General features: G+C 61.6%; 49 protein-coding genes and 2 pseudogenes. 16 read left to right on the top strand and 35 right to left on the bottom strand.

Annotation, left to right across the window (positions count from 1 at the left end):
* The coding region (gene tkt, locus REA38_RS14650) for a transketolase (RefSeq protein ID WP_308886108.1) at positions 1 to 1,757 on the bottom strand (1,757 nt) is incomplete at its 3' end.
* Positions 1,758 to 1,995: 238 nt separating this feature from the next.
* Here tkt and REA38_RS14645 point away from each other — a divergent pair.
* A complete protein-coding gene (locus REA38_RS14645; RefSeq protein ID WP_308886106.1) occupies positions 1,996 to 2,748 on the top strand; it encodes a M48 family metallopeptidase in 753 nt (250 codons plus the stop codon).
* A 41-nt stretch (positions 2,749 to 2,789) separates the two neighbouring features.
* On the opposite strand, the gene REA38_RS14640 is transcribed toward REA38_RS14645, so the two are convergent.
* From REA38_RS14640 to REA38_RS14575, 14 genes are all read right to left on the bottom strand, one after another.
* Complete coding sequence (locus REA38_RS14640) at positions 2,790 to 4,430, bottom strand: thiamine pyrophosphate-binding protein (RefSeq protein WP_308886105.1); 1,641 nt, start codon at positions 4,428 to 4,430, stop codon at positions 2,790 to 2,792.
* Positions 4,431 to 4,482: 52 nt separating this feature from the next.
* Complete coding sequence (locus REA38_RS14635; RefSeq protein WP_308886103.1) at positions 4,483 to 5,952, bottom strand: aldehyde dehydrogenase; 1,470 nt, start codon at positions 5,950 to 5,952, stop codon at positions 4,483 to 4,485.
* Between the two features lie 16 nt (positions 5,953 to 5,968).
* Positions 5,969 to 6,763, bottom strand: coding sequence for an aspartate dehydrogenase (locus tag REA38_RS14630; protein ID WP_033635893.1), 795 nt, complete (start codon positions 6,761 to 6,763; stop codon positions 5,969 to 5,971).
* Between the two features lie 15 nt (positions 6,764 to 6,778).
* Positions 6,779 to 7,573, bottom strand: coding sequence for an SDR family oxidoreductase (locus tag REA38_RS14625; RefSeq protein WP_049235414.1), 795 nt, complete (start codon positions 7,571 to 7,573; stop codon positions 6,779 to 6,781).
* Complete coding sequence (locus REA38_RS14620; RefSeq protein ID WP_060427010.1) at positions 7,570 to 8,388, bottom strand: alpha/beta fold hydrolase; 819 nt, start codon at positions 8,386 to 8,388, stop codon at positions 7,570 to 7,572. The genes REA38_RS14625 and REA38_RS14620 overlap by 4 nt, the downstream gene beginning before the upstream one ends.
* On the bottom strand, positions 8,388 to 8,912 hold the full coding sequence (locus REA38_RS14615) for a cupin domain-containing protein (protein WP_308886102.1): 525 nt from the start codon (positions 8,910 to 8,912) through the stop codon (positions 8,388 to 8,390). Before REA38_RS14615 ends, REA38_RS14620 begins: the two co-directional genes overlap by 1 nt.
* 32 nt (positions 8,913 to 8,944) lie before the next feature.
* Complete coding sequence (locus tag REA38_RS14610) at positions 8,945 to 10,201, bottom strand: MFS transporter (protein WP_033635897.1); 1,257 nt, start codon at positions 10,199 to 10,201, stop codon at positions 8,945 to 8,947.
* Between the two features lie 23 nt (positions 10,202 to 10,224).
* A complete protein-coding gene (locus REA38_RS14605; RefSeq protein WP_308886101.1) occupies positions 10,225 to 11,190 on the bottom strand; it encodes an FAD-dependent oxidoreductase in 966 nt (321 codons plus the stop codon).
* Positions 11,187 to 12,128 carry a VOC family protein gene (locus REA38_RS14600; protein WP_060423044.1) on the bottom strand — a complete coding sequence of 314 codons (942 nt, stop codon included), beginning with the start codon at positions 12,126 to 12,128 and terminating at the stop codon, positions 11,187 to 11,189. The genes REA38_RS14605 and REA38_RS14600 overlap by 4 nt, the downstream gene beginning before the upstream one ends.
* 109 nt (positions 12,129 to 12,237) lie before the next feature.
* On the bottom strand, positions 12,238 to 13,032 hold the full coding sequence (locus REA38_RS14595; protein WP_004937625.1) for an IclR family transcriptional regulator: 795 nt from the start codon (positions 13,030 to 13,032) through the stop codon (positions 12,238 to 12,240).
* 37 nt (positions 13,033 to 13,069) lie between these two features.
* Positions 13,070 to 13,825: an SDR family oxidoreductase gene (locus REA38_RS14590; RefSeq protein WP_049195186.1), complete on the bottom strand. Its 756-nt coding sequence runs from the start codon at positions 13,823 to 13,825 to the stop codon at positions 13,070 to 13,072.
* Positions 13,822 to 14,865 carry an aromatic ring-hydroxylating dioxygenase subunit alpha gene (locus REA38_RS14585; RefSeq protein ID WP_308886100.1) on the bottom strand — a complete coding sequence of 348 codons (1,044 nt, stop codon included), beginning with the start codon at positions 14,863 to 14,865 and terminating at the stop codon, positions 13,822 to 13,824. Before REA38_RS14585 ends, REA38_RS14590 begins: the two co-directional genes overlap by 4 nt.
* A 20-nt stretch (positions 14,866 to 14,885) precedes the next feature.
* The gene (locus tag REA38_RS14580) at positions 14,886 to 15,194 is read right to left on the bottom strand and encodes a recombinase-like helix-turn-helix domain-containing protein (RefSeq protein ID WP_004937617.1); all 309 of its coding nucleotides are present in this window, start codon (positions 15,192 to 15,194) and stop codon (positions 14,886 to 14,888) included.
* Positions 15,195 to 15,196: 2 nt separating this feature from the next.
* Complete coding sequence (locus tag REA38_RS14575; RefSeq protein ID WP_033632120.1) at positions 15,197 to 15,514, bottom strand: non-heme iron oxygenase ferredoxin subunit; 318 nt, start codon at positions 15,512 to 15,514, stop codon at positions 15,197 to 15,199.
* Between the two features lie 399 nt (positions 15,515 to 15,913).
* On the opposite strand from REA38_RS14575, the gene REA38_RS14570 reads away from it, so the two are divergent.
* Positions 15,914 to 17,146 carry an MFS transporter gene (locus tag REA38_RS14570; RefSeq protein WP_308886099.1) on the top strand — a complete coding sequence of 411 codons (1,233 nt, stop codon included), beginning with the start codon at positions 15,914 to 15,916 and terminating at the stop codon, positions 17,144 to 17,146.
* Between the two features lie 111 nt (positions 17,147 to 17,257).
* On the opposite strand, the gene REA38_RS14565 is transcribed toward REA38_RS14570, so the two are convergent.
* From REA38_RS14565 to speA, 3 genes are all read right to left on the bottom strand, one after another.
* Entirely contained in the window at positions 17,258 to 17,410 is a 153-nt protein-coding gene (locus tag REA38_RS14565; protein ID WP_033638576.1) for a Hok/Gef family protein, read from the bottom strand.
* A 335-nt stretch (positions 17,411 to 17,745) separates the two neighbouring features.
* Entirely contained in the window at positions 17,746 to 18,666 is a 921-nt protein-coding gene (gene speB, locus REA38_RS14560; RefSeq protein ID WP_004937606.1) for an agmatinase, read from the bottom strand.
* Between the two features lie 194 nt (positions 18,667 to 18,860).
* Positions 18,861 to 20,837, bottom strand: a complete 1,977-nt coding sequence (speA, locus tag REA38_RS14555; protein ID WP_033649617.1) for a biosynthetic arginine decarboxylase — start codon at positions 20,835 to 20,837, stop codon at positions 18,861 to 18,863.
* A 909-nt stretch (positions 20,838 to 21,746) separates the two neighbouring features.
* Between speA and metK the strand changes: the two genes are divergently transcribed.
* Positions 21,747 to 22,901 (top strand): methionine adenosyltransferase, encoded by a 1,155-nt coding sequence (gene metK / locus REA38_RS14550; protein WP_033654692.1) that lies wholly within the window; start codon positions 21,747 to 21,749, stop codon positions 22,899 to 22,901.
* Positions 22,902 to 23,025: 124 nt separating this feature from the next.
* On the opposite strand, the gene REA38_RS14545 is transcribed toward metK, so the two are convergent.
* The 7 genes and pseudogenes from REA38_RS14545 to hrpB form a co-directional block, all read right to left on the bottom strand.
* Positions 23,026 to 23,178: a Hok/Gef family protein gene (locus REA38_RS14545; RefSeq protein WP_033649633.1), complete on the bottom strand. Its 153-nt coding sequence runs from the start codon at positions 23,176 to 23,178 to the stop codon at positions 23,026 to 23,028.
* Between the two features lie 312 nt (positions 23,179 to 23,490).
* Positions 23,491 to 25,479, bottom strand: a complete 1,989-nt coding sequence (fhuB, locus tag REA38_RS14540; protein ID WP_033635906.1) for a Fe(3+)-hydroxamate ABC transporter permease FhuB — start codon at positions 25,477 to 25,479, stop codon at positions 23,491 to 23,493.
* Positions 25,476 to 26,384 carry a Fe(3+)-hydroxamate ABC transporter substrate-binding protein FhuD gene (gene fhuD / locus REA38_RS14535; RefSeq protein ID WP_308886098.1) on the bottom strand — a complete coding sequence of 303 codons (909 nt, stop codon included), beginning with the start codon at positions 26,382 to 26,384 and terminating at the stop codon, positions 25,476 to 25,478. Before fhuD ends, fhuB begins: the two co-directional genes overlap by 4 nt.
* Positions 26,384 to 27,180: pseudogene (gene fhuC, locus REA38_RS14530) on the bottom strand (Fe3+-hydroxamate ABC transporter ATP-binding protein FhuC). The gene fhuD and the pseudogene fhuC overlap by 1 nt, the downstream one beginning before the upstream one ends.
* Positions 27,181 to 27,227: 47 nt before the next feature.
* Positions 27,228 to 29,426, bottom strand: a pseudogene (gene fhuA, locus REA38_RS14525) (ferrichrome porin FhuA).
* A gap of 251 nt (positions 29,427 to 29,677) precedes the next feature.
* A complete protein-coding gene (mrcB, locus tag REA38_RS14520; RefSeq protein WP_033654687.1) occupies positions 29,678 to 32,170 on the bottom strand; it encodes a bifunctional glycosyl transferase/transpeptidase in 2,493 nt (830 codons plus the stop codon).
* 118 nt (positions 32,171 to 32,288) lie between these two features.
* Positions 32,289 to 34,727 (bottom strand): ATP-dependent helicase HrpB, encoded by a 2,439-nt coding sequence (gene hrpB, locus REA38_RS14515; RefSeq protein ID WP_308886096.1) that lies wholly within the window; start codon positions 34,725 to 34,727, stop codon positions 32,289 to 32,291.
* 189 nt (positions 34,728 to 34,916) lie between these two features.
* On the opposite strand from hrpB, the gene thpR reads away from it, so the two are divergent.
* From thpR to folK, 6 genes are all read left to right on the top strand, one after another.
* Positions 34,917 to 35,459, top strand: coding sequence for an RNA 2',3'-cyclic phosphodiesterase (gene thpR / locus REA38_RS14510; RefSeq protein ID WP_033649609.1), 543 nt, complete (start codon positions 34,917 to 34,919; stop codon positions 35,457 to 35,459).
* The gene (gene sfsA, locus REA38_RS14505; RefSeq protein WP_004937572.1) at positions 35,456 to 36,163 is read left to right on the top strand and encodes a DNA/RNA nuclease SfsA; all 708 of its coding nucleotides are present in this window, start codon (positions 35,456 to 35,458) and stop codon (positions 36,161 to 36,163) included. The genes thpR and sfsA overlap by 4 nt, the downstream gene beginning before the upstream one ends.
* Positions 36,164 to 36,346: 183 nt before the next feature.
* The gene (gene dksA / locus REA38_RS14500; RefSeq protein ID WP_004937569.1) at positions 36,347 to 36,802 is read left to right on the top strand and encodes an RNA polymerase-binding protein DksA; all 456 of its coding nucleotides are present in this window, start codon (positions 36,347 to 36,349) and stop codon (positions 36,800 to 36,802) included.
* A gap of 72 nt (positions 36,803 to 36,874) precedes the next feature.
* A complete protein-coding gene (gene gluQRS / locus REA38_RS14495; RefSeq protein ID WP_047570569.1) occupies positions 36,875 to 37,786 on the top strand; it encodes a tRNA glutamyl-Q(34) synthetase GluQRS in 912 nt (303 codons plus the stop codon).
* 61 nt (positions 37,787 to 37,847) lie between these two features.
* Entirely contained in the window at positions 37,848 to 39,395 is a 1,548-nt protein-coding gene (gene pcnB / locus REA38_RS14490) for a polynucleotide adenylyltransferase PcnB (protein WP_164098829.1), read from the top strand.
* Positions 39,395 to 39,889, top strand: a complete 495-nt coding sequence (folK, locus tag REA38_RS14485) for a 2-amino-4-hydroxy-6-hydroxymethyldihydropteridine diphosphokinase (protein WP_060430999.1) — start codon at positions 39,395 to 39,397, stop codon at positions 39,887 to 39,889. Before pcnB ends, folK begins: the two co-directional genes overlap by 1 nt.
* Before the next feature lie 17 nt (positions 39,890 to 39,906).
* Here the strand turns inward: folK and REA38_RS14480 are convergent, their stop codons facing one another.
* The 4 genes from REA38_RS14480 to qseB form a co-directional block, all read right to left on the bottom strand.
* Complete coding sequence (locus tag REA38_RS14480) at positions 39,907 to 40,236, bottom strand: DUF202 domain-containing protein (protein ID WP_050438979.1); 330 nt, start codon at positions 40,234 to 40,236, stop codon at positions 39,907 to 39,909.
* Complete coding sequence (locus REA38_RS14475; protein WP_308886095.1) at positions 40,236 to 40,613, bottom strand: DUF202 domain-containing protein; 378 nt, start codon at positions 40,611 to 40,613, stop codon at positions 40,236 to 40,238. Before REA38_RS14475 ends, REA38_RS14480 begins: the two co-directional genes overlap by 1 nt.
* A 103-nt stretch (positions 40,614 to 40,716) precedes the next feature.
* Positions 40,717 to 42,075, bottom strand: coding sequence for a quorum sensing histidine kinase QseC (qseC, locus tag REA38_RS14470; RefSeq protein WP_033649605.1), 1,359 nt, complete (start codon positions 42,073 to 42,075; stop codon positions 40,717 to 40,719).
* Positions 42,072 to 42,734, bottom strand: a complete 663-nt coding sequence (gene qseB / locus REA38_RS14465) for a quorum sensing response regulator transcription factor QseB (protein WP_004937550.1) — start codon at positions 42,732 to 42,734, stop codon at positions 42,072 to 42,074. The genes qseC and qseB overlap by 4 nt, the downstream gene beginning before the upstream one ends.
* A 166-nt stretch (positions 42,735 to 42,900) precedes the next feature.
* Between qseB and panB the strand changes: the two genes are divergently transcribed.
* The 3 genes from panB (at position 42,901) to panD (ending at position 45,099) form a co-directional block, all read left to right on the top strand.
* Entirely contained in the window at positions 42,901 to 43,695 is a 795-nt protein-coding gene (gene panB / locus REA38_RS14460) for a 3-methyl-2-oxobutanoate hydroxymethyltransferase (RefSeq protein ID WP_004937548.1), read from the top strand.
* A gap of 23 nt (positions 43,696 to 43,718) precedes the next feature.
* Entirely contained in the window at positions 43,719 to 44,573 is an 855-nt protein-coding gene (gene panC, locus REA38_RS14455) for a pantoate--beta-alanine ligase (RefSeq protein WP_308886093.1), read from the top strand.
* 145 nt (positions 44,574 to 44,718) lie between these two features.
* Positions 44,719 to 45,099, top strand: coding sequence for an aspartate 1-decarboxylase (gene panD / locus REA38_RS14450; protein ID WP_004937544.1), 381 nt, complete (start codon positions 44,719 to 44,721; stop codon positions 45,097 to 45,099).
* Positions 45,100 to 45,133: 34 nt separating this feature from the next.
* Here panD and REA38_RS14445 read toward each other — a convergent pair whose 3' ends face one another.
* The 3 genes from REA38_RS14445 to REA38_RS14435 form a co-directional block, all read right to left on the bottom strand.
* Positions 45,134 to 46,414: a polysaccharide deacetylase family protein gene (locus REA38_RS14445; RefSeq protein ID WP_033635920.1), complete on the bottom strand. Its 1,281-nt coding sequence runs from the start codon at positions 46,412 to 46,414 to the stop codon at positions 45,134 to 45,136.
* A gap of 177 nt (positions 46,415 to 46,591) precedes the next feature.
* Positions 46,592 to 47,362 carry an ABC transporter permease gene (locus REA38_RS14440; protein ID WP_033635921.1) on the bottom strand — a complete coding sequence of 257 codons (771 nt, stop codon included), beginning with the start codon at positions 47,360 to 47,362 and terminating at the stop codon, positions 46,592 to 46,594.
* Positions 47,359 to 48,282 (bottom strand): ABC transporter ATP-binding protein, encoded by a 924-nt coding sequence (locus REA38_RS14435; RefSeq protein WP_033635922.1) that lies wholly within the window; start codon positions 48,280 to 48,282, stop codon positions 47,359 to 47,361. The genes REA38_RS14440 and REA38_RS14435 overlap by 4 nt, the downstream gene beginning before the upstream one ends.
* Positions 48,283 to 48,492: 210 nt before the next feature.
* Here REA38_RS14435 and can point away from each other — a divergent pair, with 210 nt between their 5' ends.
* The gene (gene can / locus REA38_RS14430) at positions 48,493 to 49,149 is read left to right on the top strand and encodes a carbonate dehydratase (protein WP_033635923.1); all 657 of its coding nucleotides are present in this window, start codon (positions 48,493 to 48,495) and stop codon (positions 49,147 to 49,149) included.
* A 37-nt stretch (positions 49,150 to 49,186) separates the two neighbouring features.
* On the opposite strand, the gene hpt is transcribed toward can, so the two are convergent.
* Positions 49,187 to 49,723: a hypoxanthine phosphoribosyltransferase gene (gene hpt, locus REA38_RS14425; RefSeq protein ID WP_048234659.1), complete on the bottom strand. Its 537-nt coding sequence runs from the start codon at positions 49,721 to 49,723 to the stop codon at positions 49,187 to 49,189.
* Between the two features lie 98 nt (positions 49,724 to 49,821).
* On the bottom strand, positions 49,822 to 51,465 hold the full coding sequence (gene cueO / locus REA38_RS14420) for a multicopper oxidase CueO (protein WP_308886090.1): 1,644 nt from the start codon (positions 51,463 to 51,465) through the stop codon (positions 49,822 to 49,824).
* A gap of 217 nt (positions 51,466 to 51,682) precedes the next feature.
* Between cueO and REA38_RS14415 the strand changes: the two genes are divergently transcribed.
* From REA38_RS14415 to speD, 3 genes are all read left to right on the top strand, one after another.
* Positions 51,683 to 52,030, top strand: a complete 348-nt coding sequence (locus REA38_RS14415; RefSeq protein WP_004937515.1) for a YacC family pilotin-like protein — start codon at positions 51,683 to 51,685, stop codon at positions 52,028 to 52,030.
* A gap of 136 nt (positions 52,031 to 52,166) precedes the next feature.
* Entirely contained in the window at positions 52,167 to 53,030 is an 864-nt protein-coding gene (speE, locus tag REA38_RS14410) for a polyamine aminopropyltransferase (RefSeq protein WP_041036651.1), read from the top strand.
* 27 nt (positions 53,031 to 53,057) lie between these two features.
* Positions 53,058 to 53,852 (top strand): adenosylmethionine decarboxylase, encoded by a 795-nt coding sequence (gene speD, locus REA38_RS14405; RefSeq protein ID WP_004937510.1) that lies wholly within the window; start codon positions 53,058 to 53,060, stop codon positions 53,850 to 53,852.
* A gap of 50 nt (positions 53,853 to 53,902) precedes the next feature.
* Here speD and REA38_RS14400 read toward each other — a convergent pair.
* Positions 53,903 to 54,010 (bottom strand): IS3 family transposase (locus tag REA38_RS14400; RefSeq protein ID WP_308886109.1); only part of this gene is annotated, 108 nt, incomplete at its 5' end.

Below are 54,010 nucleotides of genomic sequence, written 5' to 3'. Positions count from 1 at the left end.
GTCGACGGCATCGACACCACGCGCACCTTGCGGCCCGCCGCGGTCAGCTTGTCCGCCGCTTCCACCGTGATGCCCACTTCGGAGCCGGTGGCAATCAGGATGACGTCCGGCGTGCCCGCGCAGTCTTTCAGCACGTAGCCGCCGCGGTACACGTTCGCCAGCTGCTCTGCGGTGCGTGGCTGCTGGGTCAGGTTCTGACGCGAGAACACCAGCGTGGTCGGGCCGTCGTTGCGCTCGATGCCGTACTGCCACGCCACCGCCGATTCCACCTGGTCGCACGGACGCCAGGTGCTCATGTTCGGGGTCACGCGCAGGCTCGCCAGCTGCTCCACCGGCTGGTGGGTCGGGCCGTCTTCGCCCAGACCGATGGAGTCGTGGGTGTAGACGAACACGTTGCGCAGCTTCATCAGCGCCGCCATGCGCACCGCGTTGCGGGCGTATTCCACGAACATCAGGAAGGTCGCCGAGTACGGCAGGAAGCCGCCGTGCAGCGCGATGCCGTTGGTGATGGCGGTCATGCCGAACTCGCGCACGCCGTAATGAATGTAGTTGCCCGCCGGGTCAACGTTCAGCGCTTTCGAGCCGGACCACATGGTCAGGTTGCTCGGCGCCAGGTCGGCGGAGCCGCCCAGGAACTCCGGCAGCACCTTGCCGAACGCTTCCAGCGCGTTCTGCGACGCCTTGCGGCTGGCGATGTTGGCCGGGTTGGCCTGCAGTTTTTCCACGAACGCCTTGGCGTCGGCTTTCCAGTCGGCCGGCAGCTCGCCGTTCATGCGGCGCTTGAACTCGGTGGCCAGCTCCGGGAAGGCCCTGGCGTAGGCGGCGAATTTGTCGTTCCAGGCCGCTTCTTTGGCCTGGCCGGCTTCCTTGGCGTCCCACTGGGCGTAGATGTCCTGCGGGATTTCAAAGGCGGCGTATTTCCAGCCCAGCGCTTCGCGGGTGGCGGCCACTTCGGCGGCGCCCAGCGCGGCGCCGTGCACGTCATGGGTGCCGGCCTTGTTCGGCGAACCGAAGCCGATAACGGTCTTGCACATCAGCAGCGACGGCTTGTCGGTCACCTTGCGGGCTTCTTCAATCGCGGCCTTGATGGCGTCCGGGTTGTGGCCGTCGACGTTGCGCACCACGTGCCAGCCGTAGGCTTCGAAGCGCAGGGCGGTGTCGTCGGTGAACCAGCCGTCGACGTGGCCGTCGATGGAGATGCCGTTGTCATCGTAGAAAGCGGTCAGCTTGCCGAGCTTGAGGGTACCGGCCAGAGAGCAGACTTCGTGCGAGATGCCTTCCATCATGCAGCCATCGCCCATGAAGGCGTAGGTGTGGTGGTCAACGATGTCGTGACCCGGGCGGTTGAACTGCGCCGCCAGGGTGCGTTCGGCGATGGCGAAGCCGACGGCGTTGGCAATGCCCTGGCCCAGCGGGCCGGTGGTGGTCTCAACGCCCGGGGTGTAGCCGTACTCCGGGTGCCCTGGGGTTTTGGAATGCAGCTGACGGAAGTTTTCCAGCTCGCGCATCGGCAGGTCATAGCCGGTGAGGTGCAGGAGGCTGTAAATCAACATGGAGCCGTGGCCGTTGGAGAGCACGAAACGGTCGCGGTCAGCCCAGTGCGGGTTAGTCGGGTTGTGGTTGAGGTAGTCACGCCACAGGACTTCGGCGATGTCCGCCATGCCCATAGGGGCACCGGGGTGGCCGGAATTGGCTTTTTGTACGGCGTCCATGCTGAGTGCGCGGATGGCGTTGGCAAGCTCTTTACGAGAGGACATGTTTTACTCCAGGTCGGATAAAAAAAGCAGTCAAGTTCCCTATTTTCTCAGACTCCACATCACAACGGCAATCCCTAATGCCAAATGAGAGCGAGTTCACCACTTATTAGCACGATTGGACGCTTTTTCGGAATAACACTATTCTCGCCCCGGCTGGCGTACACTAGGCTCTTGCAACAAGATTTCCTCCAAGCAAAATGACTCTTTTACCTTGTTACCTTCACAGGAAGATGGCGTTATGAAGATCCGTACCTCTTTGATTGCGTTGGGCATTGCCTCCCTGGCAACCGGCTGTCAAAACCTGAATACCGAAACCTTGATGCAGTCCGGCGCGCAGGCGTTCCAGGCGGCGACCCTGAGCAACAACGACGTTAAGGCCCTGAGTGATAAATCCTGCGCCGAGATGGACAGCAAGGCACAAATCGCGCCGGCCGACAGCACCTACGCCAAGCGTCTCAACAAAATCGCCGCGGCGCTGGGCGACAACATCAACGGCACCCCGGCCAACTACAAGGTCTACGTGACCAAAGACGTCAACGCCTGGGCGATGGCCAACGGCTGCATCCGCGTCTACAGCGGCCTGATGGACATGATGAACGACAACGAAGTCGAAGGCGTGCTGGGCCATGAAATGGGCCACGTGGCGCTGGGCCACACCCGTAAGGCGATGCAGGTGGCTTACGGCACCGTGGCGCTGCGCACCGCGGCGTCCTCCGCCGGGGGCGTCATCGGCTCGCTGTCGCAGTCGCAGCTGGCGGACATCGGCGAGAAGCTGGTCAGCGCCCAGTTCTCTCAGAAGCAGGAAAGCGAAGCGGATGATTACTCGTTCGATCTGCTGAAAAAGCGCGGCATCGATCCGAATGGCCTGGCCACCAGCTTCGAAAAACTGGCCCAGATGGAAGCCGGCCGTCAGAGCAGCATGTTCGACGATCACCCGTCTTCCCAAGCGCGCGCTCAGCACATTCGCGATCGCATCGCAGCAGAGAAATAACCACGAGAACGCCCGGCAATCGCCGGGCGTTTTTTATCGTCTCAATACAGCGTCTTCTGCGGCGGCCCGGCGAAGGTCAGCGGCCCGACCTGCTTCATGTCCACCTCGACCACCGACGGCCCCGGGTAGTTGATCGCCTCGGCCAGCACGCCGTTGAACTGCGACGCCGCGTCCACCTTCCAGGCTTTCAACCCCATCGCTTCGGCGACCTGGGTAAAGGCCGGCGTATGCAGCTCGTTGTAATACTGACGCCCGGCGAAGTACTTGTCCTGAATGCCGCGCATCACGCCATAACCGCCGTCGTTCATGATAATCAGGGTGATGTTCACCTGTTCCTGCGCCATGGTCGCCAGCTCGCCCAGGCCCAGCGCTAAACCACCGTCGCCCACCAGCCCCACCACCTTGCGCTGCGGGTTGGCGATCGCGGTGCCGATAGCCATCGGCAGCCCCATACCGATGGCGCCCGCCAGCGAGTGAATGTTGCACAGCGGCGAGATGGCACGGAACAGACGGCTGCCCCAGACGCTGCCGGAAACGGTGATATCGCGTACCAACAGCCCGTCCTGCGGCAGCGCGGCGTCGATGGCGTCGTTGAGTTTGGCGTATTCGCCGGACTGTTGGCGCAGCGCGCGCTCCGCCTGCTGCACCGCCCCCGCGATCTCGGCATCCCACTCGGCGTTGACCTTCTCGCCGGGGCTCAGCCGCGCCGCCAACGCCGACAGCAGCGCCGCACAGTCGCCGTTGATCTGTTCATCGGCCAGATAGTTGCGGTTGGCCGCCGCCGGATCGATGTCAATCTGCACCAGCGGACGCGGCAGCGGCAGCGTCCAGGTGCGGGTTTCATTACTGCGCAGGCGCGAACCGGCCACCAGCGTCAGATCGCACTGCGTCAGGATCGCTTCGATGCTCGGTGAGTTATGGAACGCCCGCAGGCTGCGCGGATGGCTGTCCGGCAGAATGCCGCGCCCGTGGGTGCTGGAGATCACCGCTACGCCAGCGTCCGCCAGCTTGCGCACCGCGTCGCCGCAGGCCAAGGCGCCGCCCCCCAACCACAGCAGCGGACGCTTGGCCTGTTTCAGCCGCTGATGCAGCCGTTCCACCGCCGCATCGTCCGCCTTCGGCAGCGGCGCCGGCGCCAACGGCTCGGTGAGCACCGAACGGGAAACCAGGCTGCTTTGGATATCGATCGGGATCTCGACCGCCACCGGGCCGCAGGGCACGGTTTGCGCATCCAGGATCGCCCGCTGGATCACCGCCACCGCCTGCTCCGGCGAATTGACCCGGTAAGCGCGTTTGGAGCAGGCGCGCAGGAAGCCGAGCTGATCGCGGGTTTCATGAATAAAACCGGCGTCGGCGTCCAGATAGGCTTTTTCCACCTGGCCGGTGATATGCAGCAGCGGCGTGTTGGCGTTGAGCGCCTCAATCATCGCCCCCACCGCGTTGCCGGCGCCGGCGCCGGTGCTGGTCAACGCCACGCCCAGGCCGGAGAAGCGCCCGTGCGCGTCGGCCATGGTGACCGCCCCCGCTTCGCCGCGCGCCGGCACGAAGCGAATTTTATCGCGCTGCCCCACCGCATCGGCGATCGGCAGATTATGAATCGAAATGATGCCGTACATCGCCGACACCGCGTACTGTTCCAGAGTCCGGGCTATCGCCTCGCCAACCGTGATTTTATCGCTCATCATCTGCCTTCTTAGGGTATTCGTTATTAGGGTTATGCGTAGAGGTGTCGGCCTAGTCGCTCCAGCGATTCACCTGATGGCTCAGCGCCAGATACACGCTTTTCTGCTGCATGTAGGCCTTGATGCCGTTCAGGCCTTTTTCGCGGCCCAGCCCGCTCTCCTTGAAGCCGCCGAACGGCGTGGAAATCGAGAACGTTTTGTAGGTGTTGACCCAGACGGTGCCGGTTTCCAGCCGCTCCGCCAGCGCCATCGCACGAGGGAAGTCGCGGCTCCAGATGCCAGCCGCCAGGCCGTACACCGAGTCGTTAGCCTGTTCAGTCAGCTGTTGCTCGTCGTCGAACGGCAGCGCCACCAGCACCGGGCCGAAGATCTCTTCCTGGCAAACGCGGGCGTCATTGTTCAAGCCTTCGATAATGGTCGGCAGGTAATAGCTACCGCTCGCCAGTTGCGGATCGGCCGGCGCTTCGCCGCCGATGATCACCCGGCCGCCCTCCTGCCGCGCCAGCGCCACGTAGTCCGCCACGCTTTGCCGATGTTTGGCGCTGATCAGCGGGCCGAGATGCACGCCCGGCACCAGCGGGTTGCCGATGCGCAGCCCCGCCGTCAGTTCGGTCAAGCGCGCCAGCAGCGGCTGACACAGCGAACGATGCACGAACAGCCGCGAACCGGCGATGCATGCCTGGCCGGCGGAGCTGAAAATGCCATAGCAGATGCCGCGCGCCGCCTGTTCCAGATCGGCGTCCTCCAGCACGATGGTCGGCGACTTACCGCCCAATTCCAGCGAAGTGGGGATCAGCTTGTCGGCGGCGATGTGCGCCAAATGGCGCCCGGTACTGGTCCCGCCGGTAAAGGCGATCTTTTTCACCAGCGGATGGCGCGCCAACGCCTCGCCGATCACCGAACCTTTGCCCGGCAACACGCTGAGCAGCCCGGCCGGCAGGCCCGCCTGTTCGAACAGCTCGGCCAGCTTCAGCGCCATCAGCGGCGTGGCTTCGGCCGGTTTGAGCACCACCGCGTTGCCCGCCGCCAGCGCCGGCGCCACCTTCTGCATTTCGCTGGCGATCGGCGAGTTCCACGGCGTAATGGCGGCGATCACCCCCATCGGTTGGTACTGGCTGAGCGTCATCACCTCAGCGCTGCGCGGGGTCGGCAACTCGCCTTCCAACACCTCGCAGGCGGCGGCAAAGTAGCGCGCGGTCGCCGCCGCGCTGGCCACCAGCCCACGGGTCTCGGCCAGCGGCTTGCCGTTGTCGCGGGTTTGCAGCTCGGCCAACTGCTCCTGCTGCGCCAGGATCAGGTTGCTGACGCGGTAGAGGATCGAGGCGCGTTGATGCGGCACCAGCCCGCGCCATTCCGGCGCGCGCCAGGCGCGCTCCGCCGCTTCCACCGCCTCGTTCACGTCCTCGACGTTAGCGGCGCGCAACCGCGCGTTGACGCTGCCGTCGGCCGGGAATACCGAAGCCATCTCTTCGCCACGCCCTTCACGCCAGCGCCCGGCGACAAAAATATTCAATCGTTCCATGCTCCGCTCCTGCCGTTCAGGCAATAAAACCGCCGTCCACCAGACGGCGACAGGCTTGTACCGCGCTCAGCGCCGCCAGGGTTGATGTTTTGGGATTGCTCGCCAGCGGGGTGCCGCTCAGCTCGATGTGAAATTCGCCAAAGTCGCCGCATACCTGCAGACGATGGGTATTGCGCCGGGTGGCGGGATCGACCTGCAGGCGCACCCGGGTGGCGTCCATCCCCAGGCCGTTGAGCGCAATGGTGGCCGCCACGTTGGCATTGGCCGGGAACAAACGCGCCGCTTCGCGCGCCGAGCCTTCAAAAAATACCTGCGCTTCGCTCACCGCATCGAGGTCGATCAGCTGCTCCGCCGGGCTGCCGCGCCAGCTGGCCGGGCTTTTGCTGGCCTGATAAGTCACGCTCTCCAACCCGCCTTCGCGCGCTGACGCCAGCCCATCCATCCCCGCCACCGCACCGGACAGCACGATTAGCTGCCCGTGATGGCGGCGGCAAACCTGCTGCAGCCGCTGTTGCAATGCGGCGTCCGCCAGCGCGCCGGTCGAGATCAGCGCCAGCGGCCAACCGCGCTGCAGCACCGCTTCGCCGAACTCCGCCACCGCCTGCTGGCTGGCGCACTCCAGCACCAGATCCGGCCGCTGCAAACACTGCTCGGGATGGGTCAGCGCCTGCACCCGCCCGCCAAAGGCCGCGGCGATCGCCGCATGATGAGCCGCGCGCGCCAGGATCCAGCCAACCTCCACGCCTTCCGGCAAACGGGCGATCACTTCCTTCGCCATCGCGCCGTAGCCAATCATCATGATCTTCTTCATCTTTATCGGCCCCTGCTACACATGGCGGTTAAAGCCGCCGGATACGTCCAGCGCCGCGCCGGTGGTAAAGGAAGCCAGCGGCGAGGCGAGGAACAGCAGCGCCTGCGCCGGCTCCTGCGGCTTGCCCAGGCGCTTCATCGGGATGCCGCGCCGTTCGGCGATCGCCGCCGTCCACTGTTCCCAGCTTTGATCTTTATCGCTGCGCTCGTCGAAACGGCGGCGCCACTGGCCTGACTCCACCATCCCCAGCAAGATCGAGTTAACGCGAATGCCTTTGCCCACCAGCTCTTTCGACAGCGTCAGCGTCATGTTGAGCAGCGCGGCGCGCGCCGCCGAGGTGGCGATCATGTGTTCTTCCGGCTGTAGCGCCAGCAGCGAGTTCACGCAGGTGATAGACGCGATCGCCGACCGTTCCAGCGCCGGTAAGAACGCCTGCACCGGGTTGATCACGCCGAACAGCTTCAGCTCGGCCTCATGCAGCCAGGCTTCGCGCGGCGTCTGGTCAAAATGGGCGACGAAGCCCTGACCGGCGTTGTTGATCAGCAGATCCACGCCGCCGAAATGCGCTGTCACCTGAGCGGCGAACTGCGCCACCTGCTGCGCGTCCAGCACGTCGCAACGCAGCGCCAGGATCTCCGCCTGCGGGAAGTCCGCACGCAGGCTGGCCTCCGCGCCGGCCAGTTTGTCCGGATCGCGGCCGCAGAACGCCACCTTCGCCCCTTCGGCCAGCAGCAGCTTCAGGGTTTCGAAACCGATGCCCGACGAGCCGCCGGTCACCACCGCCACCCGGTTTTCAAGCTGAAAATTCATCGTTGGATTGCTCCCGTAAAGTCCCGCAGATAGCGGTTGAAACACGCCGGCGCGTCGAGGTAGCTGGCATGGCCGGCGGCGGCGATCAAACGCAGCGTCGCGTCCTGCTCACGCGCCAGCTCGGCCGCCTTCTCCGGCGGCGTAATGCGATCCTGCTCACCGCACCAGACTTCCAGCGGGCCGCGATAGCGCGCCAGATAGCGGCCGATATCGTCGTTGGCCAGCATCCAGGCGGCTCTCAGAAAGCCGTCGGGATCGAGCTGCTGCATGCCGTTGCGCACCCAGGCGATGTCCTGCGGATCCGCCCCTTCACGCAGCAAGGCCGCCGCCCGCTGCTCGCCGTAGCCCACCGGCCCCAGCGTCTCTATCATCTGTTGGCGCTGGCCATAGACCTGCCGGCGTTTTTCCTCCGGCGCCGTGGCATAGCCCTGCGCCGGATCCGCCAACGCCAATCCGCATAACCCGTCCGGATAGCCGGCGGCATAGGCGCTGCCGATCAGCGCCCCCAGCGAATGGCCAACGATCAGCGGCTGCGCCAGCTGCAGCTCATCAATCAGCGCCGCCAACGCCGCCGCATAACCGGCGGCATCGGCCTGCGGATGCGCCAACGGCAGGCTACCGCCGTAACCCGGCGCGTCCCACGCCAACAGACGGTGGCCATCCGTCAGGCCGCTATCGTTGAGCTGCTTGATCCACGAGGCCGATCCGGAGCTGATGCCATGCAGCAACACCACCGGCCGCCCCTGCCCGGCCTCGCGCCAGCTCAGGGTATACGCCCCGCAGCGTGCCCGTTGGCGTTGCGCCAGGCCGTTCATCAGTTGCGCTTCACTTTGGACAGCGGATGATCCGCCTGATAGGTCGGGATCTCCGGCTTGGCGGTGCCGAGCATCACGCACATCAGCGCTTCTTCCTCACCGTGGTTGAACAGGCCGCGATATACCCCCGCCGGCACCGAGATCAGATCGCGCTCTTTCAGCCTGGTTTCGTAATACTCTTCGCCGTCCTGAATCATCAGCGTGATGCTGCCCTTCAGCATGAAGAACACTTCCTCCACGTCGTCGTGCAGGTGCAGCGGGCCCTCGCACTTCGACGGCAGCACCATGGTGGAGAAGGTGAAGTTGCCCGCCGGAATGGTGTTGGCGTCACTGGCCACGCCGGTGGCGCCGGTGCCGATGTAGCGCATCTGCGCACGGCGGTATTTCGGATCAAAGTCGGCCTGGAATTTCAGCGCGTTCCAGTCGTATTTACGGCCTTCGAAACGGGCGATGCGCGACTCTACCCAGTTTTCCATCGACAGATCCTGCGGCTTAACGCCGGCTTTGTTCTCAACCTGAGACATGTTGTCACTCCTCTGTTGAATCGATTGATTAATCAGTACTTTCTCAGTAACGGCAGCAGAATGAGGCAGCCGACGAAAGCCATCACCACCAGGAACAGCAGGCCGTTATCCATATTGCCGGTGGCGGCGATCAACGCCCCCATCAGCACCGGCGCCAGCGCGCCGGCAAAATTGCCCAACCCGTTGAAGATGCCGCCGGCGGTGGCGCTGACCTTGCTGCTGGTCGCCTTCGCCAACAGCGCGAAAATATTCGGCGCGCCGGCGCCCCACATAAAGGTGCTGAAGGCCATGGCGGCGATTACGCTGTAGGTACCCTGCAGGTGCAGCACCACCGCCAGACCGAGGCCGGCGCCGCACAGCGACAGGAAACAGGCCAGCGCGCGCCGATCCAGCTTGTCCGACAGCCAGGCGCCCAGCACTTCGCCGAGCAGCATGGCGATGAACGGCAGCGAAGAGAGGTAACCGGCATGCTCCAGATGAATGCCTTTCCCCTTGATCAGATAGCTCGGCAACCAGCCGTTCATGCCCCACAGGTAGGTCAGGAAGGCGATGTTGAACAGGCAGATCATCCAAAAGTGCGGGCTGCGCAGCAGCTCGCGGCGATGCTGTTTGCGTTCGGACACCGCCGGCTTGGTTGCCGCCGCCGGGCGCGCGACGTTCAGGTGGCGCATGCCGAACAGCACCAGCAACATCACCGGCAGCGTCAGAAACGCCATAAAGAAGAAGGTGGCCTGCCAGTCGAAGGTATTGAGAATGTACAGGGTGACCGGGAAGCCAAGCGCGGCGCCCAGCGGCGTGCCGAGCAGCCACAGCATGGTGGCGCGCGCCTGCAGCTGCGGCGGGAAGGCCTGACGAATAATGGCGTAGGCCATCGGCAGCAGCGGCCCTTCGGCGATGCCGAGCAGAATGCGCAGCGTCATCATGGCGTGATAGGAACGCGTCATCCCCATCAACACCATCAGTACGCCCCACACCACCATCATGCCAATCAATACCTTGACCGGATTAAGCCGATCGCCGATGCCGCTGAGCAGCATCGAGGAAATGCCGTAGGAGAACAGAAACGCGCTCATCAGCAAACCCAGCCGCGCCGGGTCAAACCCGATGCCCAACGCCTGCTGAAACTCACTATCGGAAAACAGCGCTGCGATGCTGATCTTGTCGAAAAACGCCAGCAGCACGCAGGCGAACAGCGCGATCGGCACCGACCAGCGCACCCGCTGCTGCGGATTTTCGGCAACGGCTTCCCCCGCCCGTCCAGCGCGGGCGTCAATGTCTTGCGTAGTCATAAAACGCTCCCGAGGTTCGGGCGTTATTTCAACGCCATCAAAGAAAACTCCGCATCCGCCAGCTGCTGCGGATCCAGCACCCGGCCGCTCGCCAGCCAACGCTTGCCGAGCTTGATGGTGCGCGCATCGTTGAACGCCACCATCTGCACCAGCTGCCGATCGGCGTTCAGCGTGAAGAACACCTGCGACTGCGGCGTGCGGCGCACCACATGGTGCACGCCGCCGCTCGGCACGCCGAGGATCTGGATATTGGCGTCGTATTGATCCGACCACAGCCAGGCCACGTCGTCATACGGTGCGGCGAAGGCGTCGAGCATCGCGCAGGCGGCGCCGTCGCGATCTTCCAACGAGATCTCGCCGCAGCCGCACAGCACCGTGACGCCCTGCTGACGATGCAGTTCGAGCAACGCCTGTGAAACGTCGGCGCCGACGCTGCGCATGCACAGCGCGGGCTGGCGTTCAAACACCGTCACCTCGGCGCCGAGACGGCGCGCGGAAGCGGCGATCTCCAGCCCGATCCAACCGCCGCCGACGATCGCCAGGCGGCGGCAACCCTGCAGGCCCTGCCGCAACCGAGCCGCATCGTCCCAGGAACGCAGCGTCATCACGCGCGGGTGCTGCGCCCAGGCGGCGCCCGGCAAACGCGGCCGACCGCCGGTGGCGATCAGCAACTGCTCGAACTGCAGCCGTTGCCCGTCGCTGAGCGTGACGATTTGCTGTTCTGCATCGATGGACTCGGCGCGCAGCGGGCGACGCCAGTCGATATTCAGCTCCGCCACCGTCTGTTCGCTGAACAGCCGGCTGAGAGGAGCCGCGGCATCCAGCAGCGCCGCTTTCGACAGCGGCGGCCGCTCGTAAAAATCGTAGGGTTCGTCGCTGACCACCGTCAGCCGGCCGCTGTAACCGCGATCGCGCAGCGTCTTGGCCGCCCAGCCGCCGGCCTGGCCGCCGCCGACGATCACGATGCCCGCATGTTCCGGCCGGTTCATAACGCCGCCGCCTTTTTATGCTGGCGGCGCGTGTCGTGATCGATGCCGCCCTCTACCGCCCATTCGGTGAAGGAGACCAACGAATGCTCCAGCTCGCGCGGCTGCCAGTTTTCCGTCAGATAATCGTCGTTGGTGTAGTACTCGAACGCGCCGCCGGTCGGGCTGTTGACGTACCAGAAATAAGCCGAGGAGATCGGGTGGCGGCCGGGGCCGATAAAGGTGCTCCACTTCTCCTTGTTCATGGCGATGCCGCCGCCGATCACTTCGTGGATATCGCGCACGGTGAACGCCACGTGGTTCAGGCCCCGTGGGCGGTTCGGCAGCTTCAGCAGGAACAGGTTATGGTGGCCGCCGCGCGCCTGGGTACGCAGGAAGACGGCGCGATCGATATAGCGATCGGAAACCTGGAAATCCAACAGCTCGCGATAGAAACGCTCGGTCGCCGCCAGATCCTCAACGAAGAACACCACGTGGCCAATGTTGATCGGCTGCGCCTGCGCATAGACCGGGCTGGGTTGATCGATGCGGCGCACGTCGCCCCATTGGTTGATCGGCGTGACCGGCACCTCGACCGCCTGCTGGCGGCTGACGACGAAGCGCAGCGTCATGCCGTTGGGATCGAGGCATTCCAGCTCTTCTCCCACCTGCCGGAAGCCGGGCATCAACGCCAAACGCGGCTGCAGGCGCGCCAGCTCGGCGGGCGAGGCCACGCCCCAGGTCATGCGGCGCAGGGTAGAACCGCCCTCAAACGCCGCAGGCAGCGCCGCGCTTTGCAACGGATGCAGGACGACACGCGCCCCGCTCAGGGTGGTGAATTCGCGCTGCGGTTCGCCCCAATGTTGCGTGGCGGGCTGCAGGCCGAAGTCTTGCATGAATTTTTCGCAGGTTGGCAGATCTTCGACGCCAAATTCCAGTTTTTCGATTCCGATTACGCTCATTGTTCAGCCTCACGTTCTCGCTGCATACGGTTTTCAGGCATGAGTGAACCCCGGCCCCTGTTTGCTACGGGCCTTATCCCTGCCTGAGTAAAAGAGTCGGTCCTTTCGGTTAGCCGACGTTGGCCTGCGGCGGCGCGCCGAGGAAGCCGGAAATTTTCTCCGCCGCGTCGCGTACTTCCATGCGCAGCCGCTCGCGATCCGCTTTCGGGATCTCATCGGACGGCACCATGATGCTGACCACCGCCTCGACCCGCTGCTCGCGGTTGAAGATCGGGTAGACGATCGAGGAGATGCCGTGGCGGAAGAACGATTCGCCGATCACATAGCCGCGCGCTTTGTCTTGCTGCACCATCTGCCACAGCGTTTCGCGATCCGCCGGGGTGCCCGGCGCATTGCCCGGCAGCTGCGCGTCCGGATAAAGTTGTTCGAACTCGCTGCGGGTGGCGCTGGTCAACAGCATGCGACCCAGCGAGGTTTGATGCACCGGCAAGCGAGTGCCGACGCTGACCTGATTGATCTGCGAACCGGCGGCGCTGACGCGGGCGATGTAGATCACGTCGCGCCCGTCGCGGATCGCCAGATGGCTGCTGCACTGGCTGCGATCGCGCAGCTGCTCAATCACCGGCTGGCCGGCCTGCGCCACGTCCAGCGACGCGATGTATTCAAAGCCGAGGCGCAGCACCTTGATGCCGAGCGCAAAGGTGTTGGTGCGCGGATTGCGCTCCAGAAAGCCCAGGTGCTCAAGCGTCTGCACCACACGGTAGGCGGTGGCCTTCGGCATATCGACCAGGCGATGCAACTCGGCGAAAGTCATTTCCTTATGCTGCTCGCCAAACGCCAGCAGCAGCTGCAACCCGCGATCCAGCCCCGGGATCAGATACTTACATGCTTGCTCGTCCGCCATCTCTCGCTCCTGCGCTGTGCGCCGGCCCTGCGGGCCGTCAGTTGAATACAAAGCCGCCGTTGACCGGCAGCAGTTGGCCGGTGACGAAATCCGCCAGCGGCGACAGCAGATAAAGCACCGTACCGTTCACATCGTCCGGGTGCTGCGCCCCGGCCAGCGCGCGCCCCTGCTCGTACAGCTGATGGCGCTCGGCGGGCACATACTCGGTGGCTTCCACCCGCGTCAGGCCCGGCGCGATGGCGTTGACGCAGATCCCCTGCGGGCCCAGCTCGCGCGCCATCGAGCGGGTCATCGCGATCAGCGCGCCTTTACTGGCGACATAGGCCATCAGGCGCGGCGCGCCCCACAGCGCAGTGTCCGACGCCACGTTGACGATCTTGGCGTGCGGGCTGCGCGCCAGCAGCGGCACCGCCGCCTGGCTCACCAGCCAGGTGCCGCGCACGTTGACCTGCATCACCCGATCCCACAGATCGATATCGTATTCCATCATGGTTTTGCCGCCGACGCCGGTCGCCAGCGCCGCGTTGTTCACCAGACCGTCGATCCCGCCGCCTGCGGCGATCTTCTCGAACGCCGAACGGATCGAATCCGGTGACGCCAGATCGATGGTCTGCGTTTCCACTCGAGCGCCCTGCTCACGCAGCGCGGCGCCGCTCGCCGCCAGCTCATCCGCCAGAATGTCGCACATCACCACCTGCGCGCCGGCGGCGGCGATGGCGGCGGCGAAGCTGTAGCCCAGGCCGCGCGCCGCCCCGGTGACCACGATGCGTTTGCCGTTCAGCAGGCCGTTCACTGCGCCGCCTCCCGCTCGCGCAGCGTCGCCAGCTGTTTCTGCGCCTCTTTTTGCATCAGGCGGCGCAGGCGCGAAAGGCCGACGTCGTGCTGGTACAGATATTCGCGACCGCGAGCGTTAGGCGCCATATTTTCAAGCACGATGCGATCCTGCTCGAGCACGTCCCAATGCAACGATTCCAGGCGGTTGCGGTACATAAAGCGCCACATGTCGCGCTGCCAGTCTTTAACCTTGCGGATGCGCCAGAAGAACACCCGGCAGTGATCCTTGTCTTCCGGCACCACCATGCCGATGATCCAGAAGTGACCGCCCGGCCCGAAGCGCTTTTTGTACGGGATCGACAGGCGCATCCAATACGCGCCGCTGTTGCCGAACTCCACCCAGTCGAAGTTGACGCCAATCTGGCCGTTTTTCTTGAAGATAAACCCGCTGTCGGTCGGCTCCAGCCCCATATCCGCCTTGCGGTCCCCTTCCGCCATCGAGTGCGAGGAGGAGTGCAGGTAGGTGCCGTGCATCGGATCCATCACGTTTTCCAGGGCGTATTGGTAGTTGCAGTTCCAGCTGGCGGTGCACAGGAAATTGCTGTACGACGCTTCGTCCGCCAGCTCTTGCGGGAAAGTCAGCTCCGCCGGCGCTTCATCCGCCGTCACGCCGAAATAAAGGAACACCGCGCCGTAGGCTTCTTTGGCCGGGTAAGACCGCAGGCATTTTTGCCCCACCAGCGGGCAACGATCCACCGCCGGCACGTCTTTCACCGTGCCGTCGCCGCCGACCTCCACCCCGTGATACCAGCAGGCGATGCGATCGCCGAGGTTCCATCCCATGGAAAGCCGCGCGCCGCGGTGCGGGCAGCGGTCTTCCAGCGCGTGGATCTGGCCTTCACCGTCGCGCCACACCACGATTTGCTGCTCCAGACGAGTGATGCCGACCGGATTGTTGCCCACTTCCCAGCAGGCCAGCACCGGATACCACATGCCGCGCAGCCCCTGGTCAAGATAGTCCTGCAAGCTCTGTTCGGAGGATGTTGTATTTGCTGTCATTGTCTTCTCCCGGATGTGGCTCAGAAACCGTTAACGTGAAGGAATTCGCGGAACGTCGCCTCATTCCACGGTTGGCCGCTGCGATCGAACAGGCGGCGCTGATTCAACGCGCTGACGATCTGCTCCAGCTCTTCCGCGCCCTGATCGAAGATCGTTTCCAGCGCCGCCACCAGGGCGGTTTCGAAACCGTCCGGCACACGAGCACGGTTTTGCCAGATCACGTTGCGAAATTGGCCCGGCTGATGGATTTGACCGTTGCCGCCTTCGCGGGCCGGCGTCACCTGTTGGGTGTCCGGCAGCCAGGGATTGAAATCGGTGATGTGCTGCATGATTACTCCTCCGCGATAAAGGTGATCTGGATTTGGTTGTCGACCACCCGGGTGGGATAGGTTTGCAGATCGCGGCCGCCCGGCTCGCGCAGGCACTGGCCGGTGCGCACGTCAAACAGCGCTTCGTGCAACGGGCACTCAACCTTGCCGTCGTCTACAAACCCCTGGCTGAGCAAGGCATAGGCATGCGGGCAGACGTCTTCCAGCGCGTAGTAGTTACCGTCGAGCAGGTATACCCCGATCTCTTTTCCTTCCACGTTGCCGGAAAAAGGAAAATCTTCTTTCACCTGAGACACTTCGCACACATTCTTCCAGCTCATTGCTTTTATCCTCTATCTGATTGTTTCATATATGAAACTCAGTTTCTTATTTAATACAGTCACTATAAGTGTGGCGAAACTTTCGTCAAGCGAGCGGAACGGCAAATGTTAATGAAAGGTTGTTTAAAAATGACAAATGCGGGAAGGATCACGAAATAATGCACCGATATGAAAAACCTATGTCAGTTGTGCGCTCCCCTGCTAATTTATGGCAAAAAACGCGTTGATTCCGGCGACGCATTGCGCGTAAAAGTGTTTTCTCTCTGTCTTTCACACCCTATTTGATAACAATAATTTTACATCAATCAGCCTCATCCTCCCGCGTTTGCGCTAACTGGCATCCTCGGGTGAGTTTGCTGCTGCCTGAATTCGTCAACCGCTCGCACTGAGGAACGCGCCGTGCAACAACGTCAACGCTGGTTTGGAGTGATCGCCCTGCTGTTTCTGATCGTTATCGCCTATGCGGATCGGGTCAATATCGCCGTGATGTTGGTCAATCCCGACTTCCTGCAACACTTCCAACTTGGCGGTGACCGCGCTCACCAGGGCACGCTGATGACGGTGTTTTTGCTCGGCTACGGGCTGTCCGCCATGTTGCTGACGCCGTTTCTGGAAACGCTGATGGGCTACCGCCGCGCGCTGACGCTGAGCGTGGTGCTGTGGGCGCTGCTCACCGCCGCCTCGCCGCTGGCGGGATCGCTGATGCTGCTGTGCGTGGTGCGCGCGCTGCTTGGCGTCAGCGAAGGGCCGCTGTTCTCGCTGAAGACCATGTACATCGGCGAGCATTTCGCCGCCGACGAGCGCGGCAAGCCCAACGCGGTCAGCGCGCTGGGCGTTTCGTTGGGGCTGGTGCTCGGCTTTCCGCTGGTGAGTTTTCTGATGGCGCACTTCGGTTGGGCGATGTCGTTTCACCTGCTGGCGCTGCTCAACCTGCTGCTGGGGCTGGCGCTGGTGCGGCTGTTCGTTCACCCGCTCCCCTTATCCTCATCTTCACGCCCTGCCGATCCGCAACCGGTGCTGAACCGCGTCTGGCGCACCTTTGCACTGGCCTGGCGCACGCCGATGCTCGGCTGGATCCTGCTGATCGAGATCGCCACGCTCAGCTATCTGTGGGGCTCCAGCGCCTGGCTGCCGGCGTATCTGACCGATGAAAAGGGGTTTTCCATCAAGCAGATGGGCTGGATGGCCGCGCTGCCTTTCATCGTCAGCATCGCCTCCAAATACCTCGGTGGCGTGTTGCTCGATCGTATCCGCCCTTATCAGGCGCCGCTGATCTTCGTCTGCGGCGGCGCAGCGACCGCGCTGTGCATTTATGGCGTGATGCACAGCCATCAGCTTGGCTGGATCGCCTTCTTCCTGCTGGCGGCCAACGCCTGTTGGGGGGCGCAGGGCGCGGCGATACCCACGCTGCTGCAACATTATGCGCGGCCGGAGGCGGTCGGCAGCGCCTATGGGCTGATCAACGGCATCGGCAATATGTTCTCGGCGTTTGTGCCGATGGCGATGGGCATGGTGATGGCCAGCCAGGGCAAGGTGTCTTCAGGCTTTGCGGTGCTGATCGCCTCGCAGCTGCTGGCGGGCGGCGCGCTGTTTGGCCGCATGTTGCTGGCACAGCAGATGAAGCGGGCATAAACCCGTTTCTCTGCCCCTGTGCGGCGGAAAACCGAAAGCGTTGAGAGGGTGCTCGTGGATCTGGACGCCAACAATCAGCAGACGGGGAACATCCCCCGCCGCCGGGTTGCCTTACCGTTCGGATTCGTAAGCCAAAATGGCCGCAACCTCCGTGTTGCCCGATCGGATCCGCAGCTCACACAGCGTGCTGCGGGTTATCCATGCCAGTGATATTACCGTGGCACAAATAACCACCAATTTTAACAGGCTCCGTTTGTTCGGCATCATGCCTTCTTCTCCTTGCCTCGCGGCGGGTAAGAGGCTAACTTAACGTTGTCTGGCGTTAGAGTTGGCCTCGGGTTGATGGATATCGACTCGGGGCTTTTCTCTTTGTACCTTTCACGCAGGCTCCAGATACAAAGATCCAGAGCACCCGCGCGCAGTATATTCATCCTCCCCACTCTCCAGATTCCTTTTTACTGACTCAGTTTCATTTCTGCGCGGTGTTGTGCAAAAGCGTTGCAACGGACTGAGAAGGCAGCACGGATGGCGGCAAATGCAATAAAAAAAGCGGCCCCCATACGATGGAAGCCGCTTTTTCAGCGAGGAGTAGCCTGGCGTCAGGCGTGTTTCTTGGCCGCCTGCAGGTACAGCATCTCCAGACCCAGGGTCGCCGCGGCCAGCGCGGTGATCTCGGACTGGTCATAAGCCGGCGCCACTTCCACCACGTCCATGCCGACGATGTTCAGCGACTGCATGCCGCGCACCAGCTTCAGCGCGCGATCGGAGGTCAGGCCGCCGATCACCGGCGTGCCGGTGCCCGGTGCGAACGCCGGATCCAGGCAGTCGATGTCGAAGGTCAGATACACCGGCATATCGCCGACGATGCCCTTGATCTGGGTCAGCAGGTCGTCCACGCTGCGATCGTTCACCTGCGCGGCGTCCAGCACGGTAAAACCGTTGTCATGATCGAACTCGGTACGAATGCCGATCTGCACCGAGTGGTGCGGATCGATCAAGCCTTCGTTCGGGGCATGGTAGAACATGGTGCCGTGGTCGAACTTGCTGCCGTTGGCGTAGGTATCGGTGTGGGCGTCGAAGTGCACCAGCGCCAGCTTGCCGAAATGCTTGGCGTGCGCGCGCAGCAGCGGCAGGGTCACGAAGTGGTCGCCGCCGAACGAGAGCATGCGCTTACCGGCCTTCAGCAGTTTCTCCGCGTGCGCCTGCAGCTTGTCGCTCATGTCCTGCGCGTCGCCGAAGTTGAACACGATGTCGCCGCAGTCAACCACGTTCAGACGATCGCGCAGATCGAAGCTCCACGGCCAGCGGTTGCCTTCCCAGGCCAGGTTGGTGGACACCTGACGGATGGCCGCCGGGCCGTGACGGCCGCCGGCGCGACCGGAGGTCGCCATGTCAAACGGAATGCCGGTGATGACCCACTCTGCATCGCTGTCGTAAGGCATGAAGTTCAGCGGAAAGCGCAGGAAACCAAAGGCGTTGGACACTAATGAATTATCGGACTGATGGCCTAAGGTGCTCATAGTAAACCCTCGTAGTTCAACAAGTTGCCGGGCGCAGAGGCCGGGCCGTTACAAAAAAAAATCCCTCCCGCGTCGTTAGCCCGACGAGAAAGGGATTTGTTCGATGTTTGTTTCGGTGCTACCGATACGGCTGATTATGGCCGCATTTTATCCATGCTTCAAGGGGGCCGATATCGCCCCCCTGAAGAGGGCAGTTACTCGTCTTCCAGATACGTGTAGCCGTACAGGCCGGCTTCAAACTCTTCCAGGAATTGCGCCTGCAGCTCGCTGTCCAGATCGGTTTCTTTGACCTGATCGCGGAACTTGGCCAGCAGCGCACCCGGATCGAGCTGCACGTACTCCAGCATGTCCGCCACGGTGTCGCCCTCGTCGGACAACTCGGTCTCGACGCTGCCGTCCGGGAACACGTACACGTCAACCGAGGCGGTGTCGCCGAACAGGTTGTGCATGTTGCCGAGGATCTCCTGGTACGCGCCGACCATGAAGAAGCCCAGCGCCGGCGGGTTCTCCGGATCGTACGGCGGCATCGGCATGGTGGTCGCCACGCCGTCGCCGTCGACGTAATGGTCGATAGTGCCGTCGGAATCGCAGGTGATGTCGAGCAGCACCGCACGGCCTTCCGGCGGCTTATCCAGCCCTTCCAGCGGCAGCACCGGGAACAGCTGATCGATACCCCAGGCATCCGGCATCGACTGGAACAGCGAGAAATTGACGTAGAACTTGTCCGCCATGCGCTCTTGCAGCTCGTCGATGATTGGACGGTGCGCGCGATTGCTCGGATCGAGCTGCTGCTGGATCTTGTTGCAGATGTTCAGATACAGCTGCTCGGCCCAGGCGCGCTTGGTCAGATCCAGCATGCCGTGCGCGTATTGGGTATGCACGTCGTGCAGATCCATCTGGCTGTCGTGCAGCCATTCGCGCAGCGAGCGGCGGTTCTCCGGCTCGTTCATTTCCAGCCAGGTTTCCCACATGCTTTCCAGCGCGCGCGGCGCGTCGGCTTCCGGCGGCAACGGTTCGCTGAATTCGTTGCGCTCGACGCCGATCACGTTGGAAACCAGCACCGTATGGTGCGCGGTCACGGCGCGGCCGGACTCGGTGATCACCGTCGGGTGCGGCAGGCCGTGTTCGTTACAGGCATCGCCGATACCCCAAATCACGTTGTTGGCGTATTCGTTCAGGCCGTAGTTCACCGAGCAGTCGGACTGCGAGCGGGTGCCTTCGTAGTCGACGCCCAAGCCGCCGCCCACGTCGAAGCACTGAATGTTGACGCCCAGCTTGTGCAGTTCAACGTAAAAGCGCGCCGATTCGCGCACGCCGGTGGCGATATCGCGAATGTTGGCCAGCTGCGAGCCCAAGTGGAAATGCAGCAGTTGCAGGCTGTCGAGACGGCCCGCTTCGCGCAGGGTTTCCACCAGCTTCAGCACCTGCACCGCCGCCAGACCGAACTTGGATTTTTCGCCGCCGCTCGACTGCCATTTGCCGGAGCCCTGAGACGCCAGGCGCGCACGCACGCCCAGGCGCGGCACCACGTTCAGCCGCTCAGCCTCTTCCAGCACCAGGTTGATCTCGGACATCTTCTCGATCACCAGGTACACCTTATGCCCCAGTTTTTCGCCGATCAGCGCCAGGCGAATATATTCACGATCTTTATAGCCGTTACAGACGATCACCGAGCGGGTCATGCCGGCATGCGCCAGCACCGCCATCAGCTCGGCCTTGGAGCCGGCTTCCAGCCCCAGCGGTTCGCCAGAGTTCACCAGCGACTCAATCACGCGGCGATGTTGGTTCACCTTGATCGGATACACCAGGAAATAGCCGCCCTGGTAACCGAAAGACTCACGCGCGCGTTTAAACGCGGCGTTGATCGAACGCAGGCGATGCTGAAGGATCTGCGGGAAGCAGAACAGCGCAGGCAAACGTTGGCCGTCTTGCTGGCGCGTTTTCACCAGTTCTGCCAGATCGACGCGCGCCTGCGGGACATCCGGGTCCGGGCACACGCTGATATGGCCCAGCTCGTTGACGTCATAGTAATTGTTGCCCCAGTAGGCGACGTTATAAGTACGCAGCATCTTGCTGGCATTACGATCATTCATGGCAACCTCCTGCATGGAGCGCAAAGATAAAGACTCGCCCGCAACCGGCGGGCGGTGAATCAACAGATCATCAGACATGGTTCGCCTCACATTCCGCACTGACGAAACCGTCAGCCACTATCGCAGCTACCACCCGCGAGAACAACCCAACAAGCCGCGCTGGCGGCAGCGAAGAGAACCGCCGTTCGCGGTCAGCGATCGGTTTATCACTCATATAATTGTAAGACACCCTGTTCAAACCTCGTGAATCGGGCCAAGAAACATCCCACAGGAAGGCTGCAGGCTACCCTTGTTCAGTTCTTCAGACGACCATTAGCCGGCCCGAGAATCCTGAGTAGCGGCCAAGTGTTTATCGCACCTGGTAAGTGACAAAGAGACAAGACGGGAAATAGCAGAAGAATGTGCGCCAGAACGGCACTGCTGTTGGGAACCAACAACCGGTAGACAACGGATCATTAATCCAACCACCTCCACGCGCGCCGTTCGGAGTGAACGACCAAGCCTCTAAAATAGTGTAAGAACGTGACCGTTCGATGAAGCGGCGGCGCTCACGGAGAACGCCTGCGACGGATAATAGCGCAACGGCGGCGAATGCAAAGCGGAAGTTTATCGCGCCTTCCCCCACTCAAGACCGCTGTACTGTGCAGCAAATGAACCGCGCGCGCAGTTTATACCGGTAAGCAGGTGAAAAAGCAAAATGAAAATTCGCCGAAAACTGTTTCAAGCGATGAAAATGGCGCCAACCCGTTTGCGCAAAAGAGCGAAAGCGCAAAAAATTACTGGCAATCTGGCTAAACCCTGACCTAAAATAGACGTCCAGATGTTAATCCATCTATACTGGTTAACTGATAAACTGCTTAACGGCTTTGCCTGAGGGGCGTTGCAGGATGCATCTCGCGCCATCAGCGGAAGACCCTTCGCTTTGATGCCGGATCTCCAGCGCTGTGCAGTAATTTCTAACCCGTCTTATGCAAGGTAAAGAACACAATGGCTAAACACCTCTTCACGTCCGAATCCGTCTCCGAAGGACATCCCGATAAAATCGCCGATCAGATCTCCGATGCCGTCCTCGACGCCATCCTGGAACAAGATCCGAAGGCGCGCGTCGCCTGCGAAACCTACGTGAAAACCGGCATGGTGCTGGTCGGCGGTGAAATCACCACCAGCGCCTGGGTCGATATCGAAGAGATCACCCGCAAGACCGTGCGCGAGATCGGCTACGTTCATTCGGACATGGGCTTTGACGCCAACTCCTGCGCAGTATTGAGCGCCATCGGCAAACAATCCCCGGATATCAATCAGGGCGTTGACCGTACCGATCCTCTCGAGCAGGGCGCCGGCGATCAGGGCTTGATGTTTGGCTACGCCACCAACGAAACCGACGTGCTGATGCCGGCCCCGGTGACCTACGCGCACCGTCTGGTGCAGCGCCAGTCCGAAGTGCGTAAAAACGGCACCCTGCCGTGGCTGCGTCCGGACGCGAAGAGCCAGGTGACCTTCCAGTACGACGACGGCAAAATCGTCGGCATCGACGCCGTGGTGCTGTCCACCCAGCATTCCGAAGACATCGCGCTGAAAGATCTGCAAGAAGCGGTGATGGAAGAGATCATCAAACCGGTCCTGCCGGCGGAATGGCTGACGGCGGGCACCAAATACCACATCAACCCGACCGGCCGTTTCGTTATCGGCGGCCCGATGGGCGACTGCGGCCTGACCGGCCGTAAGATCATCGTCGACACCTACGGCGGCATGGCGCGCCACGGCGGCGGCGCCTTCTCCGGTAAGGATCCGTCCAAGGTTGACCGTTCCGCGGCCTACGCGGCACGCTACGTGGCGAAAAACATCGTTGCCGCCGGCCTGGCCGATCGTTGCGAAATCCAGGTGTCTTACGCTATCGGCGTAGCGGAACCGACCTCCATCATGGTGGAAACCTTCGGTACCGAGAAAGTGCCAACCGAACAGCTGACGCTGCTGGTGCGCGAATTCTTCGATCTGCGCCCATATGGCCTGATCCAGATGATGGATCTGCTGCAGCCGATCTACCGCGAAACCGCTGCCTACGGCCACTTCGGCCGCGAGCACTTCCCGTGGGAAGCGACCGACAAAGCCGCGCTGCTGCGCGATGCCGCCGGCCTGAAATAAGCCCCGACATCAACATGAAAACGGCGAGCCCTGGCTCGCCGTTTTTTTTTGAGCGGATGGGTGCTCCTGGATCAACGCATCGACTGCCGGCCGGCGGAGGCACCGCCCCCGCCGCCGGGTTGCCTTACCGTTCGGATTCGTAAGCCAAAATGGCCGCAACCTCCGTAGTGCCCGCTCGGATCCGCAGCTCACACAGCGTGCTGCGGGTTATCCATGCCAGTGATATTACCGTGGCACAAATAATCACCAGTTTTAACGGGCTGCGTTTGTTCGGCATCATGCCTTCTTCTCCTTGCCTCGCGGCGGGTAAGAGGCTAACTTAACGTTGTGACGCGTTAGAGTAGGCCTCGGGTTGATGAATATCGACTCGGGGCTTTTCTCTTTGTACCTTTCGCAGAAGCTCCAGAGACAAAGATCCAGAGCACCCGCCCGAAGTATATTCATCTCACCGCCACGCCTCGCGCTCCTTTTCGCACGCAATATCGTTTTTGCGCATCCGTTCGCAGCGCCTTGCAACATCATGAAAAATAAAAAAAGGCCCAGCAACGCTGAGCCTTTGATGACAGAGAAAACGCAGCCGAGACGCCGCTTACGAGGTCTGCTTACGCAACAGATACACGAAGTACGGTGCACCGATAAAGGTCGCCAATAACCCGGCGGGGATCTGATACGGGAACAGCAGCATCCGTCCGCACCAGTCGGCAAACACCATCAGCAAGCCGCCCAGCAGCGCGGCGATCACCATTTGCGGCAGCGCGCGGCGGAAGCCCAGCATGCGCGCCATATGCGGCGCCATCAGCCCGACAAAGCTCAGCGGCCCTACAGTCAGGGTCGCCATCGCGGTCAGGGTGGCAGCCAGCAACAGAATGCTCAACCGCGCCGGCGTCAGCGCAATGCCCACAGAACGGGCGGTGGCGCCGCCGAGCGGCAGGATGGTCAGCCAGCGGCGGCACAGCGGCGCCAATACCAGCAATCCGGCGGCGATCAGCGCGGTGCGCAGCGCCTGCGCCGGCTCCACCGAATAGGTCGAACCGGAGAGCCAGGTCAGCAAGCCCCCCATACGCGGATCGCCGCTGGCCAACAGCAGGAAGATGACGGTGGTAAAGGCGGTGCTGAGCGCGATACCGGCCAGCAGCATGCGTTCGGTCGAGAAACCGCCGCGGCCTGCGGCGATCATGATGATCAGCAACGTGGCGGCCGCTCCCAGACTGCCGGCGGGCAGCAGCCACACGAAGGCGTCGCCCGGCACCATAAACAGCATCATCACGACGCCAAAAGCGGCGCCGGAGCTGATGCCCAACACTTCCGGGCTGGCCATCGGGTTGCCGGTCAACTTCTGGATCAGCGTGCCGGCGACCGCCAGCATCATGCCCGCCGCCAGCGCCGACAGCACGCGCGGCCAGCGCCACGGCAGCAGAGCGTCCAGTTCCGCGCCCAGGCTCCAGTGCCAGCCGCCGGCATTTTTGCCCAACATCAACGCCAGCGCCAGGCCGATCAGCAGCACGAGGCCGCCCACCAGGATCCAGCCGGGCAGATTCCCGCGTTCGGCAGGCACCTTGTCGCCGAGGTTCATCGGCGGCGGCGTGGCGGCGCTGCGCAACCGCGGCAGCAGCCACAGCAGTAGCGGCGCGCCGAACAGCGCGGTGGCCGCGCCGGTCGGGATCTCGCGCCACACCTGCGTTACCCCGAGCATCACCTGATCGGTCAGCCACAGCAACAGCGCCCCCAGCAGCGGCGCCAGCATCATGCGGTGCGCCAGGCGGCGAGCCCCCAGCATCTTCGCCATCAGCGGTGCAAACAGGCCGATAAAGCCGATAACGCCCACCGCGCTCACCAACATGGCGCTGAAGATGATGGCCAACCCCAAAGCACAGAAGCGCGCCATCGATAGCCCTAACCCCAGGTTGCGCGCCACACCGTCGTCCAGCCCCAGCAGCGTCAGCGGGCGCAGCAACAGCGCCGCCAACAGGCCAGCCACCAGCAAACGCGGCAGGAGGAACCGCACGGCGCTCCAGTCCTGTTGGTTCAACGCACCAGTGCCCCACAGGAACATGCCCTGCAGCTGATCGTAATGAAACAGCGCCAACAGGCTGTTGACCGCACCGCAGTACAGCCCCAGCACCAGCCCGGCCAGAATCAGCGTGACCGGCGACATCCGTTTGCCCCAGGCGACGCCGAACACCAGCCCGCCCACCACAATCGCGCCCACCATAGCGGCCAGCTGGCGGGTAAACTCACCTCCCGGCAGCACCCACAGCGTGGCGATGGTCAGGCCAAGCTGCGCGCCGGCGGCCACGCCGAGCGTCGACGGCTCCGCCAACGGATTGCGCAACACCTGCTGGAACAGCACGCCGACCAACCCCAGACCGGCGCCGGCCAACAGCGACACCGTCAACCGCGGCAACAGGCTGTAATGGAACAGCATTTGCCGCACGTCGTCGATGTCCGGCGCGCTGAGCGCCCGCGCCCATTGCGCCGGCGGCAGCTGCTGCGCCAGGTTGTATATCGTCAGGCCACCTGCCGCCGCCAGCAACAGTAGGATCAGCGTCAGCGGCAATTTCCGGATGCCCGAACTCATGACGCACTCTCCTGAGCCTGCGCCAACAGGCGGCAAAACCGCATCGTCGACAGCGTGGCACCGTAGAACCACACCGCCGGCACCTGCCGCAGCTGGTTTTGCCGCACGAAGGGCAACGACTGCCACAGCGGCGTCGCGCTGACCTTGTCCATCATCGCCTGATTACCGTGATCGAGATAGATGACCCGGGCATTACGCACCGTGGCCAACCGTTCAATGCCCACCACCGCCGTGCCCCAGAAATTGGTTTCTTCCTGCCAGGCATTGCGGATGCCCAGTTGATCCATCGCCTCCTGGAACAGGCTTTTCTGGCCGATGATCAACGCATGGCGCGTGTCGATCAGTGAAAACAGCAGCAGCGGTTGCCGGGTGTAGCTTTGCAGGCGCTGACGCGCGTCCTGCATAAAGCGGTCAAACTGCGCCAGGTGCTGTACCGCGCGGCTTTCTATGCCCAATCGTTGCCCCAGCGCCAGCAGCGACTGGCGGGCGACGGTCAGCGGTTTGCCGCTGCCGTCGTTGAAGCCGAAGCTCATGGTTGGCGCGATGGGTTGGATTTTTTGCGGCGTTGGGCCATAGCCTTGCGACAGCAACACCAGCGAAGGCTGGAGCTGCTGCAGCAGTTCGAGGTTAGGTTCGGTGCGCTGGCCGACGTCGACCACCGTCGCCGGCAGCTTCGGCTCCGCCACCCACAGGTTGTAGTTATGCACATCGGCCACCGCCAGCGGCGTCATGCCCAATGCCAACAGCAGTTCGATCGGCAACCATTCCAGCGCCGCAACGCGGGCGATATCCGACGGCGCATCCGCCGCTCGACCGGGCAACGAACCCAACAGCGGCGACAGCGCCAGCGCCATCAACAAACGGCGGCGCAGCGGATCGTGAGAAGAAGTGAATGCAGAGGACATCAGTAGACAAAACTCACCGGCGCGCCACCGCTCGGGTGCGGCAACGTGCCCATAGGAATACCGTAAATTTGTTCCAGCACCGGCCCCTGCATCAGTTCCAGCGGGCCGCCCTGGGCGATCATTTCACCGCCGCGCAGCGCCACCAGATGGTCGCAATAGCGTGCCGCCATGTTGATGTCGTGCAGCACGGCGATCACCGTGAGATCGCGTTCGCGGCTCAGGCGCTGGATCAGCGCCAGCACCTCGACCTGGTGCGCGATGTCCAGCGCCGAGGTCGGTTCGTCAAGCAGCAGGCAGCGGCTGTCCTGCGCCACCATCATCGCCAGCCAGGCGCGTTGGCGCTCGCCGCCGGAGAGGCTGTCCACCAGGCGGCTGGCGAACGGCTTCAGCCCCACCAGCGCGATGGCCTCCTCCACCAATTGGCGATCGTTGGCGCCAAAACGCCCCAGCGCGCCGTGCCACGGATAGCGGCCGAGGCCACCAGCTCGCGCACCGTCATGCCTTCCGCCGCCGGCAACTGCTGCGGCAAGTAGGCCACCTGGCGGGCGAAGGATTTGCTGTCCCACTGCGCCAACGGCTGCCGATTGAGCAAAACCTGACCGCCGCTGGGCGCATGATGCCGCCCGAGCAGTTTCAACAGGGTGGATTTACCGGAACCGTTATGGCCGATCAGGCCGCAGACTTTGCCCTGGGGAAAACTGAGCGACAGCGGTTGCAACAGCACCCGGCCGGGGACGGCGAAGCTGGCGTTATCCAGCGCGAAGGTCGCGCCGGGATTAAGAAGTTTGTCCTGCATAGATCCTGCTTTGTCCGGGGCGACGCAGTGCCGCCCCGGCTATCCGGTTAGAAACGGAAGGTTGCGGTGGCGACCACCTGGCGTTCTGCGCCCCAGTAGCAGCCATAAGTAGCAAAGCAGCTGGAGACATATTCCTTATCAAACAGGTTGTTCACATTGATGCCAATTGAAGATCCTGGCAAATTGAAACGCGCCAGATCATATTTTATCGCGGCATCAAACACCGTGTAATCCTTCACTTTAAACGTATTGGCCTCGTCACCATAGCTGGAGCCAACATAGCGAACGCCTGAACCCAAGGTCAAACCGCTAATCGCAGTTTCATGGAAGGTGTAATCCGCCCACAGAGAAGCCATGTGTTTAGGGATAGCGGAAGGTGTATTCCCCTGTAGCGAAGTATCTTTAGTATATTCAGCATCCGTGTAGGTGTAAGAGCCCAACAGATTGAGGTTAGCCGACAAGGCCGCTTTCGCCTCCAACTCAATCCCACGAGAACGGACCTCCCCTCCCTGGACGCTAAAGAACGGATGTTCTAAGTCAGCCACTTTATTGTTGGTTTTAGTCAACTGGTAAAGCGCCAAACTGGCGGTGATCGGACGATCCTTAGGTGCGTATTTAACCCCAGCCTCATACTGCTTGCCTTTAGAGGCAGCAAACGTATTACCTGAAAAATCAGTGCCTGAGGTTGGCTCAAACGATTCGCTGTAGCTGACATAAGGCGCGATGCCGTTTTCGAAAACATAGTTCAAGCCAGCACGGCCGGTAAACTGGTTATCCTGCTGCTTAGAGACGGAATTCTGGTTCAGGCGATTGGTGCTATTGGTATCGCTCCAATCATAGCGCCCCCCCATCGTCAGAACCCAGTTGTTCCATTCAGCCTGATCTTGCACATACAGGCCGGTCTGCTCCTGACGGTTAACCTGACTGGCACCACCGGTAATGGTATAGCTCCGATTGCCGTACTGTGGAGCGATGACATTCAGATTGGATGCACTGCCATATTGATACACAACATCATTGCGCATACGCATATAATCCACACCCATCAACAAGATATGGTCAACTTGCCCGGTCGCAAATTTAGCCTGTGCCTGTGTGTCGACCGCAAAGCTGGACATATGCTCTTTGGAATTCATCACGCCACGCTTCAGCTCAGCTGAATTATCTGGATCAATGCCTAGGCCGTAAATAGAACGGTAGTCCACATCCATTTTCGAATAACGCAGGTTTTAGCGCACGGTCCAAACATCATCAAAACTATGCTCAAAGGCATATCCGACCATTTGCTGCTTGCGGGAAATGTTGTTATAGCCAGGCTCACCATCGTTGAAACTGGTCGGTAACTTACCGTTGATACCATTTTGCACCGTACCTTCTTTCGGCAACCAGCCATAGAAGCCAACGCTAGGATCATCCTGGAAGCTGCTGAGGAAAGTCAAAGAAGTGCGATCATCAGGTCGCCAACTGAAGGAAGGAGCAATAGCATAACGTTTACTTTTCTCGCCAACCTGCTGCTGATCTTCATCGCGCGCAACCCCCGTCAGACGATATGAGTAAACCCCCGCATCATCCAAAGCGTCACTGAAGTCAAAACCGGTCTGGAACAGATTATCTGTCCCCATTTTGAATTGAACTTCGCGCAGCGTCTCTGTTGTCGGCCGCTTACTGACCAGCGCGACCACCCCACCAGGGTTGCTTTTGCCGTACAATACCGAAGACGGTCCGCGCAGTACTTCCGCTCGCTCAAGGAAGTAAGGGTCTATCTGATAAATCGAATAGTTATCGTCCTGCAGTTTCAGGCCATCCAGATACATATTGGTACCTACCGAGCTGAAACCACGGATGTTCACTGCATCATAGGCGGTGGAGGCACCGCGATTTCCAATCATCACACCCGGCGTATAGGCCAGTGCGCCCTTCACCGTATCCGGCTGGCGCATGTCCATCTCTTCACGCGTCACTACGGAAACGGACTGCGGGTTCTTCTCGATTGGCGTATCGGTTTTGGTGCCGGTGGCGCTGCGTTTGGCGACATAGGTGCCGACCGGCCCCCAGGCGCTTTCCTGCTGGGCGGTATTGCTGCCGCCCACAACGGTAATCGTGTCTTCCTTGGCGGCCGGCTTGGCGTCGGCGGAAAAAGCCGGCATCGCCAGCGTGCCCAACGCCGCAGCGACGGTGATCGCTAACGCGCTGACGGGGGTACGGCCCTGCTTGGCCGCGGATGACGAAAGACGCTTGGTCGGCATAGTTGATTTCTCTGATGAATTATTAAATGAAGAATGTAAACGATAATAATTATTATAAGCGTCGCATTTTATGCAGAAGCCAAATTAAACTGCAAGCCGAATTCATGGGGTAAATAGGTTAAGGATTAGGCGCTTAGCCATGCGGTTAACAGGGAAATAAAACGAGCGAAAAAATAAAAAAGCCCGCAACCAAGGTTACGGGCTTAATAACAAAGAAAAAATTTTCACCGGGGCCGACGCCCCGGTAGCGATTACTGGCCGAACATATCCTTGATCCAGCCGGCGACGCCATCGCCATCTTTTTGCTCACCCGCCGCCGGTTGCTGCTGTTGCTGCACCGCCGCCTGGCTGGCCTGGCACAATCCCTGCGGATTGTCGGTCCAGACCGGGATGGTGCGCCAGCTGCCGCCGCCGCAGATAAAGTTGCCGGCAGAGTCGATGCTCATCTGGTTAATGCCTTCCGGCGGCTGCAGCATCAGCGGCAGCGGCGTCTGGTTTTCCAGATAACGACGATACAGGGTCAACGCGCCGTTGGCGCCGGTCAGCTTGGCCGGGCCGTTGTTGTCGCGCCCCACCCAGGCGATCGCCACTTCCTTGCCGTCGATGCCGGCGAACCAGCTGTCGCGCAGATCGTTGGTGGTACCGGTTTTCGCCGCCAGGTTGTAGTTCGGGAACTTCACCGACAGCGAGCGAGAAGTCCCGCGCGCCACACCTTGCTGCATCGCGTACAGCGTCAGGTAAGCGGCCTGCGCCGGCACCATGCGTTCGGCCTGCGGGAAGCTCTGGTACAGCACCGTGCCGTCTTCGGCGATCACCGAACGCACCGCCGACAGCGGCGCACGGTTACCGCCGCTGGCGATGGTCTGATACTCCTGCGCGACTTCCATCGGCGTCAGGCCGATCGCCCCCAGCAGCATCGAAGGCACCGGGTTGATCTCCGCTTTCGGGATGCCCAGACGTTGCAGCGTGGCGCTGATCTGATCCAGCCCCACCGACAGGCCAAGGTTCACCGTCGGCACGTTCAGCGAGTTGGCCAACGCATCCACCAGCATCACCTGACCGCGGAATTTGCGATCATAGTTGTTCGGCTGCCAGACGGCGCCGTTCGGCTGTTTCAGCGACAGCGGCGCATCCGCCAGCCAGGTGTTGAGGCGGTATTTATCCGGTTCGGACAGCGCGGTCAGGTACGTCGGCGGCTTGGCCAGCGAGCCGACCAGGCGGCGCGCCTGCATGGCGCGGTTGAAACCGGCGAACTGCGGATTGGCGCCGCCGACCATGGCGCGCACTTCACCGCTGAAGCGATCGACGATCACCATCGCCGCTTCCAGATCCTGCACGTGACGCGCAGCGCGCAGCGCCGGGATGCCGTCTTCGACCGCTTTTTCCGCCGCGTCTTGCGACACCGGATCCAGCGTGGTGAAAATCTTCACGCCGGACAGATCATTCACCTTATCGCCCAGCCTGGTCTGCAGCTCCTGACGCACCATCTGCATAAAGGCCGGCTGTGGCGTAATGACGCCGCCTTTCGGCTGCACGCCCAGCGGACGCGCGCTCAGCATGTCATACAGCTCGCCGTCGATCACGCCCTGGTTCTGCAGCAGCTTGAGCACCAGATTGCGGCGTTCCAGCGCCAGTTTCGGGTTACGCCACGGGTTATACAGCGACGCGCCCTTGACCATGCCGACCAGCAGCGCCTGCTGATCGAGGCTCAGCTCGTCCACCGGCCGGCCGAAGTAGTACAGGCTGGCCAACGGGAAACCGCGGATCTGGTCGCTGCCGCTCTGGCCGAGGTACACCTCGTTCAGATACAGCTCCAAAATGCGATCCTTGCTGTAACGGTAATCGACCAGCAGCGCCATATAGGCTTCATTGGCCTTACGCCACAGCGAGCGTTCGTTGGTCAGGAACAGGTTCTTCACCAGCTGCTGCGTCAGGGTACTGCCGCCCTGCACCGCACGGCCGGCGGTCAGGTTGGCCAGCACCGCACGGCCGATGGAATACGGGCTGATGCCGTCATGCTCATAGAAGTGGCGGTCTTCCGTGGCGATCAGCGTATCCACCAACAGATCCGGGAAACCGGCGCGCGGCACGAACAGACGCTGTTCACCGTTTGGCGACTGCAGCATGGTGATCAGGCGCGGATCGAGGCGGAAGAAGCCGAAGCTGCGGCCGCTGTCCAGGTTTTCGATCTTAGCCAGACGGTTGTTCTGGAAATCGAGACGGGCGCGGATCTGCCCTTCTTTACCATCCGGGAAATCGAACGGGCGGCGCAGCATCTCGATGCTGTTGGCCTGCACGGTAAACTCGCCCGGACGCGTCATGCGGCTGACCTGGCGATATTGCATGCCTTCCAGCAGGTTGACCATTTCCTTCTTGCTGTACGGCATGCCCGGTTCCAGGTTGACCATGCGGCCGTACACCGCCGCCGGCAGCTGCCAGACTTTGCCGTCGATGCGGCTGCGGATCTGGGAATCCAGATAGACGCCGTAGATCGCCAACAGGACGGCGATCACCAGGATCAGTTTGATAATCAGGCCGAGCCAGCGGCGTTTTTTACGCGGCGGAGTCGCTTTTACCTTACGCGGCATGCGTTCCTCCTCCTCTTCATACTCATCATCGTCATACTCGTCTTCTTCGTAATCGTCATAATCGTCGTCTCGGCGACGGCGCGGCGGCTTGCGCGACGCGGTATTTTTTGGTTGTTTTCCTTTGCGCCCGATGGGCTCGCGGTCATCCCCAGCCATGGCTGTTGTTCTCCGAGCTTGCCGACACTGCCGGCCATGATTAGTCGCTTAATCTGTGCCTACGCCGCAGCGCTGACCAGAAGAAACATCTGAATTCCAAACCTTGAATGATCGCGACCTACTGATATTTCTTCGTTCGGCGCGTCGGTACCGCCGTGGCCGGATCGTCCGGCCAAACGTGTTTCGGGTAGCGGCCCTTCATCTCTTTTTGCACCTCGCGGTAGGCACCTTGCCAGAAGGCCGCCAGATCGCCGGTGATTTGCAACGGCCGGTGCGCCGGTGAGAGTAACTCAAGCACCACCGGGATGCGACCCTCCGCCAACATCGGGCTGCGCTGCTCGCCGAACACCTCCTGCAAACGCACCGCCAGCGCCGGCGGTTTGCCGGCCTCATAACGGATCGGCAGGCGGCTGCCGGTCGGCACAGTGTAATGAGTGGGTAGCGCATTATCCAGCCGCTGCTTTTGCTGCCAGTCCAGCAGGCGGGACAGCGCCTCGGCGATGTTGACCTGCTTCAAGCCGCGCAGATCGCGCACGCCGTTCAGCGACGGCAACAGCCACTGCTCCAGCGCCGCCAGCAGCGGCTCTTCATCCATCGCCGGCCATGCCGCCTCCGGCAGCCAGGCTTGCGCGCACTGCAGGCGCACCCGCAATTGTTCGGCGGCGCCCTCCCAGTTGAGCACCGCCAGCCCCTGTGCGCGCACCCAATCGAGCAGCGCCTGCTGCAGCTCTTCGTCCGCCGGTTTGGCCAGCGGCTGGGCGCGCAGCGTCAGACGGCCGATCTGCTGGCGTTTCCAGGCGCGCAGCGTGCCCTTCTCGTCATCCCACTCCACCGTCGTGCGCTGCGTGACGATCGCCGGCAGCTGCGCCGCCAGCGCGTCGATGTCCACCGGCAGCGCCAACAGGATGCGCGCATCGGGGCTGTTGTGGCCCTGCAACAGGCTGGGGACGATGAGCCAGGGCGCGCGCGACAGCGCCTCATCCTGATTCATCGCCGCCCCCAGACCGTTGGCCAGCAGGTAGCGGCCGTCCTGGCCTCGCCGCTGGGCGATGCGATCGGTAAACGCCGGCGCCAACAGCCGCGGCGCCAGATCGACGTCGACTTGCCCTGCACGTTGCGGCAGGCGTTTGGCCAACTGCGCGGCACGCTGCCGCCAGTTCGGTTGCGGGCGGCTCAGCCAGTAGCCGATATCCATCTGCCCGCCGCGCGGCGGTTCTTCCAGCAATGCCGCCAGCAACGCCGCCGTCGCCAGGCCGTCGGCACTCAGCGCCGCGCCGGCGGTCAGCATCGCCGCCAGCCGCGGCTCGCATCCCAGCGCGGCCATCTGGCGCCCCGGTGCGGTAAGTTTGCCACCGTCATCCGTGGCCCCCAGCCGGTGCAACAGCGCCCTGGCCGCCGCCAATGCGGCGGCAGGAGGCGCATCCAGCCAGGTCAGCTGCGCCGGGTCGTGGCAACCCCACTGCAGCAACTCGAGCCAAAAGCCGGTGAGATCGCTCTGTAAAATGTCCGGTTCGGCGTGTTCCGCCGCGCGCTCCGCCTGTTCTTTGGCGAACAGATGCCAGCAAATGCCCGGCTCCAGACGCCCGGCGCGCCCGGCGCGCTGCACCATCGAGGCCTGACTGATGCGCTGCGTCGCCAGCCGCGTCAAACCGTTGCGTACGTCGTAACGCGCCACGCGTTCCAGGCCGCTGTCCACCACCAGCCGAATGCCCTCGATCGTCAGGCTGGTTTCAGCGATGTTGGTCGCCAGCACCACCTTGCGGCGGCCAACCGCCGCCGGCTGAATCGCTTTTTGCTGCTGCGCCAGAGGCAGCGCGCCATAAAGCGGGCAAAGATCGGTATCGCTCGCCACCTCGCCGGTCAATCGCTCCAGCACCCGATTGATCTCCGCCACGCCCGGCAGGAACAGCAGCAAAGACCCCGGCTGTTCGGCCAGCAGGCGCTTCACCGCCGCCGCTACGCCATCTTCCAGCCGCTGATGGCTGGCTAACGGCTGATATAAACGTTCAACCGGGAAGCTGCGCCCCTCGGACACCACCACCGGCGCTGCCGGCAGCAGCTGCGACAGGCGCGCGTTGTCCAGGGTGGCCGACATGATCAGCAGTTTCAGATCGTCACGCAGCCCTTGCTGCACGTCGAGCAGCAGCGCCAGCGCCAAATCGGCCTGCAGGCTGCGTTCGTGGAACTCATCGAGGATCACCAGCGACACGCCCTGCAGCTCGGGGTCCTGCTGCAGCATGCGGGTGAGAATGCCTTCCGTCACCACTTCCAGCCGGGTCTGCGGCCCGCTTTTACTCTCGGCGCGCATGCGGTAGCCCACGGTCTGGCCGGGCTCCTCCCCCAGTTGCTGCGCCAGGCGATAAGCGACGTTTTTCGCCGCCAGCCGCCGCGGCTCCAGCATGATAATGCGCCCCGGCAACCCGGCCTTAGCCAGGATCTGCAGCGGCAACCAGGTGGATTTACCGGCGCCGGTCGGGGCGTGCAACAGTACCTGAGGAGCGGACTGCAACGCAGCCAGCAACTCATCAAGCACCGCGCTGACGGGCAATGAAGACACTGAACTCTCCGTGGTGGTTAACGTTAAACGGCGTACAGTGTAGCATTAGCTTTGCCCCCGTAGCCTTTCAAACTGCGGCGCCGTTAGCTATAGTACGGAGTTCGTCCAGGCGTCCCGCTTCGCGCGAGGCCGCTGCAAGCCGCATTCAAATCTGTTCCTGACGGATTTGTCATTATTTACCGAGTCTCCATGTCCAATTCGCGCCGCCTGTTTTTCGCCCTGTCCTTGCCTGACGCCCTGCAACAGCAGGTGATCCGCTGGCGCGCCGAGGCGTTTGCGCCGGAGGCCGGCCGGCCGGTGGCGGCGGCTAATTTGCACCTGACGCTGGCGTTTCTCGGCGAAGTCACCGCGCAGAAAGAGCTGGCGCTGCGCAAACTTGCCGGCCGCATCGTGCAACCCGGCTTCAGCATGCGGCTCGACGATCTCGGCCATTGGCCGCGCCCCGGCGTGGTCTGGCTCGGTACCCGCCGCGCGCCGCGCGGGCTATTGCAGCTGGCCGAACTGCTGCGTTCGCAGGCCGCCCGCAGCGGCTGCCATCAAAGCGCGTTGCCGTTCCATCCGCACATCACGCTGCTGCGCGCCGCCACCCAGCCGGTGGCGATCCCGCCGGCGACGCCGGGCTGGGCGTTCAGCGCCGACGCCTTTTCCTTGTATGAGTCGGTGTTTGAAAACGGGCGCACCCGTTACCAACACCTCGAACAGTGGCCGCTGGCCACGCAGGCATCCGCATGATTTTCTCTCCACCGCTGCGTTCCGCCACGCTGATAAAACGTTACAAACGCTTTCTGGCGGACGTGATCACCCCGGAAGGGGAAACCTTTACGCTGCACTGCGCCAATACCGGCGCTATGACCGGCTGCGCCACGCCCGGCGACACCGTTTGGTACTCCACCTCGGATAACCCCAAGCGCAAATACGCCCACAGCTGGGAACTGACCCATACCCAACAGGGGCACTGGATCTGCGTCAACACCCTGCGTGCCAACGCGCTGGTGCGCGAGGCGATCGAACACAATTTAATCAATGAATTATCCGGTTACAGTAAAATCAGCGGCGAAGTGAAATACGGCGGTGAAAACAGCCGTATCGATTTGTTATTACAGGCAGAAAATCGGGTTAACTGCTATATTGAAGTTAAGTCAGTCACATTACTGCAACAACAACGTGGTTACTTTCCTGATGCGGTAACGCTCAGAGGGCAAAAGCACCTGCGTGAGTTGCTCAGCGTGGTTGAAAGCGGGCAACGGGCGGTGTTGTTCTTTGCCGTGTTACACAGCGGTATTGAGCAGGTCGCACCGGCACATCATATAGATGAGCGCTATGCGGCGCTGTTGGCACAGGTCCGGCAGTTGGGAGTGGAAGTGGTTTGCTACGGGGCAAAGTTATCACCTGACGGTATTTATCTCTGCGATAAGCTGCCGTTTTTTATCGATTAGCGCGGTCGGGTCCCTATAAATAGACAACCGGCCAGCACGATCGCCAAATACGCCCTCCTTCACACGATTGTCAAGCGGGCGACAGGAATAATTGCCAACCTACCTTCCTTCTGTTATTTATAGCGGCCTGTTTTTCCCCCGCATTGGGGATTCGATAGTGCGTGTGTATGTAGGAGAAGCAACATGCAAGAAGGGCAAAACCGTAAAACCTCGTCCTTGAGCATTCTCGCCATCGCTGGGGTGGAGCCGTACCAAGAGAAGCCGGGCGAAGAGTACATGAACGACGCCCAGTTGTCGCATTTCAAGCGCATTCTTGAAGCGTGGCGCAACCAGCTCAGGGACGAAGTGGACCGTACTGTATCGCATATGCAAGAAGAGGCAGCCAACTTCCCTGATCCGGCCGACCGTGCTACCCAGGAAGAAGAGTTCAGCCTTGAACTGCGTAACCGTGACCGTGAACGCAAACTGATCAAAAAGATCGAGAAAACGCTGAAGAAAGTGGAAGACGATGATTTCGGCTACTGCGAATCTTGCGGCGTGGAGATCGGCATTCGTCGCCTCGAAGCGCGTCCGACCGCCGATCTGTGCATCGACTGCAAGACGCTGGCTGAGATCCGCGAAAAGCAGATGGCCGGCTAATACCGTTGTTACCGCTGCGGCGTGCGCACCCGCGTGCGCCGCACAGAGAAAAGGGAACCACTCCCCTCTGATATGCAAGAAAGTCATTATGTGGGGCGCTTTGCCCCATCGCCTTCCGGGGATCTGCATTTCGGTTCGCTGATTGCCGCTCTGGGAAGCTACCTTCAGGCTCGCGCCCAACGCGGGCAGTGGCTGGTTCGCATCGAAGATATCGACCCGCCGCGCGAAGTCCCCGGCGCCGCCGCTCGCATCCTGTCCGCGCTGGAACATTATGGTCTCCACTGGGACGGCCAGGTCATCTATCAATCCCAACGTCACGACGCCTATCGCGCCGCGCTGGATCTGTTGCAGCGTCAGGGGCTCAGCTATTACTGCACCTGCACCCGCAGCCGCATCCAACACATCGGCGGATTGTACGACGGCCACTGCCGCGATTTGCAGCTCGGCCCGCAGGGCGCCGCCATCCGCTTGCGCCAGACCGCGCCCGTTTACGGGTTCCACGATCGCCTGCAGGGAGAATTGCACGCCGATCCGGCGCTGGCGGGGGAGGACTTTATCATTCGCCGTCGCGACGGGCTGTTCGCCTACAACCTGGCGGTGGTGATCGACGACCATTTTCAGGGCGTGACCGAGATTGTGCGCGGCGCCGACCTGATCGAACCGACGGTGCGTCAAATTGCCCTCTATCGCCAGCTGCAGGCGCCGGTGCCCGCCTATGTGCATCTGCCGCTGGCGCTGGGCGCCAACGGCATCAAGCTGTCGAAGCAAAATCATGCGCCGGCGTTGCCCGCCGGCGATCCGCGCCCGGTGCTGATCGCCGCGCTGAAATTTCTGCGCCAACCGCTGCCGGAAAGCTGGCAAGATCTTGACCTGCCATTATTATTGAGCTGGGCGGTCGCACATTGGCGGTTGGAAAACGTGCCGCGTCAGGAGGCTATCCCTCTGGATGAAAACACGCCGGCATTCTCAAAGGAGCCATGGTGAGCTATGATTAGCCGCTATTTTTTGTTAGCTCCATTTTTATCAGTCACTATCGAGGTGTACCATTTTTACCCGAGTAGCCAACTTCTGTCGTAAGGTACTGACCCGCGATGACAAGCTGCCCCGCGACGACGCGGCGGCCGGCGATAAAAACGTAGTCCGCGAAGAGCGTGCCGCGGCGCCAAGCCGCCCTGCGCCGCAACCGCGCGCTGCCGATAACGGCAGCAACGCCCCTGCCCGCCGCTCAACACCGCGCAAGCGTCCGCCTTTTCCCCTCGCCGAGAGCAACGACTCGATGACCGTGATCCCGCGCGAACAGCACTCGATTTCCCGCAAAGACATTAGCGAAAATGCGCTGAAAGTGCTTTACCGCCTGAACAAGTCCGGCTACGAAGCCTATCTGGTCGGCGGCGGCGTGCGCGATCTGTTGCTCGGCAAAAAGCCGAAAGACTTCGACATCACCACCAACGCCACGCCGGAGCAAGTGCGCAAGCTGTTCCGCAACTGCCGCCTGGTCGGCCGGCGCTTCCGCTTGGCGCACGTGATGTTCGGGCCGGAAATCATCGAAGTGGCCACCTTCCGCGGCCACCACGAACAGAACCCGGAATCCGACAAGAACTCGTCTCAGCAGGCGCAAAACGGCATGCTGCTGCGCGACAACATCTTCGGTTCGATCGAGGAAGACGCCCAGCGCCGTGACTTCACCATCAACAGCCTGTACTACGGCGTGGCGGATTTCACCCTGCGCGATTACGTCGGCGGCCTGAACGATCTGAAACAGGGCGTGATTCGCCTGATCGGCGATCCGGAAACCCGCTACCGCGAAGATCCGGTGCGCATGCTGCGCGCGGTGCGCTTCGCCGCCAAACTGGATATGCGCATCAGTGAAGAGACCGCCGAGCCGATCCCGCGCCTGGCCTCGCTGCTGCATGAGATCCCGCCGGCGCGCCTGTTCGAAGAATCCCTCAAGCTGCTGCAGGCCGGTTACGGTTTCCAGACCTACCTGAAGCTGTGCGAATACCAGCTGTTCCAACCGCTGTTCCCGCTGATCGCCCGCAACTTCACGCCGAACCACGATACGCCGATGGAGCGCATTCTGGTGCAGGTGTTGAAGAACACCGATCACCGCCTGCAGAACGACATGCGCGTCAACCCGGCGTTCCTGTTTGCCGCCATGCTGTGGTACCCGCTGCTGGAGCACGCGCAGAAGCTGGCGCAGGAAAGCGGCCTGGCCTACTACGACGCCTTCGCGCTGGCGATGAACGACGTACTCGACGAGCAGTGCCGCTCGCTGGCCATCCCGAAACGCATTACCACGCTGGTACGCGATATCTGGCAGCTGCAGCTGCGCCTGTCCCGCCGCCAGGGCAAACGCGCGCACAAGCTGATGGAACACCCGAAATTCCGCGCCGCCTATGATCTGCTGGCGCTGCGTGCGGAAGTGGAAGACAATCAGGAGATGCTGCGTCTGGCCGAGTGGTGGGGCGAGTTCCAGGACGCCACGCCGGCGCGGCAGAAAGCCATGCTGAGCACCCTGGGGGACGATCCGGCGCCGCGCCGCGCGCGTCAACGCCGCCCTCGCCGCCGGGCACCGCGTAAAGAAGGGGCATAATGATCCGCGTTTATATCGCGCTGGGCAGCAACCTGGCGCAGCCGCTGCAACAGGTTAAAGCCGCACTGGAGGCGCTGGAGCATCTCCCGCGCTCCCGACTGGTCACCTGTTCTTCGTTTTACCGCACCAAGCCGCTGGGGCCGCAAAACCAGCCGGACTTTCTCAACGCGGTGGTGGCGCTGGATACCCTGTTGCCGCCCGAACAGCTGCTCGACCATACCCAGGCGATAGAACGCAATCAGGGGCGCGTGCGCAAGGATGAACGCTGGGGGCCGCGCACGCTCGATCTGGACATCATGCTGTACGGCGACAAGGTGATCCATACCGAGCGCCTGACGGTGCCGCATTACGGCCTGAAAGAGCGCGAATTCATGCTCTACCCGCTGGCGGAAATCGCTCCCGATCTGATTTTCCCCGATGGCGAGCCGCTCGCCAGCTGCCTCAAGCGCGTGCCGGAAAACGGCATGGCGCTGTGGCATCAAAGTAAAAAGTGATCGCGGGGTCTAGGGGTCTAGAGCAGATAAAGCTTGAGTTGCGCCACGGCGGCCAGCAGCATCACCACCATCATACAGCCGAATATCCGCCTCACCCACCGCAGCCTTCGTTCCTGCGCTTCCGGCCCCGTAGCCTCCCTCCCGCGTGACCAGACAAACATCACCAACGCAAACGCCAACATCAAAAAGCCGCTCGCTGCCAACAGCAAACTGCCCGACACCATGCCGGCACGCAGCGACAGCAGCCCGACCACCGCCATCGTCAACGCGGTACGCCCCCAGGCCAGACGAGTACGTTCAGGTTGCAAACCAGGATCGCGCGGCGGCGCTTCCACCGTTGGGTGCATCACACGCCAAAACTCAGAATGACCGCCACCAGCGCCAGAGCGATGACGACCACGAACAGGGTCAATAGCCACAGCAGGCGGGTATAAGGCATATCGCCGTCATGCCGCATGGCTGTCTCATTGACCTTCCAGCGACGATAGGCCATCAGCCCCAGCACTACAGCCCCCAGCGTCAAAGCCACCGCCAGCCCCTGACGGATGGCAGCCGTGCCAAATTCGGAGGCAAACTGATTGATGCCGACCGCTCCCGCCATAAACGCCAATGCAGTGCGGATCCAAGCCAGAAAAGTGCGCTCATTGGCTAAAGAAAAGCGGTAGTCGGGCGTTTTACCCTTGGCCCACCATTTTAACGGGCGATTTGGCGATGGCTGGTTCATGATTTCCCTTGAACATGTAAAACCTTTCTGAAACAGAACCCTCGCACAATAAACAATTCAACCACCGTTTGCCATTCGCGATACGGGTTCTGTGGAGTCCGTCTTACAGCGTCAGCCGCGCAACGAACCCGCCCGGCGGGCGATTGGCAAAGCCGATCTGTAAACCATGCAATCCGGCGATACGCTGCACGATCGAGAGGCCCAGCCCGCTGCCGGTTTGCTCCTGCCCCGGCGGGCGATAGAAACGTTCTCCCAGCCGCGCCAGATGCTCCGTGGTGACACCCGGACCGTCGTCCTCCACCGTCAGCGAGCGTTCGCTCAGCGTCACGGTGACGACGCCGCCCTGCGGGGTATAGCGCACCGCGTTGTCCAGCAAGTTGCGCAATAGCAGCGACAGCAGCAAGGTTTCCCCCTGACGCGGCGGCGGCGTTCCCTGATGTTCATAGCGCAGCGTCACGCCCGCCGCATGGGCCTGCCGATCCTGCTCCGCCAGGGTCATCGTCACCAGTTCGTTCCAGTCGATCGGCGCCAGTTCGGCCAGATCCGACAGCGAATCCAGCCGCGACAGCGTCAGCAGCTGATCCACCAGCCGGGTGGCGCGATCGATGCCGACCGTAAGATTGTCCAGCGCGTGCTCGCGCATCGGCGCATCGTCCCCCGCCAGTTGAACCACTTCGGTCTGCACCCGCAGCGCCGCCAGCGGGCTGCGCAACTCGTGCGCGGCATCGGAGGTGAAACGCCGCTCCCGCACCAGCAACGCGTTGATGCGAGCGAACAGCGCATTGAGCGCATCCACCAGCGGACGCACCTCGGTCGGCACCTGGCGCGCGTCCAACGGCGTCGCGTCATCGGGCGCGCGCCGGCGCAAACCGGCCGCCACCGCGCGCAGCGGCCGCAGCTCGCGCCCGACCATCAGCGCGATCAGCAGCATCAGCACCGGCAGCGTCGCCAGCCAGGGCACCAGCTGGCCGGTCACCATGCCCAGCGCCATATCGCGCCGGTAATCCCACTCCTGGCCGACCACGATGCGATAGCGCCCATCCGGGCTGGTCAGCCACAGCAGGCGCCAGCTGTCGTCATCGCCTTTGCGCTCGCCGTCGGTAAAACCTTCACGCTCCCCGTCAAACAGGAAATCGGCGCCGTTCTCGCCGTCGTTGAGCAGCATCTTGCCTTGGCGATCGAAGATGGCGAACGCCAGCGCGTCGTCGTCCTGATCGCCTCGCTTGCCGTGATGCACCAGCTTCTTGGTTTTCGGCAGGCTGCGCGCGCTTTCATCGGCCAGCAGATCGCCGAGGTTGGCGGTCGCCAGCCGTTTGGCGAACAGCATCTGCTGGGTGTCGAACACTTCATTGATGGTGTTGCGCGACATCACCCAGGCCACCACGCTGGCGGTGCACCAGGTCATCAGCGCCAACAGGCTGAAGATCAGGATCAGACGCAGCCGCAGGCTGAGACGCTTCACGGCGCATCCCCCAGCGTGTAACCCACGCCGTGAATGGTGCGGATGAAGCCGTTGCCCAGCTTGCGCCGCAGGTGGTGAATATGCACCTCCACCGCGTTGCTGCTCACCTCGTCGTCCCAGTTGTACAGCTTCTCCTGAATCAACGGCCGCGCCAGCACCCGCCCCTTGTTGTGCAGAAACAGCTCCAGCACCGCCAACTCGCGCGGCGTCAGCGTCACCGGCTCGCCGTTGCAGCTCACGCTGCGGGTGGCGCTGTCAAACACCACGTTGCCGTGCGTCAGCTGCGGCATCAGTTGGCCGTGGCGACGGCGGATCAGCGCCTGCAGGCGCGCCGCCACTTCGGCCAGCGCGAACGGCTTGCACAGATAATCGTCGGCGCCGCTTTGCAGCCCGCTGACCCGCTGCTCCAACGCATCGCGGGCGGTGAGGATCAGCACCGGCACGTCCTGCCCGGCCTGGCGCCACTGGCGCAGCAGATCCAGGCCGTCGAGGCCCGGCAGGCTGAGATCGAGGATCACCGCGTCGTACGGCGCGCTGTCCAGCGCATTTTTGCCGACGGCGCCGTCGGTGAACCAGTCCAGATTGAAGCCGAGTTTGGTCAGTCCGGCCTTGATGCCGTCCCCGATCAGTTTGTCATCTTCGATCAGCAGAATTCGCATGAGTATCCCTTTTCAGTCATTGCGCCATTGCACCACAAGGTTCTTAAGAACCGCTTAAGCATGGCGATCCGCGCTACCCACCCCGATCGGGTTACAGTAGAATGGCTGCACTTTTTTGCAGCCTGGGCCTGCGCAAGCCGCACGCCCCGTTTCAGGAGACGTTGTGATGAAACCCACCACCGTGACCCACTTGCGCCAGTGGAAACAGGAGCAACGCAAGTTTGCTACCCTTACCGCCTACGATGCCAGCTTTGCCAAACTGTTTGAAGAGCAAGGCATCAAAGTCCTGTTGGTGGGCGATTCGCTGGGCATGACGCTGCAGGGCCACGACTCCACGCTGCCGGTCACCGTCGCCGACGTAGCCTACCACACGCGCGCCGTGCGCCGCGGCGCGCCGGCCTGCCTGCTGCTGGCCGATCTGCCGTTCATGAGTTACGCCACCCCGGAACAGACCTTCGCCAACGCCGCCGAGCTGATGCGCGCCGGCGCCAACATGGTGAAACTGGAAGGCGGCAGTTGGCTGTGCGACACGGTGAAAATGCTTGCCGAGCGCGCGGTGCCGGTGTGCGGCCATCTGGGCCTGACGCCGCAGTCGGTCAACGTGTTCGGCGGCTATAAGGTGCAAGGGCGCGACGAACTGGCCGCCAAACAGCTGCTGCAGGACGCGCAGAACCTGGAGCTGGCCGGCATTCAGCTGCTGGTGCTGGAATGTGTGCCGACCGAGCTGGCGCGCCAGATCACCGAAGCGCTGTCCATTCCGGTCATCGGCATCGGCGCCGGCAACGGCACCGACGGCCAGATCCTGGTGATGCACGACGCCTTCGGCATCACCGGCGGCCACACGCCGAAGTTCGCCAAGAACTTCCTGGCGCAGAGCGGCGATATCCGCACGGCGGTGCAGCACTACATTCAGGAAGTGGAACAAGGCCTCTACCCGGCGGCTGAACACTCTTTTAACTAAGCGATGGTTCCAGGAGTCACCCAATGATTATTATCGAAACCCTGCCGATGCTGCGTCAGCAGATCCGCCGCTGGCGCCAGGAAGGCAAACGCATCGCGCTGGTGCCGACCATGGGCAACCTGCACGACGGCCATATGACGCTGGTCGATGAAGCGCGCGCCCGCGCCGACGTGGTGGTGGTGAGCATCTTCGTCAACCCGATGCAGTTCGATCGGCCGGACGATCTGGCGCACTACCCGCGCACGCTGCTGGAAGACAGCGAGAAGCTGACCCGCCGCAGCGTCGATCTGGTGTTCGCGCCAGCCCCGGCTGCAGTCTATCCGCAGGGGCTGGAGCAGCAGACTTACGTCGACGTGCCGGGCATCTCCAGCATCCTGGAAGGCGCAAGCCGGCCGGGCCACTTCCGCGGCGTTTCCACCATCGTCAGCAAGCTGTTTAACCTGGTGCAACCTGACTTGGCCTGCTTCGGCGAGAAAGATTATCAACAGCTGGCGCTGATCCGCAAAATGGTGGCGGACATGGGTTACGACATCGACATCGTCGGTGTGCCGACCGTGCGCGCCAAAGACGGCCTGGCCCTCAGCTCGCGCAACGGCTACCTGACCGCCGAAGAGCGCAAGGTCGCGCCGCAGCTGAGCAAGATCATGAATGGGCTGGCGCAGCAGTTGGCCAATGGCGAGCGCCATATCGAAACGCTGCTGGAACAGACCGCCGAGCAGCTGCGCGCCGCCGGCTTTACGCCGGATGAGCTGTTTATTCGCGACGCCGACAGCCTGCAGCCGCTGACGGTGGACAGCCAACGGGCGGTGGTGCTGATGGCCGCCTGGCTGGGCAAGGCGCGTCTTATCGACAACCAGCAGGTCGACCTGACGCTGTAAGCCGTTTTTTATACTGTCGTCACCCTTGGCCGCTGACCATTGGTAGACAATGGCGGAGCAATCGGTGACGATAGAGATTGCAGGGATGCAGGAGAGATGTTCAACCCCAGCGCCTGTGAAGGCCGATATTCAGTTAGGTAAAGCTATGATACGTACTATGCTGCAAGGCAAGCTGCATCGCGTCAAAGTCACTCAGGCTGACTTGCACTATGAAGGGTCCTGCGCCATCGACCAAGATTTCCTGGAGGCCGCCGGCATTCTGGAATATGAAGCGATCGATATTTACAACGTGGATAACGGCCAGCGCTTCTCCACCTACGCCATCGCCGCCGAGCGCGGTTCGCGCATCATTTCGGTTAACGGCGCCGCCGCGCGCTGCGCCTGCGTGGGCGACAAACTGATCATCTGCTCCTATGTGCAAATGACCGACGCCGACGCCCGCCAACACCACCCGAAAGTCGCCTATTTCGAAGGTGACAACAACCTGCAGCGCAAGGCGAAAGCCGTGCCGGTTCAGGTCGCCTGACACTAAAACGGGCGCCTTGCGCGCCCGTTCTTCCTTACTGCACCACCACCGTGCCCGGCTTGTTGGCTATCCGATCCGCCATGGTCTGGATCGAGTCGGTGCGCAGAATATACAGCCGCTTCAGCGTATAGGGGTTATCCCCCGGCTTCACCTTGCCCTGCACCGTGGTCACCGCCAAATGGAAACCGGCGTCCTGCGCCGCCTGGATCGCCCGCTGGTTATAGCCGCCGAACGGGTAGGACAGATACAGCACGTGCGGGTTGAACTGCGACAGCGCGCGGCGCGAGCGCTCAAAATCGAACTCGATATTGTGCAGCGAACGGCTCAGCAAAATCGGCTGGCGATTGCCGTCGGTGCGGTGCAGGAAGTGAGTGTGCGACTGCACGTCGAACACGTCCTGAATCTGCTTCAGCTCCGAGACGCTCATAAACTGCAGCGAGTCCGGGTTCCATTTCTGCGGGTGGCGTTTGATGCGCGAAGAGATGATGAACGCCGTGGCGCGGAAACCGTAATCCTTCAGCACCGGGTAAGCGTAGCGATAAACCGATTTCAGCCCGTCGTCGAAGGTCAGCACGATCGCCTTGCCCGGCAGGTTGATCTGGTTCTTCAGGTAGGCTTCCAGCTGATACAGCGAAATGGTGTCGTAGCCCGCCTGCTTCAGGTAGGTCATCTGGTTGCTGAACGCCACGTCTGAGGTGGTGGTCGAGGTGTGGCGGAAGCGCTTGTTCTCTTCGTTTTTTAGCAGATGATGATAGGTCAGCACCGGTATGCCGCTATCTATCTCGCAGTCCAGCTCATTGACAAACCCCAGCCGCTCGCCGATGTTGACCTCGTACCAGGTGTTGTTCAGGCGATCCTTCAGCTTGCCGATGATCGGATAGCGCAGGTTGCCTTCCAGCGTGCCCAAGACCTCGCTGTCCTTGTCCGCCGCGGTATAAACGTCGATCGTTTTTTGGGTGATCAGATTCTGGTTGGTCAGCGGTTTGTTCAGCTCGCCCAGATCGTCTTGTACCTTGCGCGACTTCTTCAGTTCGCGCACGTCATCTTTATCGATAAAGCCGGTGCCGTGCCCGAATTTGAATTCGTAGTATTCCGCATCCGCCGGGAACACCTGGATCAGCTGCCCGCGCTTCACTTCTCCTACCGGGATCACATGCTCGCCCACCAACGCATAGACTTCGCTATCGCGCTGCGCTTCCATGTATTCAGATTTTACCGCGCCGTCTTCCGACAGCAGATTCGCCAGGCTCACAGGGGAAACCAACGACATCAGAATGCCGAGGAAACCAGCCGCTAACGTGTATTGAGGCCGCATGATGATGTTCTACTTACGAGTGCGTAATGACTAAAGTGAAGGAAATGTGGAGCGCCAGCATAGCACGATTTGAACAACGGGGAACTAGCGGTTATTTGAGCAATTCTATTGATTTACGCGCCGCCTGCGCCAAATCAAGAAAAGCGCCCCCGCCGGAAAAGCGGGGGCGCGATACCATCAGCTGCGCAGGCCGCGGCCGCGCTCGATCAGGTACCAGGAAAGCAGGTAAAACACCGCGATAAACGCCAGCAGCACCGCCATGGTGAACGCCAGCGGCACGTCGTTGATGCCGAGGAAACCGTAGCGGAAACCGCTGATCATATAGACGATGGGGTTCAGCTTGGACACCGCCTGCCAGAATGGCGGCAGCAGCGACAGCGAGTAGAACACCCCGCCCAGGTAGGTCAGCGGCGTCAGCACGAAGGTCGGGATCAGGCTGATATCGTCGAAGGTGGTGGCGAACACCGCATTGATCAGCCCCGCCAGCGAGAACAGGATCGCCGTCAGCAACAGCGTCAGCGCAATCACCCACCAGGCGTGCACCTGCAGCGGCACGAAGAACAGCGAGATGATGGTCACCAGCACGCCGACGCAGATGCCGCGCGCCACGCCGCCGCCGACATAGCCGGCGATCACCACGTGGGTCGGCACCGGCGCCACCAGCAGTTCCTCAATGTTGCGCTGAAACTTGGCGCTGAAGAACGACGAGGCGACGTTGGCATAGGAGTTGGTAATGACCGCCATCATGATGAGGCCGGGCACGATGAACTGCATGTAGCTGAAACCGTGCATGTCGCCGATGCGCGAACCGATCAGATTGCCGAAGATGATGAAGTACAGCGTCATGGTGATCACCGGCGGCACCAGGGTCTGGATCCAGATGCGCGCGAAGCGGTTCACTTCTTTGGCCCAGATGCTCTGTAAGGCCACCCAATACAAACGCGTCATGCTTTTTCTCCATTGCCGTTAACCAGGGTGACAAACAGTTCTTCCAGGCGGTTCGCCTTGTTACGCATGCTCAGCACCTGCACGCCCTGCGCGCTCAGTTGGGTGAACAGCCCGTTCAGCCCCTGCTCGCGCATCACTTCCACTTCCAGCGTCGAGGTATCCGTCAGGCGGCTGTGGTAACCGTCCAGCTTCGGCAACGGGCTCTTCGCCGCCAAATCGAGGATGAAGGTTTCCGACTTCAGCTTGGCCAGTAGCCCCTTCATCGAGGTGTTTTCCACCAGCTCCCCGTTCTGGATGATGCCGATATTGCGGCACAGCATCTCCGCCTCTTCCAGATAGTGGGTGGTGAGGATAATGGTGGTGCCCTGGGCGTTCAGTTCTTTCAGGAAGCCCCACATCGAGCGACGCAGCTCGATGTCCACCCCGGCGGTCGGCTCATCGAGGATCAGCAGCTTCGGCTGATGCATCAACGCGCGGGCGATCATCAGGCGGCGCTTCATGCCGCCGGACAGCATGCGGGCGCGCTCGTTACGCTTGCCCCACAGATCCAGCTGATTGAGGTATTTTTCGGCGCGCGCCATCGCTTCACGCCGCGTGACGCCGTAGTAACCCGCCTGGTTCACCACGATCTGCAACACGGTCTCGAACGGGTTGAAGTTGAACTCCTGCGGCACCAGGCCGAGCTGGCGCTTGGCGTTGACGATGTCTTTATCGATGTCGTAACCGAACACCCGCACGCTGCCGGCCGTTTTGTTCACCAGCGAGCTGATGATGCCGATGGTGGTGGATTTACCGGCGCCGTTTGGCCCCAGCAGGGCATAAAAATCCCCCGCTTCGACGCTCAGGTCGATACCGCGCAGCGCCTTGACGCCACCGGCATAAGTCTTGGTCAGTTGCGCTAATTCCAGTGCATAATTCATATGTAAAATAGTACCTTATGACGATGAGTATGCCGCCGCGCCCCTGTTTGCGAGGCTTGAAACACTAACGATAATCCTAGCATCGGCGACGTTTTCACTGAGTCGAATCCGTGCGGAAAATGAGGCTGCACCACTGTTCCGATTTCCAAAGTGTGACGCTTACCCTATATTACCCCAACGCAATCTGTCCGTTACGGGTCAATCACCTCCATGAAAGAAATCGAAGAGCTTATCGCCAACAACCAGGCCTGGTCGGCCAACATCAGCCAGGAAGACCCGGAATTTTTTGAACGTTTAGCCCAGGCGCAAAAGCCCCGCTTCTTATGGATTGGTTGCTCTGACAGCCGCGTTCCCGCAGAACGCCTGACCGGCCTCGAGCCGGGTGAACTGTTCGTCCATCGCAACGTGGCGAACCTCGTTATCCACACCGATCTTAACTGCCTGTCGGTGGTGCAGTATGCGGTAGATGTGCTGGAAGTCGAACACATCATCATTTGCGGCCACCTGGGCTGCGGCGGCGTGCAGGCGGCGGTGGAAAACCCGGAGCTGGGGTTGATCGACAACTGGCTGCTGCACATTCGCGATCTGTGGTACAAGCACAGCTCGCTGCTGGGCGAGCTGCCGCCGGAGCAGCGTTTCGACATGCTGTGCGAGATCAACGTCATTGAGCAGGTATACAACCTGGGCCACTCCACCATCATGCAGTCCGCGTGGAAGCGCGGCCAGAAGGTGATGATCCACGGTTGGGTGTACGGCATTCAGGACGGCCGCCTGCGCGATATGGAAGTGCTGGCGACCAGCCGCGAGAGCCTGGAGATGGGCTACCGCAAAGCGATAGCCAAACTGAAGCAGGATAAAGGCATATAACCCCGCCGCGGGCGCGGCTGGCCGCGCCCCACATCAATTACTCGTCCAGCAGCACCACTTTGCCGACGTACGGCAGGTGACGGTAGCGCTGAGCGTAGTCGATGCCATACCCCACCACGAACTCATCCGGGATCGAGAAGCCGACATATTCGACCGGCACCTGCACTTCACGGCGCTCAGGCTTGTCCAGCAAGGTGCAAATCGCCAGCGATTTCGGCCCGCGCAGCGCCAAAATCTCGCGCACTTTGTTCAGCGTGTTACCGGAATCGATGATGTCTTCCACGATCAGCACGTCTTTGCCGCGAATGTCTTCGTCCAGATCCTTGAGGATCTTCACGTCGCGGGTGGTGGACATGCCGCTGCCGTAGCTGGAGGCGGTCATAAAGTCGACTTCGTGCGGCACGTCGATCGCGCGGCAGAGATCGGCCATGAACATGAAGGAGCCGCGCAGCAGCCCGACCAGCACCATGTCGCTGCCGCTGTCGCGGTAATGTTCGGTGATCTGGCGGCCAAGTTCGGCGATACGGGTCTTAACTTCCTGCTCGGAAATCATTACGTCTACAGTGTGTTTCATAGTATTCAGGTCAGTTGCCGGAAGAAAGGCGCAGAGTTTAGCATAGCCTTTCGCCGGTGGCGACGCGAGCGCGCCGCCACCTGAGCGACGGGCCGCGATCATTCGCCGACGGTGAAACCCATCATCATGCCGGTATCTTCGTGCTCCAGCAGGTGGCAGTGGGCCATGTACGCATGTTCGCTGCTGGCCGGATGGTCGAAGCGCACCAGCACTTCGCTGCGCCACCCTTCGACGCGCACCGTGTCCTTCCAGCCGCTGCGATGCGCCGCCGGCGGTTTGCCATTTTCCGACAGGATACGGAACTGGGTACCGTGAATATGGAACGGGTGCAACATCATGTCGCCCTCGCCGGAAATGGTCCACTTCTCATACTGGCCCCGTTTGGCGGCGAACATCGGCTTGGTCATGTCGAAGGCCTTGCCGTTGATCATGTTGCCGTGGCTGAAATCGAACGGTTTGGCTTTACCCTGCGCGCCACCGTGATCCATCCCGGCCATCTTGCCATGATCCATGCCCTGCATGCCGCCCTTTTCCATGCCTTTCATGTTGCCGTGGTCCATGCCTTTCATGTCTCCACCGCCCATCGCGCCATGATTCATGCTCATGCCGGCCATCGCCTGGTGACCATAACGATCCATCAGCGCCTGCATGCCGAGCATATCCAGCTGCGGATCCATCATCAGCTGCAGCCAACGCTCCTGGATACCGGTGGTAGCGGGCAATGTCGGCAGCTTCACCAGGCTGTCCGGCATGGTTTTGATGCCCTGCGCCAGCGACGGCTGAATGCGCAACACCGGCAGCGGTTGATCGAACGGCGCCAGCGTCATACCCATCTGCTTCACCGGCAGCGTCACAATGTCGAACGCTTTCCCGTCGGAGGCATCCACCAGCACTTCAAAACGTTCGCCCATCAGCATCGGCAGCTCGGTCAGTTTCACCGGCTCCGCCAGGAAACCGCCGTCGCTGGCGATGACATACAGCGGACGGTTGTCACTGGCCGCCAGATTCAGCGAGCGGGCGTTACAGCCGTTGAGGAAGCGCAGACGCAGCCAGCCGCGCGGCGCCAAATGTTGCGGATACTGCGCGCCGTTGGTGAACATGCGATCGCCAAACCAGCCCACCGCCGCGCTCATCACATCCAGGCGGTATTCGATTTGTGCGTCTTTGCCCAACCGCTTATCTTGCAGGATCACCGGAATATCATCCTGCCCCCAGATTTTCGGCAGCGGCAGTTTGGCGCTCTCCTCATCTTCCAGCAGCACCAGCCCCGCCAGCCCCATCATCACCTGGCTGCCGGTTTTACCGTGGGTATGCGGGTGGAACCAGCAGGTGGCCGCCGGTTGATCGACAGTGAAATTCACCGTGCGCGTCGCGCCGGGATGGATCAATGCCTGCGGGCCGCCATCGACGTCGCCGGGAATTTCCAGGCCGTGCCAGTGGACGGTGCTGGCCTCCGCCAGGCCGTTTTTGATGTCGACCGTCACCGGCTGGCCACGCTGCAGCTGCACCGCCGGCCCGAGCAGCGCGCCGTTGAATCCCCAGGTTTTGGTGGCGGCGCCGGGCAACCAGCGGGTTTCCCCCGCCTGCAGCGCCAGCGCAATTTTTCCCTGCGTGTCCGGCGTCAACAACGGCGGCACCGGCAGGGCCGGCCGATCGGCCGCCCAGGCGGCCCGGCTCCATAACGGCAATGCGCTCGCAGCGCCCAGTGCGGCGGTTAATTTAATAAAATCACGGCGTAACATCGCTGACTCCCTTTTCTCAGTGACATAACTCAATGCCGCCAGCCTAAACCTTCCCCCTGGCGGAAGGTCAAGCCTTTCCTGGCGGTATTTTAAGCTATGCCTCACAATCAAGAGAATATGGCTGGCAAACGCAACGCCGGCCCGGCAGCAATAAAATTTGGTGCCTTTACAGGCAAGTGTGGTAACGTCAGCAAACGACAAACAGGCCTATTTCATGATGAAAAAAACAACGTTATCGATGCTGTTGCTGGCGATGCTGGGCTTCTCCAACGCCAGTCTGGCGCTGAATGAATCCGAGGCGGAAGATCTGGCCGATCTGACGGCGGTATTTATTTATTTGAAAAATGATTGCGGCTACAACGATTTGCCAAACGCGCAAATCAAACGCGCCATCGTCTATTTCGCGCAACAAAACCGCTGGGATTTGAGCAACTACAACAGTTTCAATATGAAGGCGCTGGGCGAAGACAGCTATCGCGATCTCAGCGGCATCGCCATTCCAACGCCCAAGAAGTGCAAATCGCTGGCGCGCGATTCTTTGAGCCTGCTGGCCTACGCAAACTAATTCCTTCCCCTTCCCCTTCCCCTTTCCCGCCCGCCTAACGCTCTCTCTGTCTGAAATTCAACCGTGCATCGCCAGGCAGAGTTAGCTATGATGTTGCGCCGATTTTTCATGGCTGTTATTACGGAGTTTCCCGCACATGACCCAGAAAGAAATTTGGTACGAAACGCTGCATACGGGCTTCGGCCAGTATTTCTCGGTAGAGAAGGTGCTGTACCGCGAGAAGACCGATCACCAGGATCTGGTGATCTTCGAGAACCCGGTGCTGGGGCGCGTGATGGCGCTCGACGGCGTGGTGCAAACCACCGAGCGTGACGAGTTCATCTATCACGAAATGCTGACCCACGTGCCGCTGCTGGCGCACGGCGCGGCGAAGAAAGTGCTGATCATCGGCGGCGGCGACGGCGGCATGCTGCGCGAAGTCAGCCGGCACCCTGGCGTGGAGCAGATCACCATGGTCGAGATCGACGCCGGTGTCGTCGAATTCTGCCGCCAGTACCTGCCCAACCACAGCGCCGGCGCCTATGACGATCCGCGCTTCAAGCTGGTGATCGACGACGGCGTCAACTTCGTGAACCAAACCGACGAAACCTTCGATGTGATCATCTCCGACTGCACCGATCCGATCGGCCCCGGCGAAAGCCTGTTCACTTCGGCGTTTTATGAAGGCTGCGCCCGCTGCCTGAATGAGGGCGGCATTTTCGTCGCGCAGAACGGCGTCTGCTTCCTGCAACAGGACGAGGCGGTCAACAGCCACGCCAAACTGAGCCGCTACTTTACCGACGTCAGCTTCTATCAGGCGGCGATCCCGACCTATTACGGCGGCATCATGACCTTTGCCTGGGCGAGCCAGAACCCGGCGCTGCGCCAGCGCGATCTGCCTACTCTGCAACAGCGCTTTAACCAAAGCGGCCTACACTGTCGTTATTACAACCCGGCAATTCACGTCGGCAGTTTTGCCCTGCCGCAATATTTGCTCAATGCCCTGAACGTAACACGTTAAGCGAGAAGATAAAGGAGGTGGCCCAAATTGCATAAGCTAAAACTGCACGGCTTCAACAACCTGACCAAGAGCCTGAGTTTTTGTATTTACGATATTTGTTACGCCAAGACCGCGGACGACCGCGACGGCTATATCGCCTACATTGACGAACAATATAACGCCAACCGGCTGACCGAGATCCTGAGCGAAACCTGCTCGATCATCGGCGCCAATATTCTGAACATCGCGCGTCAGGACTACGAGCCGCAGGGCGCCAGCGTCACCATCCTGGTCAGCGAAGAGCCGATCGATCCGAAAGACGTCGATACGTCGGAGCATCCTGGCCCGCTGCCGAACACGGTCGTTGCGCACCTGGACAAGAGCCATATCTGCGTACACACCTACCCGGAAAGCCATCCGGAAGGCGGGCTATGCACCTTCCGCGCCGATATCGAGGTTTCGACCTGCGGCGTCATTTCGCCCCTCAAGGCGCTGAACTACTTAATTCACCAGCTGGAATCCGACATCGTCACCATGGACTATCGCGTGCGCGGTTTTACCCGCGACGTGAACGGCGTGAAACATTACATCGATCATGAGATCAATTCGATCCAGAACTTTATGTCGGAAGACATCAAGGCGCTGTATCACATGATGGACGTGAACGTTTACCAGGAAAATATCTTCCATACCAAGATGTTGCTGAAAGATTTCGATCTGAAGCACTACCTGTTCAACGCGGAACCGGAGGCGCTGAGCGCCGCCGAACGCAAGCAGATCACCGATCTGTTATGGAAAGAGATGCAGGAAATCTATTACGGCCGCAATATTCCGCATCTGTGATGGAAAGGGCGCGGCACTGAACTGACCCCCAGAAGTTGGACGATGTAAATTCAGGCGGCCTTCATGGCCTGGGTTCGATACTCTACCGGACTCAGGCCTTTTAGTTTCTCTCTGAGGCGGCTGTGGTTATAGTAATCAATGTAGTTCTCTATTTCTTT

Source organism: Serratia sp. MF1(2023) (assembly GCF_030954545.1).
Taxonomy (GTDB): domain Bacteria; phylum Pseudomonadota; class Gammaproteobacteria; order Enterobacterales; family Enterobacteriaceae; genus Serratia; species Serratia sarumanii.
The sequence above is the reverse complement of the archived record's forward strand: the minus strand, read 5'-3'. Positions and strand labels throughout refer to the sequence as shown.

Excerpts from the sequence above, each read along its gene's own strand:
- REA38_RS14645 (WP_308886106.1), top strand. The coding sequence starts at position 1,996 with ATGAAGATCCGTACCTCTTTGATTGCGTTGGGCATTGCCTCCCTGGCA.
- REA38_RS14640 (WP_308886105.1), bottom strand. The coding sequence starts at position 4,430 with ATGAGCGATAAAATCACGGTTGGCGAGGCGATAGCCCGGACTCTGGAA.
- REA38_RS14635 (WP_308886103.1), bottom strand. The coding sequence starts at position 5,952 with ATGGAACGATTGAATATTTTTGTCGCCGGGCGCTGGCGTGAAGGGCGT.
- REA38_RS14630 (WP_033635893.1), bottom strand. The coding sequence starts at position 6,763 with ATGAAGAAGATCATGATGATTGGCTACGGCGCGATGGCGAAGGAAGTG.
- REA38_RS14625 (WP_049235414.1), bottom strand. The coding sequence starts at position 7,573 with ATGAATTTTCAGCTTGAAAACCGGGTGGCGGTGGTGACCGGCGGCTCG.
- REA38_RS14620 (WP_060427010.1), bottom strand. The coding sequence starts at position 8,388 with ATGAACGGCCTGGCGCAACGCCAACGGGCACGCTGCGGGGCGTATACC.
- REA38_RS14615 (WP_308886102.1), bottom strand. The coding sequence starts at position 8,912 with ATGTCTCAGGTTGAGAACAAAGCCGGCGTTAAGCCGCAGGATCTGTCG.
- REA38_RS14610 (WP_033635897.1), bottom strand. The coding sequence starts at position 10,201 with ATGACTACGCAAGACATTGACGCCCGCGCTGGACGGGCGGGGGAAGCC.
- REA38_RS14605 (WP_308886101.1), bottom strand. The coding sequence starts at position 11,190 with ATGAACCGGCCGGAACATGCGGGCATCGTGATCGTCGGCGGCGGCCAG.
- REA38_RS14600 (WP_060423044.1), bottom strand. The coding sequence starts at position 12,128 with ATGAGCGTAATCGGAATCGAAAAACTGGAATTTGGCGTCGAAGATCTG.
- REA38_RS14595 (WP_004937625.1), bottom strand. The coding sequence starts at position 13,032 with ATGGCGGACGAGCAAGCATGTAAGTATCTGATCCCGGGGCTGGATCGC.
- REA38_RS14585 (WP_308886100.1), bottom strand. The coding sequence starts at position 14,865 with ATGACAGCAAATACAACATCCTCCGAACAGAGCTTGCAGGACTATCTT.
- REA38_RS14580 (WP_004937617.1), bottom strand. The coding sequence starts at position 15,194 with ATGCAGCACATCACCGATTTCAATCCCTGGCTGCCGGACACCCAACAG.
- REA38_RS14575 (WP_033632120.1), bottom strand. The coding sequence starts at position 15,514 with ATGAGCTGGAAGAATGTGTGCGAAGTGTCTCAGGTGAAAGAAGATTTT.
- REA38_RS14565 (WP_033638576.1), bottom strand. The coding sequence starts at position 17,410 with ATGCCGAACAAACGGAGCCTGTTAAAATTGGTGGTTATTTGTGCCACG.
- speB (WP_004937606.1), bottom strand. The coding sequence starts at position 18,666 with ATGAGCACCTTAGGCCATCAGTCCGATAATTCATTAGTGTCCAACGCC.
- speA (WP_033649617.1), bottom strand. The coding sequence starts at position 20,837 with ATGTCTGATGATCTGTTGATTCACCGCCCGCCGGTTGCGGGCGAGTCT.
- metK (WP_033654692.1), top strand. The coding sequence starts at position 21,747 with ATGGCTAAACACCTCTTCACGTCCGAATCCGTCTCCGAAGGACATCCC.
- REA38_RS14545 (WP_033649633.1), bottom strand. The coding sequence starts at position 23,178 with ATGCCGAACAAACGCAGCCCGTTAAAACTGGTGATTATTTGTGCCACG.
- fhuB (WP_033635906.1), bottom strand. The coding sequence starts at position 25,479 with ATGAGTTCGGGCATCCGGAAATTGCCGCTGACGCTGATCCTACTGTTG.
- fhuD (WP_308886098.1), bottom strand. The coding sequence starts at position 26,384 with ATGTCCTCTGCATTCACTTCTTCTCACGATCCGCTGCGCCGCCGTTTG.
- mrcB (WP_033654687.1), bottom strand. The coding sequence starts at position 32,170 with ATGGCTGGGGATGACCGCGAGCCCATCGGGCGCAAAGGAAAACAACCA.
- thpR (WP_033649609.1), top strand. The coding sequence starts at position 34,917 with ATGTCCAATTCGCGCCGCCTGTTTTTCGCCCTGTCCTTGCCTGACGCC.
- sfsA (WP_004937572.1), top strand. The coding sequence starts at position 35,456 with ATGATTTTCTCTCCACCGCTGCGTTCCGCCACGCTGATAAAACGTTAC.
- dksA (WP_004937569.1), top strand. The coding sequence starts at position 36,347 with ATGCAAGAAGGGCAAAACCGTAAAACCTCGTCCTTGAGCATTCTCGCC.
- gluQRS (WP_047570569.1), top strand. The coding sequence starts at position 36,875 with ATGCAAGAAAGTCATTATGTGGGGCGCTTTGCCCCATCGCCTTCCGGG.
- folK (WP_060430999.1), top strand. The coding sequence starts at position 39,395 with ATGATCCGCGTTTATATCGCGCTGGGCAGCAACCTGGCGCAGCCGCTG.
- REA38_RS14480 (WP_050438979.1), bottom strand. The coding sequence starts at position 40,236 with ATGCACCCAACGGTGGAAGCGCCGCCGCGCGATCCTGGTTTGCAACCT.
- REA38_RS14475 (WP_308886095.1), bottom strand. The coding sequence starts at position 40,613 with ATGAACCAGCCATCGCCAAATCGCCCGTTAAAATGGTGGGCCAAGGGT.
- qseB (WP_004937550.1), bottom strand. The coding sequence starts at position 42,734 with ATGCGAATTCTGCTGATCGAAGATGACAAACTGATCGGGGACGGCATC.
- panB (WP_004937548.1), top strand. The coding sequence starts at position 42,901 with ATGAAACCCACCACCGTGACCCACTTGCGCCAGTGGAAACAGGAGCAA.
- panC (WP_308886093.1), top strand. The coding sequence starts at position 43,719 with ATGATTATTATCGAAACCCTGCCGATGCTGCGTCAGCAGATCCGCCGC.
- panD (WP_004937544.1), top strand. The coding sequence starts at position 44,719 with ATGATACGTACTATGCTGCAAGGCAAGCTGCATCGCGTCAAAGTCACT.
- REA38_RS14445 (WP_033635920.1), bottom strand. The coding sequence starts at position 46,414 with ATGCGGCCTCAATACACGTTAGCGGCTGGTTTCCTCGGCATTCTGATG.
- REA38_RS14440 (WP_033635921.1), bottom strand. The coding sequence starts at position 47,362 with ATGACGCGTTTGTATTGGGTGGCCTTACAGAGCATCTGGGCCAAAGAA.
- REA38_RS14435 (WP_033635922.1), bottom strand. The coding sequence starts at position 48,282 with ATGAATTATGCACTGGAATTAGCGCAACTGACCAAGACTTATGCCGGT.
- can (WP_033635923.1), top strand. The coding sequence starts at position 48,493 with ATGAAAGAAATCGAAGAGCTTATCGCCAACAACCAGGCCTGGTCGGCC.
- hpt (WP_048234659.1), bottom strand. The coding sequence starts at position 49,723 with ATGAAACACACTGTAGACGTAATGATTTCCGAGCAGGAAGTTAAGACC.
- cueO (WP_308886090.1), bottom strand. The coding sequence starts at position 51,465 with ATGTTACGCCGTGATTTTATTAAATTAACCGCCGCACTGGGCGCTGCG.
- REA38_RS14415 (WP_004937515.1), top strand. The coding sequence starts at position 51,683 with ATGAAAAAAACAACGTTATCGATGCTGTTGCTGGCGATGCTGGGCTTC.
- speE (WP_041036651.1), top strand. The coding sequence starts at position 52,167 with ATGACCCAGAAAGAAATTTGGTACGAAACGCTGCATACGGGCTTCGGC.